Origin of the sequence: Niallia sp. FSL R7-0648 (assembly GCF_038007005.1) — a bacterium.
GTDB lineage: Bacteria > Bacillota > Bacilli > Bacillales > Cytobacillaceae > Niallia > Niallia circulans.
In genome coordinates, this window is sequence record NZ_JBBOWE010000001.1 from 1,902,699 (window position 1) to 1,960,369 (window position 57,671).

The following is a 57,671-nucleotide window of genomic DNA, read 5'->3' on the forward strand; positions in this document are numbered from 1 at the left end:
AGTGGCCGACAAACTATCTCCCGCAAAATATTTAGACTATGTGATGGCAGGCAAATTGCAAGACCCTGTTCTAACGTTTTTACTGCGATGCGGAAGAACGCCAGTAACGATATTGTCTAACTACTTGGACGATGAAGATTCTTTAAATTATGCAGTATTAATGGAATGGAAAAATCCCTTTCAAAACATATAAAAATAGCGAATGTCTTATTTGATCTTTGAGGAGTGAATAGATTACTCCTCTTAAGATCGAGTGAGACATTTTTTATATACGGCTTATGGTGGAGAAATTCCCTGCTAATAAGAAAACACCTACCAATAATCGGATAATAGTCTAGAATTCCATATTAAAAACTCCTCATTCAAAATTTGTCTTAAGTTAATCAATTTCCCCATTCCTATAAAAATCTCATAACAAAATATCCTCTAACTATTGACACTTACGTTGCGTAATTCTTTACAGTAGCAGTTGGAGGAGGTACAAAAAGATGGATAGGAGAGTAAAAGGAGTAGCTGAAAAGCGGGATATAATTTTCCATAAACTTGCAGCCTTTGTGATCTATCTCCCGAATCTAAAAAAGTATAAGTAAAATTAATGAATGGTATGGCATTTTTAATGAAAAACTTGCCAAATACTATCCTGCTCCCTTTATGGATAGGTCCAATCCATATTAAAACGATTTATCAAAACATTAATCAATATGGTAATGGATTAGCAAAATTTACGACTGAAGCGATAAGAGTCTATTCAGATAATAAAAAAGGTGGTAACAATGAAAATAGTAATCGAAAATACAACCGAGCAATATGAAAAGTTGTTCTCTATGGAGGATGAAAAAGAAAACTACTTTCGGTATTCCATGATGAAACCTTTTGAAAAAATGTGGAATACGATTAATGTTCCTTTAAAAGCTAATCAATCTAATGGATATGACGTAATAATGGCTGCAAAAATGCTTGGATATCTTGATGTTACGAAAACCGAAATCGGAAAGATAGCGTTAGAGAATCTAAAGAAGATTCATGCACTTCAAACGGCATATGATACCTTGAATCACTGTACTGATTTTATACAAGAGAAGAACTTAAAAATAAATAATGATGAATTGAAATTTGGAATGCATATTGCTGATCCTAAAAAGCTAGAATTACAAAAAGGTTATTGTGGCTTTGGGGGAATTCCAGGGTTTATTCAAGTGGCAATTTTCCCTAACTCCTATAATATACCTAAAATCCCTGCTGTCATTGCACATGAATTTCATCATAATCTCCGTTTTTCTTATTTTGATTGGGATCATGGTAATGTTACAGTTGGAGATTACCTAATTATAGAAGGTTTAGCAGAGTCATTTGCAAAAGAGTTATACGGAGAAAGCAATTTAGGTCCTTGGGTTACTTCTTTTCATAAAGAAGATTTAGAATACTCAATCGGCATAATAAAAGATGCAGTAAATGTTAAATGCTTTGCTGAGGTTAGCAGTTATATGTTTGGTGACACCATTGCAATAGAACAGGGATATCAACCTGTTGGGCTATCACCGTTTGCGGGATATGCAGTTGGATACCAAGCAGTACAGTCCTTCATGAAAGCTAATAATGTGGGGATAAGAGAAGCAACCTTACTTAGTGCAGAGGAAATACTAAACAATTGTGAACTGTTTTCCTGATATCGTTTTTATCTATGAAGGGTGGGACATAAGTATTTCAATCAAATATTCCACGAACAATTATACGTACACACTAAAAAATATTCGTATAATTGTTCGTGGTTTTATTAATTTTAGAAAGAAGGTTTGTGGTAATCATCCGCAGCGTGAATACACTTCGCTTTCCATGGGGCGTGTGCCAAGCCTCCCAGCCACTTTTCTTGTTTAAGCAATTCATAAATGATTCTATTTGAAAAATAACCAATACGTTAAAGGAAAAGAAATAATGACCAATATGCTCAATCTACTATACTTTAAGATTCTTGATTGGAAGGAGAGTAAACCTGATTATAGATTCTTAGTAGAGACTACTTTTCTATCCTCTCCTCATTGCCAAAAATATCCGTACAGTTGCTAATTACAAAATGCTTTATAAAGTCCCTGAATCATTTTATTTAGACGTTGTTTGAGATTACACTTTTGAAGCCTTTAGAGAAAGAGTGTATTTACTTAGGTTAACGTAAAGTTAAAAAGAAATCAAAAACGTTGTAGCTGCTTTCGGAAAAATATAACGAATCACTTCCAGGAGGGTTAAAAACTGTTTACGAATGGATCTATAAAGAAATCTATGGTGCTGACTTTTCCATCTTGGCTAATGCTATGGAAAAGTGTATATTTTAACCCTCTTTCCACATTATTTTCCGATTACCATATAGATTGTAATTTCTTTTATTTAAAAAGCTTCTTATTTAGAAAGAAGCAGCATAAAGGGGGAAAAAATCTTTTAGCATTAAAACGGGGTAAAAAAACGTAAAACAAAAAATAATATTTGACATGTAATTAATTAAGTTATATATTATTAAATGGTTAATAATTAAGAAGTTAAACATTTATTTGTAAAGTAATTTAAGAAAGGATGGGGGATAGGTGCATAATGGCGAAGAGCTTTTTGAAGTCGCTGCGATGTTTGGCAATTTTATTAAAAATATAACTAGTGACTTTAATAAAAATAGTAGTGATTTAAATATTACTCAATATAAACTGCTTTTTCATTTAGATAAGGTAGGATCCCTTAATGTTTCAGATCTCGCCAAAAGCGTACACATTACTAACGCTGCTGTAACAACTATAACTGATCAGCTATTGGCGGATGACTATATTACAAAAGATCGATCAAAGACAGATCGAAGGGTAGTCAATATTACCATTACCGATAAAGGAAGAACTATCGTTAATAATATGAAAAAAGAGCAGCAGAATAAAATGAAGGAACACTTTCACAAGCTAACAGAGGAAGATATTCAACATTTAAAACGTATCTTTAAATTATTAAACGAGAATTTCTAATATTTTATAAAGAAAAGAGAGAATGCAATGGAACATTTAACACAAAAGAAAAAGCTGTCGATTATGATTGCAATCATGGCAGCGATGTTTTTTGCAGCGATTAACCAAACAATCGTTAGTACTGCAATGCCGAAAATCATTTCGATCCTTGATGGGATGGACTATTATACATGGACCATTAATATTTATATGCTCACATCCACAATTGCCACAGTGCTTGTTGGAAAGCTATCCGATATGTATGGACGTAAGCCGTTCTTATTAATTGGGATATTATTATTTATGGTTGGTGCTTTCTTAACAGGTACTTCCAATGACGTATTTCAATTTATTGCATACCGCGGTATCCAAGGGATAGGTGCTGGTATTATTCAATCTTCCGCTTTTACAGCAGTTGGTGACTTATTCCCGCCTCGTGAACGTGGAAAATGGATGGGATTATTAACGGCTGTATTTGGTTTCTCCAGTGTACTTGGCCCTCTATTAGGAGGATACTTAGTTGATCATTTAGATTGGCACTGGTTATTCTGGATTTTCCTACCAATTGGAATTATTGCATTTGGTATGATTATGGCACTATTCCCTAAAGTAGAAGGAAACGGAAAACAAAGTATTGATTACATTGGATCCTTATTTATGACTGTCGCAATTGTTCCATTATTATTGGCCTTTTCATGGGCAGGAACAGAGTATGCATGGGGATCCGTACAAATTCTCGGATTGATTGCAGCAAGTATTGTTTTTGCTATTGTGTTTGTATTGGTGGAAAAGAAAGCAAAAAATCCAATTTTACCATTACATCTATTCAAAAATAATATTGTTACTGTTTCTAATATAATTGGTTTTATTATGAACTTTGGAATGATGGGTGCCATGATTTATCTATCTTTCTTCGTTCAAGGTGTATTAGGGATATCTCCTACTTATGCTGGTTATGTAACAATGCCAATGTCTATTGTTATGGTTATCTCAAGTACCATTATAGGTCAGTTAATTTCAAAAACAGGGAAATACAAACGTTTTGCCTTAATCGGGGTTCCAACAATGATCGCTGGTATGGCCATTATGATTTTTATGAATAGTGTACCAATGGCGATTTTAAGTATAATTGTATTTGGTTTGGGACTAGGTATTGGTATGCCGGTATTTTCAATTGCTACTCAAAATGCCGTTTCCCATAAAGAATTGGGGGTAGTAACTGCTTCCACTCAATTATTCCGTAATCTAGGTGGTACAATTGGTATTGCGGTCATGGGTACAGTTATGGCAAATAATCTTAAGACAAACTTGCAAGATACGATGCAAAACTCGCCAGTAGTAAAAGATTTAGCAACGTTAGATCCGAAAGTAACAGAGCAAATGGTTGGTTTCGCCAATCCACAAGCATTGATGAATAAACCATTACTCGAACAGACAGAAGCAAATTTACCTGCAGATGTACAACCAATATTTGCGCAAATGATTCAAGGAATCAGAGATGCATTAGGAGATACATTATCAACGGTATTCTTAACTGGAACCATCGTCCTAGTTGTTGCGTTTTTATTAGTTTTCTTCTTAAAAGAAATTCCTTTACGAACATCTAATCAAGCAGCTCCTGAAGAAAAGAAGGAAGAAGATATCGTTTTAAATAGACAAAAATCTTAATACAACTGTGATTTTAGGCTGTCTCCAATAATTATTGGAGACAGCCTTTTATTTGCTTATTTTAGGACAAAAATACAATTCATACCCTATTTTTGGAAAAACCAGAAGTTTTCTCGCACAACCTTTTTTCTGTTATAATAAGTTATAGTATTAGAATGAAAAAAGTAGGGATGTTAAATGAAAATTATCTGTTTTGGAGATAGCTTAACAAGAGGTGTCTCATTTGTAAAAGGTAGGATAAGAATAATTAAAGACAATTATCCCGCTTTACTTGGAAAATTATTTGCCTTAAATAATTCAGAAGATACAATTGTCTTAAATAAGGGTGTATTTAATGATAATTCTGATTTATTACTAAAGCGATTGGAAAAGGATGTGCTTTCTGAGGAGCCGAATTATGTTTTATTAAACGTAGGCGGGAATGATTGCAATTTTCAATGGCAAGAAGTAGCCGAGGATCCTGATAGTAATCATGAGCCGATTGTTCCGATTAATCAATATATCGAAAACATTGCTCAAATGGTCACAAAAATGAAGCAATCTAATATCACGCCAATATTGTTAACTTTGCCACCACTGGATCCAGTCAGATATTATAAATCAATTGCAGATAGATATGGTACAGCAATTAGTCATTGGATTAGCTGCTGTGGCGGGATAGAGCATTGGCATGGTTTATATAATTTTCATTTAAACAAATTAATCGAGCAATTAAATCTTCCAAGTATAGATGTTCGCTCAGCTCTTAAAAAGGCTGGGAATATTGCTGATTTCATTAGTGATGATGGAATTCATTTAAATGCTGAAGGCTACAAGAAAATGAGTTATTTTATTTTTGAGGAGATGAACCGATTAACCGGCAGTCAACAAGAACAATTATCGTAACTTGTCTTTTTTGCAAGAAAATAGTGGAATTAGTTTTCATATACACTGGCTATGGAAAATTTTTGTAATTTGCGATAAGATAATGGGACAAGCAGTCATTAATAGGTAGATTTAAATAGTGGAGGAAATACAGATGAGCACATTGTACGAAAAAATAATTGAAGTTTTGCAACAAAAAGGCCCGACAACCCTTTCCGCTATTTTTAATGAATTAAATAGTTATTTAGGAGAGGAAGATACACCTATTTCTATGTCCTCCATAAAGTCTGTACTTTCTCGAAAAAAAGACTTGTTTGAGGTTTATGATGATATAGTATCGATTCATCCAGCAAAAGAAATTACAAAATTAATTGTTGAATATAAAGTAAATCAAGAACATTCTTTCAGTATTCATATTGATTTCGATCTTCGCAACTACTTAATTCAAGAATGGAGTCAGTTTCCGATTGTGATCCCACCGGTTTTTAATAAAATTGAGCCGGAAGAGTTTGATGCTTTAAGGATGGAATTATATCGCTTAAAAATGTGGGATTGGGAAGAAGAGCTGCTAGGAATTGAAACGGTTAAATGTACTGCTCGATTGGTTACTGTGACCACGACTTATACGGTTGATTTAGTGAATATGCAATCGAAGGAATGGAGACAGCTGCAGAAAATGATTTCTCTTTTTACCGATTTAGAATTATTGCTTAAATAAGTTAAATCGATTTGGAAGGATGATTGATAAATAAACGCAGTTTATTGTCCTTTGAAAAATGCGGTTATCTGAAGAGGATAGCCGCAAACATTCATTTATAATAGGAATAAAAAAGCCAACAATTATATGCATCTCTGTATAATTGTTGGCTTTATTTTGTTTAATATTTAGAAATGGTTTGTTTTCTAGATTGTTTTATACGAGCCATTAGGTGCAAAATATAGGGAGTGTTTAGCGATACATAGTCCATAATCCAATATCTTCAAAGCCAATTTTTTTATAAATTTTACCAGCATCAGGATTATCGTAAAATAAGCAGACAAACTGTTTTTCATCTAATACATCATTAACTAGGGCCGTCATTAGCTTGCTTGCCAATCCTTTATTTCTGTAGTCTTTATGTGTACAGACGCCGACAATCATTGCTGAATGGGAATTTTCTGCTGTAGTGGAGACAGTTGATATAATTTCTCCTTTATCGTTTTCAAGAAAATATGTCCGCCCGGTTTTAGTCTCGATCGCTTTCTTGAGCATATCTCTTGAATCATCTGTTGTAATAAATTCATCAATAGAATTGCGCAATGCGACAATGCGATCAATATCATTAAGACTAGCCTGTTTGATCATTTTCGTTTTTTCAATTTTTCGTTTTTTGCCGCATTGAGCAAAATAAGTTACTCTTTTCCTTCCTAATTTTAAAGAAGGATGGTTTTCAAATTTTTCTACTAAATCCGCTCTTCCTGATAGTGTTACTGGATTTGAATTGGTTTCCATTAGAGCCGCAAAAGCTTGGACGTCAAAATGATCTTTATCGACAGAGTAAAATATATAGCTTTTATAATATTTGAGAAGCACTGCTTTTATCTCTCCGCTATGGAATTCTCCCCAAAGTCTTTGAAATTCTGAATGATACCCAAACGCTTCAATATCGCCAATAATAAAAAGATTCATCGAAGGGTCTTGAAGTAAAAATTTCATCACCTCAGCATGATCTTGTTCTGTAAGTTCTCGAATCATTGTATGACCTTCTTTCTGCTTTCTGAAAATAGTTAATTGTAAGTTTATCATAATATTAAGAATATATATAGATGTGAAAGGGTAAAAATGGATAATTATTATATGTATTTTACAGTGTGAAAGAGATAGACGAAGTAAAAATCCAATCCAGCTTTGCTGACAGCAGGATTGGATTTTTTTGTAGCTAGCAAATACTTCACTAGACAATAATATTATAAGGAATTGCTAGATAAGACGTTAAAGTAACGTGCATCCGGATGGGCAAATACCATTGCTGAAACAGATGCCTCAGGCTCCATCATACATTCTTCGGACAAGGTAATTCCAATATCTTCTGGTGATAATAAGCTGAACAATTTTTTCTGATCTTCCAATTCCGGGCAAGCTGGATATCCAAATGAAAATCTTTGTCCTTGATATTTTGCTGTAAAGCGATCCTTCATTGTAAAAGTTGCCGGGTCAGGAAATCCCCATCTATCTCTAATCTGTCGATGAATTAATTCTGCTAACCCCTCAGCTGTTTCTAGCGCAAGGGATTGAAGGGCATGGGATTCAAGAAATCTTCCATTTCGTTTAAGCTGTTCTGCTGCTTCCCGTATACCAGTACCAGCTGTCACAGCAAAAAATGCAACATAGTCCATCACTCCACTATCGACTGGTTTTAGATAGTCCGCTAGGCATAAAAATGGTTCTCTTTCTTGTCTTGGAAAATCAAAGGTTTCGATTTTTTTCGTATTGTCTTTTGGATCATAGATATAGATCTTGTTGCCATCTGATTGAGCAGGGAAAAAGCGATAAACCGCTTTTGGCAGAATCCAATTATTTTGTTCAGCTTCTATTAACAATTGTTCAATCATATTATTTAATTGGACGGCTTTATCATCTTTATTTTCTAGTAAAACATCAATTTTTCCTTTAACTCCTAAATGGTGACCTAGGAGCATTTGTTTATTAATATATGGTTTAATATGACCGGTCGTATAATTCGTTAATAAATGTCTTTTGGTATCTTGCGGCACAAAGACGGGAGCATCTAGGTTAACAGTTTTTCTTTTAATTCCTGTGATAACAGGTTTTGTGTATTCTTTTACTGGACTAGCTGAAAGTAATTGTTTTTTCTTTTCGTGTTCCTGTTTAAGCAAATCGAATTCGTCTTTATTAGTCAGCTGATTTGCAAGAGATAGGCCATTCATTGCATCTTTTGCATATAATACTAATCCATCATATTCACGCGAAATTTTTGTGTCGGTAAATTTTCTTGATAATGCTGCTCCCCCTACTAAGATAGGAACTTCTATGCCAGCTTGTTTCATATCTGCAGCTGTCAGTACCATCTGTTGTGCCGATTTTACAAGTAAACCAGACAAGCCAACAATATTTGGTTGTTCCTTTTTAATAGCAGCAACTAAATCTGCTGGGGGAACTTTGATGCCGAGATCGATGACTTCATAGCCGTTATTAGAGAGAATGATATCAACGAGATTTTTGCCGATATCATGAACATCTCCTTTAACAGTTGCTAAAATAACTTTGCCTTTAGTAGATGCGGAAACATTTTTGTCCATATATCCTTCTAAAAAAGAAACGGCCGTTTTCATCACTTCTGCACTTTGCAGCACTTCTGCGACAATTAGCTGATTATCATTAAATAAGCGGCCAACTTCCTTCATTCCATCCATAAGAGGACCATTTATAATGTCTAGTGGGGCACTATATGTAGTAAGTGCAATAGCTAAATCAGCTATTAATCCTTCTTTTGTTCCTTCCACAACATAGTAAGCTAACCGTTCATCTAACGTTAAATTTTCAAGTGAATTGATCTTTACTTTTTTCTTATCTCGATAGAAGTCTGTGAAAATAGCCAGCGTTTCATCTGTTGTTTCAAATAAAAGTTTTTCAGCCAATTCAATTTCTTCTTTACTTATGGACGCAAATCTTTCCAATTTTTCTGTATTAACGATTGCGTAGTCAAGGCCAGCTTGTGTACAGTGATAAAGAAAGACACTATTTAATATTTCTCGACCGACAGGAGGGAGACCAAAGGAAACATTGCTTATTCCAAGAATAGTTTGGACGTCTGGGCATGCTTGCTTTATTTGTTTAATTCCTTCTACCGTCGCTAATGCTGAGCCGATGTACTGTTCATCTCCCGTTCCTACAGGAAAGACAAGGGGATCAAATATTATATCTTGACCATTAATGTTATATTTTTTTGTTAACAGATCATAGGATCGCTTGGCTATTTGTAGTTTCTTCTCTACAGTAACTCCCATGCCATCTTCATCAATAGTTCCGACAACAACAGCTGCTCCATACTTATGGATGAGAGGAGCGATAGCTTGAAATCTTTCTTCGCCATCCTCCAGGTTAATACTATTGATGATTGCTTTTCCTTGTGAGTAGGAGAGTGCCTTTTCAATTACTTGTTCATCAGTAGAATCAATTACAAGGGGAACCTTGACTTTTTTTACAACTTCTTCCATAAAAAGCTCCATGTCTTGTAATTCATCTCTATCAGGATCTGCTAAGCAAATATCAATAACATGGGCTCCGCCTTTGACTTGAGCTCTAGCAATTTCTGCTGCTTCTTCATATTTCCCTTCTTTTATCAGCCTTTTAAATTTCCTCGAACCAATAACATTCGTTCGTTCCCCAACCATAATTGGTCTTAATGTAGGATCATCATAAATAAAGGGCTCAATTCCAGAAACCATGTGAAAATTAGTTTCTGCAACATTTCGCGGGGAGATGTCTTTCATTTTTTCGGCGATTGCTCGAATATGCTCAGGTGTAGTACCACAGCAGCCCCCAACAATATTAAGCCAGCCCTCTTCTGCGAATCCACCAAGTTTATTGGCAAGAGAGGAGGCTGTTTCGTGGTAGTTTCCTTCTTCATCAGGCAAGCCAGCATTTGGATAACAGCTAACAGCAAACTTAGACAGACTTGAAAGTGAGCGAATATGATCCTGCATAAACTCAGGACCTGTTGCACAATTTAGGCCAATGGCAATAGGACGCATATGTTCTATAGAAATGTAAAATGCTTCGATCGACTGTCCGGCAAGAGTAGTCCCCATTGGTTCAATCGTTCCAGAAATCATTAGTGGTAGTTCTTTTCCTGTTTTTGCAAATGCTTGTTTAATGCCTAAAAATCCAGCTTTAACATTCAGCATATCCTGACTTGTTTCCAGAAGGAGGAGATCAACACCTCCGTCGATTAATCCTAATGCTTGCTCTTCGTATGAAGAAATGAGTTCTTCAAATGTAGTGCCGCCAGTAACACTTAATGTTTTCGTTGTTGGGCCCATTGCACCTGCAATAAATCTTGGCCAATCAGCTGTAGAATATTTGTTTGCTGCTTCTCTAGCAAGTTTCGCTGCTTTAACATTTAATTGGTAAGCAATATGCCCTAGATGATATTCATCCAGGACAATTTTAGTTGCACCAAATGTATTGGTTTCAATAATATCTGCTCCGGCATGGAGGTAAGATTCATGAATTTTCGTAATAATATCTGGTCTTGTTAGATTAAGATTTTCATTGCATCCTTCTAATTCTTCTCCACCAAAATCGGCTGCCGTTAAGTTCTCTCGCTGAAGCATTGTTCCCATTGCACCATCCATAATGATAATTTTTCGTTTAAGTTGTTCAGCTAATGAAGTTTGTTGCATCAGTTGTCCTCCTAAGTGCCGCAGTTCGTAATTTCGTATAGCGAGCTAATTCCACAGAAAGCTCATAACGTAAAAAGGGTGTTATTAAGTAAATACCGTTAAAATAATTAGCTGCAGTGTCGATTAAAGATTTGGTGATTTTGAGACCTTCCTGTGCTGCTTGTTCTGGATTGTCTTTAAATTGTGCCATGGTGCGCCGTATGGAGTCATCTATTTTTATGCCAGGAACCTCGTTGTGTAAAAACTCCGCATTGTTACTGCTTGTTAAGGGCATTAAACCGATATAGATAGGAATATCAATGTGTTTTGTTGCTTCATAAAGTTCAATTATTTTTTGTTCGGAATAAATCGGCTGGGTTATAATGTAATCAGCACCGCATGCTACTTTTTTCTCTAACCGCTTTACTGCTTTTTCCACTTGACGAACATTTGGATTAAATGCAGCTGAAACCGAAAATGTCGTTTTTTGTCCGAGATTTTTTCCAGAGAAGGAGAGACCTTCATTTAATTGCTTAATCATCGAAATTAAGTCAAAGGAAGTCATATCATAAACAGAAGAAGCACCTGGAAAATCCCCAACACGAGCTGGATCTCCTGTAATGGCTAGGACATCATGAATACCTAATGTATGTAATCCCATTAAATGAGACTGTAAACCAATTATATTGCGATCCCGGCAAGCAATATGAACAAGGGGACGAAGCCCAATGTTTTGCTTTACTAATGTACCAATTGCTGTATTGGAAATACGGGCAGATGCTAAACTGTTATCCGCAAGTGTTAAAGCATCAATTCCTTCTTCTTTTAGTTTTTTAGCACCTTCAAAGAATCGAGTCGTATCTAGTTTTCTTGGAGGATCTAATTCTACAATAACAGAAGCTCTTGTTTTTACAATCTCCTCCAAAGGGGTGTAATCCCTAGGGGGAGAGGAATGATGAAATATAGCATCCACAGCAGTTTTATTAGTTGCAACTGTTTTTTCTGTGATAGGGGAGGCTTCCTTCAACACCTTTGCGAAATTTCTGATATGTTCAGGTGTTGTTCCACAGCAGCCGCCTAAAAGACGAACGCCTTGCTTTCTAAATTCTCCGGCTGATTTTTGGAAATATTCTGCATTATCTTTATATTCGAATTTTCCGTCAACATAACTCGGCAAACTAGCATTGGGATAGGCAGATAAGTAGGCATTTTTAGGTAATGGTATTTGTTCAAGTGAAGCAATCATATGGTGTGGTCCTAATCTGCAATTCAAGCCAATAACATCAGCACCTAAATTTTCTAATCTATCGAAAGCAGAAGCAAGGGATATTTGGTTTTGTAAAATCCCTATTTCGTGTATGGAAAGCTGGGCAATGACTGGAATATCTGTTTCTTTTTTAGTAATTTGCAGTACTGTATCGAGTTCTTCCAAATCATAAAATGTTTCCAAAAGAATCCCGTCGACATCTTCTAATAACAAACAGTAAAGCTGTTCACGAAAACTGCGCTTCAGTTCTTCTAAACTAATAGCTTGGGGCTTCACGCCTCTATTTCCACCAATCGTTCCTAATATATTTACATTTTTATTTGCCACAGCTTTTTTGGCAATTTTCACGGCTGCGCTATTTATTTCCTTTACGTTATCTTCTAAACCATATCTTTGTAATTTTAAATAGTTGGCAGCATATGTATTAGTTTGAATTATATCTGCGCCGGCATGGATATATGCTTGATGTACCTGTTCAATCTGTTCATGGTGAGAAAGATTTAAAGATTCAAAGCAAGTATCTTTTCCATAAGAATAGAGGAGGGTGCCCATAGCACCATCACCAATTAAAATTTCATTTTTTAGTCTATCAAGAAAATTCATTGTAATCCTCCAGTTAAATATAATGTAACTCTGCGGTCTTTTTTAGAGCTGTATCAAAATCATTGATTAAATCTAATGGATTCTCTAATCCAACAGATAAGCGTAGAAGGGAATCTGTAATTCCACGTTCAGATCTAGCTAAAGGATCCATTGCAGCATGAGACATTTTTGCTGGATAAGAAAGAATCGATTCAACCGCACCAAGACTAACGGCGAATACAGGAAGTTTGACATTCTCTACAAAAGTACGCATTGCCTCTTCTGAATATAACTCAAAGGAGAAAACTGCTCCTGGATTTAGCGCTTGTTTTCTTTGGATTGCATATTGTGGATGATCTTCAAAACCTGGATAATGCACTTTTTTTATTAATGGGTGGTTTTGCAAATGCTCAGCGATCATTCTTGCACCTTCACTTGAATGCTTCATCCGAACATGTAATGTCTTTATTCCTCTAAGGAGCAGCCAGCAATCCTGTACGCCGAGAACTGCGCCAAACGAATTTTGTAAATAACCAATTTGCTTTGCCAGCTCTGCATCTTTAACTACTGCTACTCCAGCAATTACATCGCTATGGCCAGATAAGAACTTAGTAGCGCTATGAAGCACAACATCTGCACCTAGTGTTAATGGTTTTTGTAAGGCTGGTGTTAAAAAGGTATTATCCACGAAAGTAAGTGCATTGTATTTTTTGGCAAGTAAGCTAATTGCTTCAATATCGGTTACTTTTAATAAAGGATTGGAAGGAGTTTCTACATAAAACACTTTTGTGTTTGGCAATACAGCTGCTGCAACTTCTTCTAGATTGGTCATATCTACAAAGGTATGATCGATTCCAAATCGATTTAATACGGTCGTCACCATACGATATGTTCCACCATAAACATCTTCCGAAATAACGACATGATCTCCTTGCGATAATAATAGAAATGCTGTTGAAATAGCAGCCATTCCTGAAGAGAAGGCAAAGCCGTGTGTTCCTTCTTCTAATTCTGCCACAACTTCTTCTAATGCTTCTCTTGTTGGATTTAAGCTTCGGCTATAGTCGTATTTTCCGAATTCATCAATATCTTTTTGGTGAAAGGTGGAAGCGTGCTGAATTGGCACGCTGACAGCTCCTGTTACTGGATCGAATTTATGTTTATTATGAAGTAATTTTGTTTCAAATGTATATGATGTACTCATATTGTTACCTCCTGTGCAATTCCCTTTGCAATAGAAAAGGCTTTATCTAGATCTTTGATTAAATCATTTGCGTTTTCAATACCAACTGAAAAACGTAATAGTCGATTATCGACTCCAGTTTCTAATCTGACTTCTAGTGGAATATCTGCATGAGTTTGAGTGGCAGGATATGTAATAAAACTTTCCACCCCTCCGAGACTTTCGGCAAATGAGATTAACGTTAAGTTTTGCAAAAATGGATTAACCCAAGATTCGCTTTGGATTCTAAACGAGATCATTCCGCCACGACCAGGATAGAGGACATCTACAACAGCGTCATGTTCTTGCAGAAAAGTAGAGAGTATTTTCGCGTTCTCTTCGTGTTTTTCCATTCTTAACGCCAGTGTCTTCATTCCTCTCATCAATAGCCACGAATCAAAGGGACTTAAAACAGCTCCAGCTGAATTATGGTGTAAGGCAAGCTCATTACAAAGCTCTTCTCCTTTTGCAACAATAAGACCAGCAAGAACGTCATTATGTCCACCTAGATATTTTGTTGCACTGTGGATAACGATATCAGCACCTAAACGAATCGGCTGTTGGATAATAGGAGTATAAAAAGTATTGTCAACAATAAGCAGAATATTGTGTTCTTTTGCGATGGAAGCAATCACAGAAATATCCGTCTGTTCCATTAAAGGATTCGTAGGAGTTTCAAGGAAGATTGCTTTTGTTTTTGGGGAAATCGCCGCACGCACAGCATCAGTATCTGAGGTATTAACGTACGTACATCGAAGACCCCATTTTTTATACCCTTGTTCTAATAGACGGTATGTACCGCCATATAAATCTTTAGAAATAATCCATTCATCTCCGCTTTGGAAAAGGGAAAGAATTGTTTGAATTGCTGCCATTCCGGAACTACATGCAAAGCCGCGGTCTCCTTCTTCTAATTCAGCAATTGCATTTTCTAAAATTTGACGAGTAGGATTTCCTGTTCGTGTATAATCATAGCCAGTTGATTCTCCAATTCCTGTATGACGATAAGCTGTTGAAAAATAAACAGGCGGATTAACTGACCCAGTAGTTGTTTCACTTCTATTACCAATTTGCGCTAACTTCGTTTCTAAACTATACATTCTTTAACTCTCCTATTCTCATATTGTGGATTTTTTATGTAATTAAAACAAACCAAGAAAAGATAAAGAAAAATGACATGAAAAAAGCCTTCTTCGTTATAAGAAGAAGACTTTGGATACTAATGGTCATTCTTCTTATCTTTCAAGCATTTGCTTGATGGAATTAGCACCTTTTCAGTATATAGGATACTGAAGGTTGCTGAGGTTTCGTCGGGCCATTCCCTCTACCTCTCTTGATAAGAATTACGTATGTAATTGACTATTAATTTACTATATATTTCGCTTATTGGCAAGAATTATTTTGTTATTTCTGAAAAGAAACTATATTCTTTCTATTGTAATATATCATCATATTTCTTCAATAAGCTGGTATACATCTACATCTAACTCGTGTTCTGGATTTGTTTTTGTATAGATAGTTGCTTTCTTTGTTTTTTCATTTACATTCTGGATAATAATCTTTTCTCCTTGATAACTAACATCCACAATATCTGCAGCATTCATAATTTCAATCGCACGCCCAATATTCATCGATCTACCTCCTAAACTTACAAAAACTTCTTACTTAACCATTGTTCATGGAAATGGCTATCTACATGAACGCTTCCTTTCGTATGAATGAATCATATCTGTTATCAGGACTTACAATAATTAGAAAGGTTTCTAATTTTATAATGGCTAATTCCATCAATTATATTCTTTATTTTTTCTTCTCATCAAATTTTAATGTTTCTTTCATGCTTTTTTACAAAAAGAGGTATACCATAAGTTTTATTCACATTAGCACATTAGAAAAGTTTTTAATTTATTAAATTAACTAGAAATGTGCTTTCAATATAGTTATTAATGGTAATAGAGGAATGACCTCGATACTTTTAAGCGAAAGTTTAATTCAAAGGAGAGATGAAACATGCAATTTCTTCGTATTGCAATGATTGTATTTAGTTCTTTAACAGCAGCATCATTATTCGGATTTCAATTTGTAGAAATGGCGCATGCTATTATGGATTCAATGTTTTCGAAGCAAAATTAAAGATTACGGGGTAATTTTTGTATATCAAGCTTCTAACATGATAAAATAATCATATATTTAGGCAAGTTAAAGCAGTTTTGTTGAAATTTCCTTTCATAATAAATCAAATTTCAACATGCCGCTTGTAACATTGCCTATGTTAAATAGAGAGCGTGGTATAATGAAAAAAATTTTGATTATAGAAGACGAAAAAAATTTATCGAGATTTATCGAGTTGGAATTAACATATGAAGGGTATAAAACAGAAGTCTGCTCAGATGGTAGGAGCGGTCTTCATAAAGCATTAGAGGAAGAGTGGGATATTATCTTATTAGATTTAATGCTGCCTGAATTAAATGGCATTGAGGTATGCAGAAGACTCCGTCAAACAAAAAACACCCCAATATTAATGATAACTGCACGGGATAGCGTTTTAGATCGAGTTTCTGGATTAGATAGTGGCGCAGACGATTATTTGGTTAAGCCATTTGCGATTGAAGAACTGCTTGCTAGATTACGTGCATTATTTCGCCGAGTAGAGCCACAAACAAATACTTCCAATCAAATTATGACAAAGTTGACTTATAAAGATATTACTCTGGAGGTGGAATCACATATCGCCAAAAAAGGAGATGAGATTCTGTCCTTAACCAAACGAGAGTATGATTTGCTTTATATGTTCATGACCAATATTAATATTGTCTTATCAAGAGATATATTATTAGAAAAAATCTGGGGTTATGAATCAGAAGTAGAAACAAACGTAATCGATGTATATGTTAGGTATTTAAGGAATAAGCTTGATCCATCTGGACAAGAAGTATATATCGAAACGGTCAGAGGAATAGGATATGTGATGAGATGAAATGGATAAAAAAAATATCTCTTTTACCTTGGAAATGGAAATTAACACTTGGGTTATCCTTTAGTATTTTTTTAACTTATTCTATTTTTTCCTTTTTTGAATTTCATACTGTTTCTTCTTGGTTATTAAATCAGGAAGAAACAGATGTAAAACAAGCGATGAACCAAGTTGTTAAACAATTGAGTTTGCAAGAAAAGAATCCTACAGACGAAGAAATCGCCGCAAATGTCACTTTATTAGAAAAACTTAATAATAATAACCAACTAATTCGTATTTTAGATGAAAATGGACAAGCCATCCTTGCAGATATGAATGGAGATTTCCCGATTATTGAGCCCAATCAAATATATAATGATGAACAGTTTCATTATATTTCAATTGGAGATCAGAATTCACTAGTTTATAGTAAGGAAATTAAGACAAAAGCATTTAATGGCAGAGTAGAAATTATTCGTTCTCTGGAATCCTTAGATAAAGTACGAGAACACTTATGGTTTGCAATGACAATGTTTGCAATTGCTGCACTCATTATCAGCGCCCTTATTGGTTATTTTATTTCCTATTTATTATTGCGACCAGTTAATTCGATGACAAAAACAATGAAAAAAATAAAAAACAGTGGATTCAAGGAAAGGATGCCAGTCTATCCTCAAAAGGACGAAATCGCTGATTTATCTCTTATTTTCAATGAGATGATGGATGTGATTGAACAATCCTTTCAGCAGCAAAAACAATTTATTGAAGACGCTTCCCATGAATTGAGGACCCCGGTTTCTGTCTTAGAGGGTCATCTTTCCATGCTAAATAGATGGGGGAAGAATAATGAAGATATATTAGAAGAGTCACTGCAAACATCAACTGAAGAAGTTGCTCGCCTAAAAAAACTAATTATCAGTTTATTAGACTTATCCAAATTAGAGCAAAATAGAATGGATGCAGAATTAACTCCTGAGAGGGTAAAGTGGATTTTTGAGCATACTATTCGTGATTTTGTGATGCTCCATGATGATTTTACATTCGAGATAAAACTTGACTCTCTCCATCTTTATGAGGTATCTGAGCAACATTTGCAGCAAATAACGACTATATTACTTGATAATGCGGTCAAATATTCTGTACATGAAAAAAATATTTTTCTGCATACGTATGAAAAAGACAACCATTTTATCCTTGAAATTATCGATCATGGAATTGGAATACCTAAAGAAGATCTTGAAAAAGTATTTGACCGGTTTTATCGAGTGGATAAAGCTAGGAGTCGAGAACAGGGTGGAACAGGACTTGGATTAGCCATTGCAAAGCAAATTGTTAGTTTATATAATGGGACAATTGAAATTAAAAGTAAGGTTGGTCAAGGAACAAAAGTAATTGTTCGCTTTAAAATATAGTTATCATCAAAGAAAAAGAGGAAGAAGGGCAGGGAGCAGAATATTAGCATCCTGTAATTTCTTTCGAATTATTCCTATTATGAGCAACTAATAAAGCCAGACAAACAGAGGAAACCATGTTTGTCTGGCTTTTTTTTCGGGTTAACTATGTTTCACTCTTTTTTGCTTTGTCATGTAAAACTTTATGCTGCATATGATTAATACTAAGATTGCTTTTTTTTCTGAAGATAGGGCCGATAAAAAATATTTTTAATTTTTTTACCATAAAAATGTGTAAAACTTTTGAAGCTGTTATTAAACCATGATAGAATAGAAATGTAAACGTTTTAAAAAATGTTTTTTCACTAGAAAGTGTAAAGCGCAATAACAAAGGGAAGATAAAAAATGATAATAAAAGTGGTGGAGGGAAATTTTCATGGAGAAGCCATCTGATGGTACAGTCTCATACCAACCAAGATTTTATGGGCCGAACTTAGGGCTCGTAATGGAGCTTTATGAGAAATACGTTCAAGATCCAAATTCAGTTGATGAAGAAATGAAAAGGCATTTTGATCAATGGGGTCCCCCAATTGATAATCAAACAAAAACTAGCACGAATCATTTATCTCTACAGTCCGAAGTTCAAGTTGAAAAAATTATTGCAGCAGTAACATTAGTGAATAAGATAAGAGCATATGGACATTTAGCGGCTGATATTTATCCTTTAAAGGATCATAAGAGAGAGTATGAGTTATTTGATTTAGCTCGTTTTGATTTAACGAAAGAAGATTTAGAAAAAATTCCAGCTCGTTTAATTTGTCCAGATGCTCCTAATCATATAATAAATGGCTATGAAGCGGTTCAATATTTAAAAGAGATTTATACAAAGACCATTGCATTTGAATACTATCATGTTAATGATATTAAAGAAAAAAACTGGCTACAGTCTAAAGTAGAGTCAGGAAGCTTAAAACCCGCCTGTCATAAAGAGTTAAAAAGAAAGCTTTTAAAAAGAGTAATAGAAGTTGAAGAATTCGAAAATTTTTTACATAGAACATATGTCGGTCAAAAGAGATTTTCGATTGAAGGTCTCGATACAATGGTACCAATGATAGATAAGATTATATCTGAATCAGTATTAAATGGTGCTCAAAATATTAATATAGGAATGGCGCATAGAGGTCGATTAAATGTGTTAGCCCATGTATTAGAGAAGCCTTATGAAATGATATTTGCAGAATTTCAGCATGCTCCTAATAAACAGTTAGTACCATCAGAAGGATCAATCGGTATTAGCTTTGGCTGGACTGGGGATGTAAAATACCATTTAGGCTTGGATCGACAAATTAAATCAAATAATGTTTCAAATGTCCGGCTCACTCTTGCAAACAATCCAAGTCATCTGGAGTTTGTAGGTGCAGTAGTAGAAGGATTTACAAGAGCTTCACAGGATGATAGAACAAAACCTGGCTTTCCAGCGGAAGATTCTAATAAATCACTAGCTATTTTAATCCACGGAGATGCAGCTTTTCCTGGGCAAGGAATTGTTTCTGAGACTTTAAATTTAACAGGGTTAAAGGGTTATCGAACAGGTGGAACAATTCATATTATCGCTAATAACACAATTGGATTTACAACAGAATCTAGTGATTCGAGATCTACTAGATATGCTAGTGATCTTGCAAAGGGATTTGAGATTCCTATTATTCACGTGAATGCAGATGACCCAGAAGCTTGTATAAAAGCTGCAAAACTAGCTATCGAATATAGAGAGAAGTTTAAGAAGGACTTTTTAATCGATTTAATTGGTTATAGAAGATATGGTCACAATGAAATGGATGAACCAATGACGACAAATCCATTAATGTACAAGTTAATTCACGAACATCCAACCATTACAAAGCTGTACGGTGAAAAGCTAGTTGCCGAAAATGTGATAAATGAAGAAGATATTCAAGCGTTGAAAGAAGAGGTTACAAGAAAACTTAAAGAAGCACATGATAGAGTACCAAAGAAAAATGAAGATCCGGATATTACCAACCCACCTAATTCGGTGGAGCGTCAATTGCCGAAAGTTAAAACATCTGTTCCAATTGAGCAATTAAAACAAATAAATAGTGAGTTACTTTCCTATCCTTCTCAATTTCAAGTTTTTGATAAATTAGGAAAAGTTTTAAAGCGGAGAAATGATGCTCTAGAAGGGGAAGGGAAAATTGATTGGTCTTTAGCGGAAACATTGGCTTTTGCAACGATTTTAGAAGACGGTACACCAATCAGACTTTCAGGGCAGGATTCTGAACGTGGTACATTTGCTCATCGTAATATTATTTTACATGACTATGTAACAGGGAAGCAGTATTCACCTTTGCATACCTTATCTAAAGCGAAAGCGTCATTTGCTGTTCATAACAGTCCGTTATCGGAAGGTTCTGTACTAGGATTTGAGTACGGTTACAATGTTCATGCTCCTGAAACACTTGTATTATGGGAAGCGCAATTTGGTGATTTTGCTAATGCAGCACAAGTAATGTTTGATCAATTCATTGCAGCTGGCAGAGCTAAATGGGGACAGAAATCTGGTTTAGTAATGCTTTTACCACATGGATATGAAGGTCAGGGACCAGAACATTCCAGTGCAAGATTGGAGCGATTCTTAATCTTAGCAGCTGAAAATAACTGGACGGTTGCAAATTTATCATCATCTGCACAATACTTTCATATTTTAAGAAGACAGGCAGCAATTCTAAATAAAGAAGAAGTACGACCTTTAGTTATTATGACACCAAAGAGCTTGCTGCGTAATGCTGATGTTGCTTCTAACGGACTAGAATTTAGTGAAGGTGCGTTTCATTCTGTTTTAGAAGTAGATAACACAGGACAAAATGACAATGCTGTTACGCGATTAGTTCTTTCTACCGGTAAAATTTCCATTGACTTATATCAAGCACATAAAAAGCTTGAAAATGCAGAAGCAATCCACCTTGCAAGAGTTGAAGAAATTTACCCTTTCCCAGAAGAGAGGCTAACTGAAATTATTCAACGCTACCCAAATTTAAAAGAGGTAGTATGGGTTCAAGAGGAGCCAAAGAATATGGGAGCATGGAGCTTTATGGAGCCAAGAATTAGAAAACTAATTTCCGATTCTATTTCCTTACAATATGTCGGTAGAAGAAGAAGATCTAGTCCTGCTGAAGGGGATCCAATTGTTCATCGAAAAGATCAAGCAAGAATCGTAAATGAAGCATTGACTATGGAATGAATTGAGGGGGAAAATTAAAATGGCAGAGATTAAGGTACCAGAATTAGCTGAATCAATTACCGAAGGAACTGTAGCCCAATGGTTAAAGAAAACAGGGGAATATGTGGAAAAGGGCGACTATATTGTTGAATTGGAAACAGATAAAGTAAATGTGGAAATTATTTCTGAGGAAAGTGGAATCATTAAAGAATTAAAAGCAAATGAAGGAGATACGGTTCAAGTCGGAGAAACAATTGCTATAGTCAGCGCAGAAGGAGCTCCTGAAGAACAACAGGCAGTAGAAGAAAAAAAAGCTGAAAAGATTGAAACAGAAGCTCAAACTACAGAGGAGCCAAAGGAACAAAAAGAAGAACAAGTTAATAAACAACATCCTATTGCTTCACCAGCTGCTCGCAAGCTGGCAAGAGAGAGAGGAATCGATTTAACAGCAGTCCAAACGAATGATCCATTAGGAAGAGTAAGAGCGCAAGATGTTGCAGCACATGATCAAAAGGCGGCTGCATCAGTTTCAGCACAATCAGTACAAACACCGAAAGTTGAAAAGGCAGCACCTGCTGTAGAATCAGATAATCGAGTGGAAAGAGTGAGAATGACAAGAAGAAGACAAACAATCGCTAATCGATTATTAGAGGTTAAACAAAATACGGCAATGCTAACTACTTTTAATGAAGTTGATATGACTAATATTATGGCCTTAAGAAATCGTAGAAAAGATGCATTTCAAAAAGAGAATGATGTGAAGCTTGGCTTTATGTCTTTCTTTACTAAAGCTGTCGTAGCAGCTCTAAAGAAAGCGCCATTATTAAATGCAGAAATCCAAGGTGACCAAATTGTCTTAAAAAAATACTATGATATCGGTATTGCTGTATCAACAGATGAAGGGCTTGTTGTACCAGTCTTAAGAGACGCTGACCGGAAAAACTTCGCTGAAATAGAAAGTGAAATTTTAGACTTTGCAAGTAAAGCAAGAAGTAATAAACTATCATTAAGCGATTTACAGGGTGGGACATTTACTATTACAAACGGCGGTGTTTTTGGATCTTTGTTATCTACTCCAATTCTTAACGGACCACAGGTCGGTATACTTGGAATGCATAAAATCCAGCTGCGTCCTGTGGCAATCGATGCTGAGAGAATGGAAAATAGACCAATGATGTATTTGGCTCTGTCTTATGATCACCGCATCATTGATGGAAAAGAAGCAGTTACATTCCTAGCAAGAATAAAAGATCTATTAGAAGATCCTGAGTCGCTATTGTTTGAGGCTTAATTACTTCGCTAAATATAGATACAGGGAGTTTCTATTATCGGGAACTCCCTGTATCTTTTTATAATAGAATAGTATTTGAAATCGTACAATAAGTGTTGATTTGAACCAATTTCAAAGGAATTTTTCTGGATGCAAAGCACAGTACAAATCCTTTATCTACGGGTCTTTGCTAAAAGAATAATATATCATTACATGGTAGGAATCTATCAATATCTGACAGATGATGCTCGGGTACATAAAAAATTATTTGATGGAAACATCAATTATCGATTTTCAATATTGATGATCAAAAACAAGTGTATTGAGAATTATACGTGTACCACGTATAGATTTACTGATTTTAGAAGAATTTGAAGACTATTACCCAAGTGGTAATAATAATTTATGTAAACGAAAGATCGTTACTGTTCATCAAGAAGAAAAAACTCGGAAGTATTTACCTGTATTTTCCATAAATCGATAAGGCTCAAAAAGGAAATCACAGGAGGAAGAAGGAAAGTATATCAAGATAGAAATTAAATAAAATGTTACATTAATATAATAATTATTTTGGTTTAAGAGGTAGTTTTCCTGTGGTATAGAATACTAACTACATCATAGAAGGAAGGTCATAATATGTATATTCAAGAACATAAAAACATTTATGTCATCAAATATAATCATACATTCTATTATGCAATGGATTTCAAACGCATGGATTGGATTAATGGCATATGCTACATGACTTTTTTACAAGTAGACACAGGAAAATGGTTTACATTTGAAAGAAATAGGATTAAGTGGATGGAAAAGGAACAACAGAATTTAGTTTCATAACAGAACCTGTTGCACTATGTATCGGTTTCCCTTTATACTAGGATAGTACTAGATGAAAGGAGCAATAAAATGATACATGAAAACTGGGAAAAGAAACCATCTGTTAAAAAAGTAAAATGTATACATACAGATGCAAACAAATACATTGTTAATAGAGTGTTAACAGTAGGAAAAGAGTATGAAGTAAAGAATGAGACAGAGGAATTTTACTTTGTTGTAGATAACTCTGGTAAAGTTGGCGGTTTTTACAAAGATTATTTTCAAACAATATAAGAAAGATAAGATGTCTTTTATGATAGAAAAGCTATGAGGTTTATAGGAATGAAATGATAGAAAGAATTCCTTTGAAAATCATACCTATTCTTTTCATTAGACATCTTTTTTGTATCATAATCCTGAATTGATTTTATTAAATAAAGGAATGAATAATTATGAGTTATATATTTGTTGGTATTGGCGGGGTGATAGGGAGCATTTTGCGATTTATTGTAGGTCAAATTCCTTTTGACTATGATTTTCCCCTGCAAACATTGGGAATTAATATTGCTGGTTCCTTTATATTAGGCTGGTTTACCAGCGCCATTATAAAAAAACAAAAGTTAAAATCAGAATATACTGCAGCCATTGGAACAGGCATGATTGGTTCTTTTACTACTTTATCAACACTCAGTCTGGATACTGTTCAATTGCTAATTGCAGGTAGTCCTGTGCCCGCTATTAGTTATGTTGTTGGTAGTGCCGTATTTGGAATTAGTTTTGCGTATTTAGGAATGAAAATTGGAGAAAGAAAATGGAGTAAATCAAATGGTTAGTAATCTTTTGTTAATTGGAGTTGGCGGTTTTATTGGCGCTATTTCTCGTTATTTTTTTATAAATGAACTAAAAAAAATAATGGCATCGTCTATCCCTATTCCGACCATGATTGTCAATATAATCGGATCGTTTCTACTAGGATTAATTGTAGGAATGGGTGTGAATGTCAATGCCTATTTTATTTTAGCAATTGGTTTTTTAGGAGCATTTACAACATTCTCTACTTTTGCTGTTGAGGCAGTAACATTATGTCGAGAAAAGAAAAAAGGAGGTTTTTTCTTTTATATTTTGGGGACCTTTTTAGGCGGGATTTTATTTTGCTTTGCAGGATGGAAATTTGGTCTCTATTTCTAAACAAAATGTCTATTTAAAAAAGGACAAATTTTACATGTAGCCAAGTGCTCTTTACGTAAAATTTGTCCTTTATTCTTATTTATCTGCCGCTATCTTTTTATTATTAGGTTGGGGCGGATATAGCTTTCTGCCGATTAAAGATTGGAAGATAAGGAAAGTTCCACCGACTGTCCAATATAGTGGTAGAGCTGCTGGAGCATTTAAAGACACTATTACAATCATAATAGGAGAAATCAATCCCATTATACGCATTTGTTTTTGTTGTTCTTGTGTCATGGTACTTTGCGATACTCTAAATTGTAAATAATAAACAATACCTGCTAACGCGGTTAGAATTAAATCTGACTGTCCTAAATTAAACCATAAAAAGGAGTGGCTAGCTATTTCTTGAGAACCACGTATTGCATAATAGAATCCCATTAAAATCGGCATTTGAATCAGCATTGGTAAACATCCAATATTAAGTGGGTTAATATTATTTTTTTTGTAAAGATCCATCATTTCCATTTGCAGTTTTTGCTGTTCTTTTTGATCTTTAGTGGCCTTAATCTTTTTCTGAATTGCTTCCATTTCAGGTTTAATTGTATCCATTTTTGATTTCATTAATTGTTGTTTTTTATATTGCTTCAGCATTAAAGGCATTAAGACAAGTCGAATTACTAAAGTGATCAGAATAATCGCAAGGCCGTAGCTTCCAGCAAATACATCTGCTGTTCCGTGAATAATTGCCGTAAAAGGCTCAACAAATATTTTATGGAAAAACCCATCATTATTTCCACTTGCTGATGAGGAACAAGCACTCAGTAGAATAGTTGATAAACCTAATAGCATGATTAGTAATGTATTTTTTGATAATATTTTCATTGTAATTCCTCCAAATTGTTAATTAGATACTAGTAACAAAGGAGGTAATTGGTTTCTCAGGATCATCATGGGAACTCTCTATTCTTTTACGGATATTTTTAACAATCCAGTGCAAAATAGGAGTATTATATTTTTGAACATTCATATTTATTGTTGTGATAGAAACATCTAATGACAACTTTTCATCCGTTGCAAAGAATTCTTGCTGAACCGTTGTCTTAATGTTCCAATCCCATAAATATTTCAGTACTAGACCTACTAAAAATGTATAGTAAACCGTTTGATAACTGGGAAAAAACGTTAAGTCTAATAATAAATCAATCATTTATACACCTCATTATTAGTGAACAAATAAAATTATATCTAAACTAGTGTGGAAAAGCAATTAACAACTAGGGATAAAGGTCAATATTACAGATAATAAGGATATTTTATGACATTTTTAAATGTTGAATGATAAAACATAGTTCCCTTCTAGAGAAACAATTTGAATAAAATCAGGAAGAATTAAGTATTTACAATAGGAAAAAATAAAATGAATGGTATAATAAAGGATAGTTTAAATATAAATCAAGGTGTTTTCTTATAGGATGTTTTTAATAAGTTCTGTAGAAATTAAGGGGGGATTTAATGAAAGCTCTAATTAATATTGATTACACTTTTGACTTCGTGGAGGGCAATTTACCATGTGGTGAACCAGGCATTGCCATTGAGAATGAAATAGTCAACATTACGAAGAATTTTATCGATAATGATGATTTAACCGTGTTTGCAATTGATTTGCATACATTAAATGATCCATATCATCCAGAGTCAAAGCTTTTTCCACCTCATAATATTGCTGGCACAAGAGGAAGAGATTTATATGGAACACTTCAAAAAACTTATGAAGATCACAAAGATTTAACCAATGTGTATTGGATGGATAAAACTAGATACAGTGCTTTTGCAGGCACTGATTTACATATAAAATTGCAAGAGAGATCCATTAAAGATATTTATCTAGTTGGCGTTTGTACAGATATATGTGTGCTGCATACTGCTGTAGATGCTTATAATCTTGGTTATAATATTCATATATATGAAAATGCCGTTGCTTCATTTAATGAAATCGGCCATCAGTGGGCATTGGAACATTTTAAAAATGTACTAGGGGCTACTATCCTTTAGTCGTTTAGGGGTTGCAGGAGGACTATAATGAGTTTTAATTTTAAAGATGACAGTTTAATGTTACATACGGACTTATATCAAATTAATATGGCTGAAACATACTGGGAGGATGGCATTGCTGAAAAGAATGCTGTTTTTGAAGTATATTTTAGAAAATTGCCTTTTAATAATGGCTACGCTGTTTTCGCTGGTTTAGAACGAGTGATTCAATACCTAGAGAATCTGCAATTTTCTGAAGGGGATATTGAATACTTAAGACAAGAAGGGTTTAAGGAAGATTTCCTAGCTTATTTGAAAGATCTCCGTTTTACTGGAAGTCTAAGGTCAGCAGCAGAAGGAGAAGTGGTTTTTGCAAATGAACCTTTAATGAGAATTGAAGCACCACTTGCCCAAGCACAAATTGTTGAAACAGCTATCTTAAATATTGTGAATTACCAAACATTAATTGCAACAAAAGCTTCTAGAATTAAAAATGTAATTGGTGATGGAATCGTAATGGAGTTTGGAAGCAGACGTGCACATGAACTTGATGCAGCATTATGGGGGACAAGAGCTGCTTTTATCGGTGGCTTTAATTCCACCTCAAATGTCAGAGCAGGTAAATTATTCGGTATTCCGATTTCTGGAACGCATGCCCATTCCATGATTCAAGCCTATCATGATGAGTATATAGCTTTTCATAAATACGCACGAAGACATAAGGATTGCGTATTTTTAGTAGACACATATGATACTTTGCGTTCTGGAGTTCCTAATGCTATTCGCGTTGCAAAGGAATTAGGCGATAGCATAAATTTCCGAGGGATTCGACTGGATAGCGGTGATTTAGCTTATTTATCAAAAGAAGCAAGAAAAATGCTAGATGAAGCCGGCTTCTATGATACTAAAATTGTTGCAAGCAATGATCTAGATGAATACACGATTATTAACTTAAAAGCACAAGGCGCAAAAATAGATATTTGGGGAATTGGAACCAAATTAATTACAGCATATGATCAGCCAGCACTTGGCGGCGTATATAAGCTCGTTTCTATTGAAGATAAAGAAGGCAATATGCAAGATACGATTAAAATTAGCGGAAATCCAGAAAAAGTGACTACTCCTGGATTAAAAAGGGTATATCGAATTATAAATGATATAAATGGCAAATCTGAAGGGGATTATATCTGTTTAGAATCCGAACATCCTGAAAACGAAGAACGCTTAAAAATGTTTCATCCAACCCACACGTATATCAGCAAATTCGTGACTAATTTTAATGCAGTAGATATCCATCAAGATATTTTTAAGGATGGTAAGTTAATATATGCAACCCCAGATATCGTCAGCATTCAAAAGTATTCAGAGCAAAGTTTAGAAATACTTTGGGATGAATATAAGCGTTCCTTAAATCCTGAGGAATATCCTGTAGATTTAAGCCCTTTATGCTGGGAAAATAAAATGAGTCATATAGAAAAGGTAAAAGTAACAATTCAAAAACGCAAATGAGGAGGAAAAAGCATGCGTCAGCTACAAGAAAAAATTATGAAGGATTTAAACGTACAACCTGAAATTAATCCAAAACAAGAAATTGAAAAAAGAGTCCAATTTTTAAAGGATTACGCTAAGAAAGCGAAAGCAAAAGGATTTGTTTTAGGGATTAGTGGTGGACAAGATTCATCATTAGCAGGAAGACTGGCACAATTAGCAGTAGAAGAATTACGAGCGGAAGGCTATAACGCAACTTTTGTAGCGGTAAGATTGCCATATGGAGTTCAAGCAGATGAAGTAGATGCAAAACGTGCAATGGAATTTATAAAAGCGGATAAGGAATATGTATTTAATATTAAAACTCCTGTAGATGACGTGAAGACTGTTTATGATAACATGAGTGAAACTCCATTAGCTGATTACCATAAAGGGAATGTAAAAGCTAGAATGCGGATGATTGCGCAATATGCAATTGGCGGACAAGAAAATTTACTAGTGATAGGTACTGATCATGCTGCAGAAGCTGTTACAGGATTCTTTACAAAGTATGGAGATGGCGGTGCAGATGTTCTACCGTTAACAGGATTATCAAAAAGACAAGGAAAGCAATTATTAAAAGAGCTGAATGCAGAAGAGGCTCTATATCTGAAGGTGCCAACTGCCGATTTATTAGATAATAAACCAGGACAAGCTGATGAAACCGAACTTGGTATCACTTATGATGAATTAGATGATTATTTAGAAGGAAAAGAAGTTACACAAGCTGTTGCAGAAAAGATTGAAGCTCGTTATTTATTGACAGAGCATAAGAGACAAGTACCTGCATCAATGTTTGATGAATGGTGGAAAGAATAGTAGAAAAGAAGAAGAGACCGATAATCGTTTATTCGGTCTCTTTTTATTGGCAATATTCTCTCTTAAATTAATGACACAGCACAAACATGTACCAGGAATGAACATACTCTATAATGTAAGTACAAAATATGTAAATGTTGTTTAACAAAATTTTGTACGAAAAAAATATAGGAGGGAGATAAAATGCTTAAAATTCTAGGTTTAGACGTAGAAGTTACACTATTAAATATCCCTATATCCTTTGAATCAGAATTATCTGTAGGCTGCAAGAAGAAGTCATGTTGTCCACACAAACCACCTAAACCACCATATCCGCCATATGCTAATCGTGATGCTTAAATAGGATAATAGCTAGTAAGAGGCATAGATATCACATAGTAAATTTATGCCTCTTATCTTTGTTTTTAAAACTTTTACATTGTTCTATTTAAAATAGCAGCCGCAAAATCAACTGATTCTTGTGTAGGTGGTTCGATGCCTTTTAAAGGATATTCTAATCCAAGATTCTCCCATTTATATACACCTAATTTATGATAAGGGAGTATATCAATTTTTTCTACATTTTCAAGTGTAGCAATGAAATCACTTAATCTCGTTAAATCTTCTTCTGTATCATTAATTGTGGGTACTAATACATGTCTAACCCATATAGGGACTTTCTTATTAGATAAATAGGCAGCAAAATCTAAAATATGATCATTTCCCATGCCAGTCAATTTAATATGCTTTTTACGGTCAATATGTTTTAAATCAAGCAAAACTAAATCAGTATATTGCATCAACTCATCTAATTGTGTTTGGAAAGAAGGGGCTTTTGAATAACAACCACCAGAAGAGTCAATTGTGGTATGAATACCAAGTTTCTTACACTCTTTAAATAGTTCTATTAAAAATGGTATTTGTAATAATGGTTCCCCGCCACTTACAGTAATACCTCCACCGGATGGTTCGATAAAAGGAAGGTATGTTTTTAAATCATTGATAATGTCCATAACAGACATTTGCTTTCCAGTACCAATTTCCCAAGTGTCAGCATTATGACAAAATTGGCAGCGGAGTAAGCAGCCTTGTGTAAATACTACATAGCGAATACCTGGGCCATCTACTGTTCCAAATGTTTCTATTGAATGTATATTGCCGTTCATGATTATTTCCTCCTTATAATAAACCCGCAATCCAGTATAGTAGCACTGTAAGAAGAAGGGGAGAGGGAACAAGAAAATCCCTCAGCCCAGTCTTTAAGAATTACATTGACTCATGGAAGGTACGACTAATAACGTCTTGTTGTTGTTCACGAGTTAATTTGATAAAGTTAACTGCATATCCAGATACACGAATGGTTAATTGTGGATATAATTCTGGATGTTCCATTGCATCTAACAATGTTTCTCTATTAAATACGTTAACATTTAAGTGGTGCCCAGCTTTTGTTGCATACCCATCTAAAATAGATACTAAGTTATTTGCCCGAATATCATCTTCCTTGCCTAAAGCTTTTGGAACAATAGAGAATGTATTGGAAATACCATCTAATGAATAATCGTAAGGTAACTTAGCAACAGAAGATAGGGATGCTAAAGTTCCTTTTGTGTCACGACCATGCATAGGGTTGGCTCCTGGAGCAAAAGGTTCTCCTGCACGACGTCCGTCTGGAGTATTACCTGTTTTCTTACCATATACAACATTAGAAGTGATGGTTAAGATAGACATAGTATGCATAGAATTACGATATGTTTGATGCTTACGTAATTTTTTCATAAAGCTTTCAACTATCTCAACTGCAATACTATCAACCGCATCGTCGTTGTTACCATATTTCGGGAAATCTCCTTCCGTTTCAAAATCTACAGCAAGACCGTTTTCGTCTCTAATAACTTTAACTTTTCCATGTTTAATTGCACTTAATGAGTCAGTAACTACGCTTAATCCGGCAATACCTGTAGCCATTGTACGAAGAATCTCTGTATCATGAAGAGCCATTTCAATTCTTTCGTAGCTATATTTGTCATGCATATAATGGATAACGTTTAATGTGTTGATATAAAGGCCCGCTAACCATTCCATCATATTATCAAATTTTTCGGTAACTTCTTTATAGTCTAGGTATTCAGAAGTGATTGGTTCAAATTTAGGTCCAACCTGAATTTTTAACTTCTCATCTTTACCACCATTAATTGCGTATAATAAACATTTTGCAAGGTTAGCACGAGCTCCAAAGAACTGCATCTGCTTACCAATTTCCATTGCTGAAACACAACATGCAATTCCGTAATCATCGCCCCATTGAGGTTTCATAATATCATCATTTTCATATTGGATTGCACTTGTTTGAATCGACATTTGCGCACAGAATTTCTTAAAATTATCTGGTAACTGTGTAGACCATAGCACAGTTAAATTTGGCTCTGGTGCAGGTCCTAAGTTATCTAAAGTATGAAGGAAACGGAATGAGTTCTTTGTTACTAAAGGTCTTCCGTCATTAGCCATACCACCAATTGATTCTGTTACCCAAGTAGGGTCACCGCTGAATAATTCATTATAGTCAGGTGTACGAGCAAATTTTACAAGGCGTAGCTTCATGATAAAGTGATCCACAATTTCTTGTACTTCTTTTTCTGTTAATGTACCATTTTCTAAGTCTCTTTCTACATAAATATCTAAGAAGGTAGATACACGGCCTAAGCTCATTGCAGCTCCATTTTGTTCTTTTATTGCTGCAAGGTAGGCAAGATAAACCCATTGGAATGCTTCTTGGGCATTTGCTGCTGGTCTTGATAAATCAAATCCATAGCTTGCACCTAATTCTTTTAATTCATGTAGAGCACGAATTTGTTCAGAAAGCTCTTCTCTTAAACGAATTGTTTCTTCTGTCATAACAGAACTAGTTGCTTTTTTATCTTTTTGTTTTTCATTAATTAAGAAATCAACACCATAAAGTGCAACGCGACGATAGTCACCAATAATTCTTCCGCGACCATAAGCATCAGGAAGACCTGTAATGATGGCAGCTTTTCTAGCTAATCTCATTTCGTCTGTATATGCATCAAAAACTCCTGCGTTATGGGTTTTACGATGTTCAGTAAAGAATTTTACTAATTCTTCATCCGCTTTATAGCCGTATGATTCACAAGCTTGAACAGCCATTCTAATACCACCGTTAGGTTGGAAAGAACGTTTGAAAGGCTCATCTGTTTGTACTCCGACAATTTTTTCTTTTGATTTATCTAAGTACCCAGGACCGTGAGAAGTAATGGTAGACACGATGTCAGTATCTAAATCGTAAACGCCGCCTCGTTCTCTTTCTAATTTACTTAATTCCATTACTTGTTCCCATAATTGTGTTGTTTCTAATGTAGGACCTGCTAAGAAAGCAGAATCTCCATAATATGGTTTAAAGTTTTTCAGGATGAAATCACGAACATTTACTTCTTTCTGCCATGATCCATTTTTAAAGCCTTCCCAATAAGTAGTTGTTTCAACTTTTTCCATTATAATCACCTCATGATTTAATAAAAATATATAACAGAAAGCTTTTTTCTTTCTGTTTTAACTATAACAGATAATATGTGAGAACAATCACAATAAATGTGTACATCTCGCGAATATTCTGTGTCTTATATGTGAACTTCAATAATATCAATGGTTCCTAGAAGTTACTTTAAAGAGATAGAAGAAAAAGGCTAAGAAAAAACTTTACATCTGTTATATATATTTATGTTGTTTTTATTATACTGTTATACAATAGGGGGAGTTTTCATCATGGAGCATAGAGAAAGGAAGTGGAGAAGTTTTCCATGCAATAGAATATTGATATTCATTTTGACCATACTATTGGATAGTAAAAAAGCTATTTAAATAAAAATTTTTTGAAGAAAGTTCCGTTTCTTTTCTTCCATATATAAGGTAAGATTAATTTTAGGTCTCTATTACTAGAATTAACATAAGCAAAAGAAATGTATGAGGTGGTAAATATGTCAATCAGAAAAAAAGAAATCTTAATTAATATAGTGAAGATATTACTGCCGATTGTTATATTTATCATCGTTTTAAGAGAAATTAAAAACATGATTGTATCAGCAGATATAAACCAATTATATGAATATTTACAGACTATACCCTTTCATAGTTTGTTTTACATTGCAATAGGGGGATTCGTTGCGATTCTTCCCATGTTTTTTTATGATTTTTTTCTTGTAAGACATTTAAAGAAGCCTGTTCCTATTGTAAAAGTAAGTAAATACTCGTTTATTAGTAATTCTTTTTCAAATTTAATTGGTTTTGGTGGTTTAATAGGTATTGCCTTACGAAATTTCTTTTATAAACGATATGAAACAGACCGAAAAAAACTGTTTAAAGGGATTGCTATTGTAACAATATTTTATTTATCTGGGATTAGCTTATTGTCTTGGATTGCTATTCTTTATAGTAAAAGACTGAATTTAATGGAAGATCATATTTGGATATTTGCAGCTATTATAGTAGTGGGATTAATCTTTCCAGTGCTGCTAGTAAGTTATCAGAAAGCAAAACAGCATAACTTTGTTTTTAACAAAAATCAGATAGTTGGTTTAATCATTGTTTCTCTATTAGAATGGATATTTTTATTTGCATATTTATATTTTATTGCCAAAATAATAGCATTGCCAGTATCTATTGGGGATTTTTTCTTGCTTTTCTTAGTTGCTGCGTGTACTGGAATAATCAGTATGATACCTGGAGGGATGGGTTCTTTTGAATTAGTATTCTTATGGGGAATAGAATCTTTAGGGATTGAATCAGAACAAATGTTAATAGTCCTTTTTTTATATAGGGTTGGATATTATCTTTTACCATTTTTATTGGCAGCTTTTCTATTCTTATTAGAAATTGTAAAAAATATAAAGAAAAATGCGGCAGCCTATCTAAAGGGCTTATCAAGTGAATAATCTATATGTTTAGCAATAAAGGTATACTTGTATAATGATAAAAAAAATACAAAAGCGTTTCATTTTTGTGACAAAATCCCGATTGACCTTTATTATTCTCAATTATTTGGTACAATAGTCATGGTATTTAAAACATAGAAAATAATAGGTGAGGGAAAATGAAAGAAACGAGCATTGTATTTTGTTTCGTATTACTATTATTTTGCTTTCCTGCTATAAGTAATGCTGAAGATAATAGGGAACCTGAATTAATAAGTGAGGCAGCTTTCTTATTAGATAGTGATACTGGAGCAGTATTATATGAAAAGAATGGGTATAAAAAAATGTATCCGGCCAGTTTAACAAAAATAGCGACTGCTATTTATGCGATTGAAAATGGAAAATTAGATGATATTGTGACGGTAAGTGAGAATGCGTATTCAACGGAAGGGACAAAAGTTTATTTAGAAAAAGGTGAGCAAGTAACACTGAGACATTTACTTGATGGAATGTTAATTAACTCTGGAAATGATGCCGCAATAGCTATCGCTGAATATCTAGATGGTACGGTTAGTGATTTTGAAACAAGTATAAATAAGTATTTAAAGGAAAAAGTAAATGTTCATTCCACCCATTTCAAAAATCCAAATGGTTTATTTGATAAAGATCATTACACAACTGCAAACGATTTAGCATTAATCACCCAGTACGCCATGAAAAATGAAACATTTAGAGAAATATTTGGTACAGATGAATTAAAGTGGGATGGTTTGTCTTGGGATACTACATTAGTAAGCCATCATCAAATGGTAAACGGGAGTCGGCCATATGACAAAGTGACTGGCGGAAAAACTGGCTATGTAGACGAATCGAAACAAACTTTGGCTACTACCGCAGAGAATGGGGAGTTAGGTTTAATTGCTATCGTTTTAAAAGGAACATATAAGCAGGATGTATATAATGATACGGAAGCACTAATGGATTATGGCTTTAACCAATATACGCATAAGATACTTCCAGCAGGAAAATCATTTTTTGCTAATGGGAACACTTATGAAACATCAGAGGAAGTTAACATAACAGTTCCACGCACAAAAGGGAAGGAAGAGGTTAGCTCAACCGGTATTTTCATGATAGAAAATGATAACGGCGATATTGTTCAATCAGTACAATTAGCAAAAACTAAGCCCGCAGAGGAAACATTTAAAAAAAATATTCCGAATGAAGCTGGAAGAGATGAGAAAAAATCTTCTTTTCCAGGAATAGTCTTCATTATTCCGTTCGCCATTTATTTGATCTATGTGATGAGAAAAAAGGCAATTAAACGTTAAAAAAACCGGGGAATCCCGGTTTTTTTATTTGTACATATTTGCAATATTTTTTTGTAATGCTTCATCTTCTAAATATTCATCGTAATTCATTTGCTTATCAACAAGTCCTTGCGGTGTAATCTCAAGAATACGATTAGCAATTGTTGATACAAACTGATGGTCATGAGAAGTGAAAATTAATGAACCTTTAAAGTTGATTAATCCATTATTTAAAGCTGTGATGGATTCTAAATCTAAATGGTTAGTAGGTTCATCTAAAAGTAGAACATTTGCGCCACTCAGCATCATTTTAGATAACATACAACGAACTTTTTCTCCACCTGATAAAACGCTAGGTTTTTTCAATACTTCTTCTCCAGAAAATAACATGCGACCTAAAAATCCTCTTAAGAAGCTTTCTGTTTGATCATTTGGAGAATATTGACGAAGCCAGTCTACTAGAGTTTCGTCATCGTTTTTAAAATACTCCGAGTTTTCGGCTGGGAAATAACTTTGAGAAGTAGTAACTCCCCATTTGTAAGTGCCGCTATCTGGCTCCATTTCGCCCGCTAAAATACGAAATAGGGTAGTCTTAGCAATTTCATTTGGACCAACAAGGGCAATTTTATCATCTTTATTCATAATAAAGCTTACATTATCAAGAATTTTAACTCCATCAATGGTTTTTGTTAGGTTTTCGACTCTTAATAAGTCATTACCAATTTCACGTTCAGGAGTAAATGCAACATATGGATATTTTCGTGATGAAGGTTTAATGTCATCTAACGAAATTTTATCAAGTAATTTCTTTCGGGAAGTAGCCTGTTTCGACTTAGAAGCATTTGCGCTAAAGCGAGCAATAAAGTTTTGAAGCTCCTTTATTTTTTCTTCTTTCTTTTTGTTTGCATCATTTGCCATTCTAGAAGCTAATTGACTGGATTCATACCAAAAATCATAGTTACCCACATAGATTTGGATTCTGCTATAGTCTAAGTCTGCGATATGTGTACAAACCTTGTTTAAGAAATGTCTGTCATGGGACACAACGATGACAGTATTGTCAAAGTTAATTAAAAATTCCTCCAGCCACTTAATTGCGTTAATATCCAGATGGTTAGTAGGCTCATCTAGTAAAAGAACATCAGGTTCACCGAAAAGTGCTTGCGCTAATAACACTTTCACTTTATCGGAACCGTTTAATTCCGCCATTGTTTTATAATGAAGCTCCTCACCAATGCCTAATCCTTTTAAAAGAATCGCTGCTTCAGATTCTGCTTCCCATCCGTTTAATTCGGCGAATTCTCCTTCAAGCTCTGCGGCTTTCATGCCATCTTCATCTGTGAAATTTTCTTTCATGTAAATAGCATCTTTCTCTTGCATTACTTCATATAATCTTGCATGACCCATTATTACCACTTTTAATACTTCATGTTCCTCATATTCAAAGTGATTCTGCTTTAAAACAGCAAGTCTTTCTCCAGGTCCTAAAGAAACATTGCCTGATTGAGCTTCTATTTCTCCGGATAGTATTTTTAGGAAAGTAGATTTTCCTGCACCGTTTGCTCCGATTAGACCGTAGCAATTACCTGGTGTAAATTTAATATTAACATCTTCAAATAATTTGCGATCACCATATCGAAGACCTACATTCGTTACTGTTATCATTTAAAAATCCTCCAAACTCCAATATCCTTAAAATTATATCATTTTTACTATCAGAGCGCGAATTATTTTAAATAAATCTTTCTTTGGAAGACTTTTTTTGATGAAAGTTTCCCTATTCCAAAATAAATAATTATCTATAGAAAGATAAGCTAGTTTTAATGAATACATTTATGCTTAAAAGAATCAAAAATATGAAAAATGCCCGATAGAAAAATGAAAAAATGTTTACGATAATAGAAACAAAGGGTAAAAAAATATCATAAATTAAAGGGTTTTCTACTAATAAAGAGAATTTATTAAGAAGTAGAGATGAAAGTGTTTTAATATGTTTCTAAATTAATAATCGATCGTCTAAAATTATTTATGATTTGTTCATATTTTTTTCATAAATTTCTAGTACACTAAAATTATTAAGAAATAAAGGAGTCGTATAGGATGGCTAAAAAACAGCTAGTTGATTTAGTTAATAAAATGAAAAAATCTGGTATAAAAATTAGCTTTACAAAGCCAAGATCGCAGTTTTCAGTAGCAATTCAACAGAATAGTAAATTATCGACTACGACACAGTGAGTTTATAAGCTTATTTCTATTTGAATAGTACATATTATAAATTTATTTTTGTAAATGAGGAGACGATATTTTCTCATTTACCTAATTGTTAAAAATTGTTCATTTTTTCACAAAGTAATTAACTTTTCCTTTTGTATAATAATGTTATACAGAAAGGAAGGTATTGCAATGGAAATTCACCCAGTTGATAAGGCAATTAATTATGCATTGAAGAAGAAAGAAACACTCGACGATTCTTTCTTTCGCTATTTTGTAAAAGCCATTTTAGCAGGAATATATATTGGTTTTGCTTTAATGCTGTGTTATCGTTTAGCACAACCATTTTTCGATATTCATTCTCCTGCTACGTACATGATGACTAGTTTATTTTTCGGGTTGGCGCTAGTCCTTATTTCGTATGGCGGCGGGGAATTATTTACAGGAAATACAATGGCTTTTGCAATGAGTACTTTGTCAGGAGCAACTAGTTGGAAAGATACTATTTATAATTGGGTTAGTACGTATTTTGGCAACTTAGTTGGAGCATTATTTTTTGCTTTGCTAATCTATTACTCAGGCTTGTTTAGCTTAGTTCCTAAAACAACTTGGCTTATGGATGTTGCTAATTCAAAAATGAGTGCAACAACAGTTGAATTGTTTGTTCGAGGCATCCTTTGTAACTGGTTGGTTTGTTTGGCAATTTGGATACCTATGAATGTGAAGGGGGATGTCGGAAAAATAATTGCAACATTATTAATTGTCTTCGCCTTTATGATTTCTGGTTATGAGCATAGTGTTGCTAATATGGCGCTTTTCTCCATTGCACTCATCGTACCACATCCAGAGACAATCACATTGGCTAATGCTTTACATAACTTAATACCTGTTACAATCGGTAATATCGTTGGCGGAGCATTCTTTGTTGGCGCATTAAACCTCTATATTTTTCCTAAGAAAAAAAGAAAAACGAATGAATCCTCTTTACGTGTTACTACACCTAAGTCATTAGCAAAGTAACAACCATTTTTAGTGACCAGAAAACTGTCGAAATCTTATTTCGACAGTTTCAGTTTCTATCCTAGATGACTCATGCTTAGAGAGAAGATTAATCCCATACATGTAACAAAACCAACTGTTGGTCCTCCTTGCTCAAAAGCTTCGGGAAGCATAGTGGAGCAAACCATTGCAATTAATCCACCAGCACCAAATGACTGAATCCCAGAAAGCATTACTGCTGATGCATTTTCTAAAAATAAATATCCCACTGAGCTGCTTATCGCGGAAATAAGGATGACACTGCTCCATAAAAATAAAATTTTCTTGTTTGAATAGTTGTCTTTTTTTAGACCCACCGTTGAAGATAGGGACTCAGGAAAATTACTGATGAAAATGGCAATTAAGAAGAGCATGTCCACCTTCTGTGTTATTAATAGACTTAATCCTATAATCATTGATTCTGGTATTGCATCCATCAGAGTGCCAATATAAATAGCTAGTCCCGAATGTCCTTCTGGATTTTTATGTGATCGTTTTCGATTGGACCCGCCCTTTTTATAGAGAAATATTTCAATTAAGGTAAATAAACCCGCTCCAGTTAAAAAAGTAATAGCAGTTGCTGCGATTCCACTTGTATGTACGGATTTGATTAAAAGCTCGAAAGAAGAGGCCCCTATTAATATACCAGTACCCAAAGCCATAAAATAAGCAATAATCCTTTTAGGTATCGATAAAAATAAAGCGGCGATAGATCCCGCGAGTAAGGAAAGACTTGCTACTGCCCCCCACATTGCTGCAACTAACATATGAAATCTCCTTTTTTCTTATTCCTACCCAATTATTTTAAAATCTACACATTTAGAAGTTATTTTAAATTATTGGTATTTCTATTTTGGAATATGCAATTTCTCGATTTGTTCCAGCTCAGGTAAATCGTAAAGGAAGGATTTTTTTCTGATTTAATCTTAATGAAATAATCAGTCAAAAATATCCGCTCTTCTCTTATGATAGTTGTCCATTCTTTTTTTAGACTTGTACATAGGATAATAGGGATGAATGGTTGGAGGTGTGATAAATGTCTGCTAAGAATTTTTATAATCAGTGTTCAAAAGGTGTTGGAAGATGTGTAAGAATCCGTACCCATAGTGGTGAGGTTCATACTGGAATCATTGAAAGAGTCACTCCTAATAAAGTGTATATTCGACCAATAGGGGGAAATCGGAGAAACCATGGTGGATTCGGATATGGTTATAGACGTGGTAATAGACCCGGCTGGGGCTGGGGTTGGGGCTGGGGATTTGGTGCAGCCGCAATAGGAGTATCTTTAGGGTTAATCGCAGCATTGGCCTTTATTCCTTTCTTTTAAACAATTATTAAAGGCAGATTTCTTTCTGAAAGGAATCTGTCTACATACTTTAATAAATTTTCAGCTTTTTCTTCAAACGCCCAAACAGGACAAACTCTAGACTCATATGATGCTTATGTGTATGAGGGAGGTGGAATAAATGAGTGGTGGCCATACAGCTGGTTTTGGTGGAGGTTTTGCTCTACTAGTAGTGCTATTCATTTTATTAATAATTGTAGGTTCTTGTTACGTCGGCTTCTGATAGGAATAAAGATAGAAAAAAAGGAGTGTTTTATAAAATGGGTTACGGAGGATTTGGATACGATAATTGTGGATGCGGTTATGCGGCCCCGGTTGCTGCACCAGTAGCTCCTTGCGGAGGATTTGGATTTGGCAGTGGGTTTGTCTTAATCGTAGTACTTTTCATTTTATTAATCATCGTAGGAGCAGCTTGGCTATAAATTTAATTAAAGGCTGATCCTCTGCTTTCGGTTCATGTTGTTAGCAGAGTGTAGCTTAGCATAATTGATAACTTGCTAATACCTCTATATGAGAATTAGCAAGTTACTTATTGCTGTACTAATAAAGTGTTATTACGCATCTAATTGGACAGGCACTTGTAATGACAATGCTACGTTCAAAATTCATCCGATTAGTGTTACAATATTTTAAGAATATGTTCGGATAAAAGTGGGGAGATTTAGGTAATGATGGATAAAGCACGTAGTATTTTAAAAGAGTACTTTGGATATGACCATTTTAGAAAAGGACAAGAAGATATTATTCGTCTATTATTAAATGGGGAAAATGTTGCAGGAATTATGCCGACTGGCGGCGGAAAATCAATTTGCTATCAGGTGCCCGCGATGATTTTTCCAGGACTGACGATAGTTATATCCCCATTAATTTCTTTAATGAAAGATCAAGTAGATGCACTAACAGAAGTTGGAATTCCAGCGACTTACATTAATAGTACGTTACATAATGAGGAAGTACAGGAAAGGATCTGTGAAATAAAAAACGGTCATTATAAATTACTTTATATTGCACCAGAACGTCTTGAAGCAGATTATTTTACGGAATTATTAAAAGAAGTTTCTATTTCTTTTATTGCAGTAGATGAAGCTCATTGTATTTCACAATGGGGTCACGATTTTCGTCCAAGCTATGCAAAGATTGGCTTTCTCATTAATAAATTAGCGGAAAGACCTCTTGTCGCTGCGTTAACAGCAACGGCTACACCTAAAGTGCATGAAGATATTTGTCTTTTATTAAATATTCCAAGGGAAAATACAATTAAGACAGGATTTGCTCGTGATAATTTATCTTTTTCCATTATTAAAGGGCAAGATAAAGGGAAGTTTCTTGAATCCTTTTTAAAGAAAAATAAAGAGGAATCTGGGATTATTTATGCAGCGACTAGACAAGAGGTGGAAAAACTGCATGAAAGATTAGCAAAAAAAGGCTATTCAGTTGCGAAATATCATGGCGGTATGAACGATGGGCAAAGAGAGACTGAACAGCAAGCATTTATAAAAGATGATGTTTCCATTATGATTGCCACAAATGCATTTGGTATGGGGATTGATAAAAGTAATATTAGGTATGTCATTCATTATCAGCTTCCGAAAAACATGGAGGGTTATTACCAAGAAGCGGGAAGAGCAGGACGTGATGGTCTACAGAGTAAGTGCATATTGTTATATTCAGCACAAGATATTCGGATTCAGCGTTTTCTCATTGATCAGACAATAAACGATCCAGATAAACAGAAGCAAGATCTCGATAAATTACAATCCATGATAAATTTTTGTCATACTGAAGATTGTCTTCAAGAATATATTTTGCATTATTTTGGTGAAGAACATACGGAGAAATGTGGACAATGTTCGAACTGTACAGATGAAAGGACGGTAATCGATGTTACCGTGGAAGCACAAAAAGTACTGTCGTGCATGATAAGAATGGGGGAAAGATTCGGGAAAACAATGGTTGCCCAAGTATTAACAGGTTCAAAAAACAAAAAATTAATGGAGTTTCAATTAAATAAAATCAAAACATATGGCCTTATGAAAGAGCAATCAGCTAAAGAAATCAGTGATTTTATTGAGTTTCTTATTTCTGAACAATATATAGATGTTAGTACAGGAACGATGCCAATATTAAAGGTTTCCAACAAAGGAAAAGAAGTTCTTTTAGGAAAAATTAGAGTGGTCCGGAAAGAACAAATAGAGACAATAAAAGTTAGTGAAAATAACGCACTATTTGATTATTTGAGGGGGATTCGCAAACAATTGGCAGAGGAAGAAAATGTTCCTCCATTTGTGGTATTTTCCGACCAAACACTGCGAAATATCTCGATGGTTATGCCTACATCGCATGAAGATTTCCGAGAGATAAAAGGAATAGGAGACCATAAGCTGCAAAAATATGGAGATGTAATCATTGAACATATTTTAGCATTTCAAAAAGAAGAGGCATATTCAGCTGGCAGGAAAGAAATTCATTCTTCCGAAATAAATACGGAAATAGACAAAAAAGCGAAAAAATATGTAGAGAACTCTCATCTCCATACATTGGAGTTATGGGAAAGCGGATTATCCATTAAGGAAATCGCAAAAGAAAGACAATTAAATGTTCAAACGGTAGAAAACCATCTGCTTCGCTGTGGAGAAGAAGAAATAGAGATTGATTGGACAAAATTTCTAATGCCAGAAGACAAAATGAAAATAGTGGAAGCAATTCAAAAAGTGGGCAAGGATAAATTAAAGCCCATTAAAGAAGAACTTCCAGACGAGATTAGTTATTTTATGATTAAAGTGGTGATCATGCTAGAAAAAAGAAACCAACAAATACGGAATTAACAAAAACCGTCCTCGATTTATTGGCAGAGCCATTATCTTAGGGACGGTTTTTGTTTTTTACATACTCTCTACTAATCTTTCTCTTATTTCCTTTATGCAGGCATTTAATTGTGGAACGGTAGGGAACGTCCCTTGTGCCTGAAGTTCATTTCCCCCGCCTTTCCCTTCATATCTTTGGATTGTTTCCTTAAGAAACTTGCCGCAATGAAAAGGATAATCACCATTATGCTGTAATAGTATTTTTTTATCTATTTCCGAACTAAGGAGAATAATGCAGCTAGATCTTTGCAAGAGGTATTTGGCAAGAATAGATAAATCTTTGATTGTTTTGTCTGCAAATGAAAGGAAGATTACTTTTTCCATTTGTGTCGAAAGCATTTGTTCTGCTAAAAACGCTATATTTTCTCTCTTTAGTGTTTCTAATTCTTTAGTTAATCCCTTTTTCTCTAATTCCAGTTTATTTACACGATCTTCAAGCTGCAGTTTGTTTGTTTTAAAAAACGTTCCTAAGTTATCTAATATAGATTGTGCTGTTTGATAGTCACGAATGGCTCTCCACCCACTTAAAAAGAAAACCCTAGTTTGACCACGATGTTTTTCAGTTTTAAATATTTTAAAGACGCCTAGTTCTCCGGTTCTGCCTACATGTGTTCCAGCACATGCAGAAAAATCCCAATCATCGATTTCTACGATTCTTATATCGCCAGTTACTTTCGGCAGCTTTCTTAAAGGAAATTTGCTCACTTGTTCATGAGTGATAATATGTGTTTTGATTTCTAAGTTTTTCGTGATATAGGAATTACAGGAGTTTTCTAGTTGAGTTATTTGTTCTTTTGTTAGATCAGCTGTATCTATATCAATTGTTGTGTACTCTTTTCCTAAATGAAAGCTAACTGTAGTAATTTGAAATAATTCTTCCAAAACAGCTGATAACATGTGCTGAGCAGTGTGCTGCTGCATATGATCATACCGTCTATCCCAATCTAATTCACATGATACCAGTTTATTTTCTGGTTTTCTTTCCATAAGATGATAAATTTGATTATCTTTCATCTGTACATCTAGGACACGAATCCCATCAATGAATCCAGTATCTGCTGGCTGCCCTCCGCCTTCTGGATAAAAAGCTGTTTCTTTTAAAAGTACATAAATTTGATCATTCGTTTCGATAACTTTCTTTATTGCGGTTGTCCATTTTGTTTCATATGGAGTTGAATAAAACAATTTTGTAGACATTTTTTGCTCCTTCGCGTTCATTTTTCATCATAATACCATAACAATTACACTTAGTTACAGATTTGAAAAAAATATTTGCTCAGTTTCTTTAGCATTATAGATTATTAATGGTCAATGCGCTAATTCCCATTATGGCTTGGAAAAAGTAATAGGTGTTTAATTTCTTTAAATGTTTTGGTTTACACACATAATTACTGGCGGTGCTGGCCATAATAATTTAAAAAGGGGGCTTGTTCATATGTTTTTTAATCGAAAAGGCGCGGAAGAAAAACCAGAAGAAGTGTTAATGAGTATGGAAGTATATGCATGTAATTCGTGTAACGGGTGGATGAGAAAGGATTATGCTACAGATGATCTACTTTGTCCTCTATGTGGAGATCAGACAACTGCAGAAATGAGAGAGCTTCCTCAAATCAGTAATTAACTCGTAAATCACGACAGCTTTATAAATTTACTTAATATTGTTGGGCTTAGTCGTGGAGATTTCCTATCCCATCTCCTTATTTGGAAAACTCTTCGACTTTCTTCAGAGAATATTCATGTCCCTCCATATCCCGCTATTCAATCTCTCCAAAGAACGAATGATTATGTGGCCGTTTAGTGTATGATTTATACAAAAATGCTTTCTTATCTGTTTTATTTGATTTACAATCAAATAGAATGCAAAAAATAGATTAGGAGGATTTTTTGTTTGTATAACTCCATATTAATTTTTATTAGTATCCTAATCGTATATATGGCATGCTATTCTTCGTTTGATTTATTTCAATTAGTGAAAAATGGAGAGAAAAATAGTAGATTTTTGTTCTTAGCAAGCACATTTACGATAGGCTTTGGTTTTTGGATTTTAAGTTTTATTGATATGATGATTAAAAATGTGTATGCAACTGCTAATTATAATATCCCTATCACTATCTTATCAATGGTAGTTGGCATATGTTTTAGTGGTATGGCATTTTATGCGCTATTAGATAAGGAAAAAAAGAAAAGAAGAATCTATGTATCTGCTTTCTTTTTTAGTCTTTCTTTATTATCAATATCCATCATTGGTTTTTATTCAATCGGCAGTACAGTATATTATCAAATTCCGCAATTATTTATCAGTTTTTTATTGTTATTTATAGTATTTTTTATTTCAATATGGTTATCATTTTATCCTGTTACAATTTCTGCCACTTTAAAAAAATGGGTACGGCCTGTATGTAGTTTATTAATGACGGGAGTATGTATGATTAGTCATTTTATTCTCTTAAGTGATGTAAGCGCACCAGAAGTGTCCGTTGTGAGAGATTCCTATCAAAGCAGCTTCATTATTTACATTGCGTTATTTGTCTCTGTATTAGTGTTAGGCGGATTAATTGGAACTAGTACCTTAATTCGAGAACGAATGGATGTAGGAGCAATCAATGTAAGAGATATGCAGCTTGCACTTGATGAGTCTGCAATCGTGGCTTTTACTGATGATAATGGAATGATTACATATGTAAACGATAAATTCGTGGAAGTCTCGAAGTATAGTCGTGAAGAACTGTTAGGACAAAATCATCGTATTTTGAATTCGGGTCATCATTCGCCTGAGTTTTTTCGAAAATTATGGAACACGATTAAAAGAGGGGAGATATGGAAAGGGGAGATACTCAATAAAGCAAAGGATGGTACGCTATATTGGGTTGATACCGTAATAGTCCCTTTTTTAAATAAGGAGGGGGCACCTTATCAGTATGTTGCAATCAGACGGGACATTACAGAGCAAAAAATGGTTCAGCATCAACTGGAAGAGTCTGTACGTGAAGTAAGTGACATTACCTATGCATTAGAACAATCAAGTATTATTGCTTTTACAGATAAAAGAGGGATTATTACAAATGTTAATTCTAAATTTTGTGAGATATCCGGATATAGTAGGCAGGAATTAATCGGGAAAACGCATCGTATTGTAAATTCTGGCTATCACTCAAAAGATTTTTTCCGAAATGTTTGGCAAACAATTGAAAAAGGGGAAATCTGGAAGGGGGAAATCCGAAATAAAAGGAAAGATGGCTCTTATTATTGGGTCGATACAACTATTGTCCCTTTTTTAGATAAAAATAATAAGCCTTATCAGTATTTAGCTATAAGAAATGATATTACGGAAAAGAAACGCACAGAAGAAGTTCTTCATCGACAAGATAAATTAGCAGCGATTGGTCAATTAGCAGCTGGTGTTGCTCATGAGATCCGTAACCCATTAACTTCTATAAAAGGATATGCGGAATTTTTGAGTATGGATGAAACCGAGAAAGATCGACAGGAATACTTTGAGATTATTTTAGATGAGATTGAAAGAGTAAACTCTATTGTAGAGGAATTCATGCTTCTTTCTAAGCCGACTGTTTCTGTGTTAGAGAAAAAACCGCTACTACCTATTATCGATAATGTTCTTTCTATTTTAGATTATCAGCTGCGAAAAAATAAAATTCAATTGAATCGATTTTACGAAGAGCCGAATCCTTTTGTAGAATGTGACGAGAATAAATTAAAACAGGTTTTCTTGAATTTTATAAAAAACGCGGTCGAAGCTATGCCTGACGGGGGCTCTATTGATATAAGCGTAAAAAAAGGAAAGGAAGATATTTCGATTATAATCAAAGACAGCGGAATCGGTATGTCAAAAGAGCAATTAAAAAAAATAGGTGAACCATTTTTTACAACAAAAAAAGAAGGCAATGGACTTGGATTAATGGTCAGTTTCAAAATAATTGAGAATTTAAATGGGAAAGTATATGTAGACAGTGAAATAAATAAAGGTACAAGCTTCCACATAACCTTGCCTTCCGTTCATTAAAAACTATGTTTGAAAAGAAAACAGGTATTAGTTTATAGATTATTCTGACGATTCGTATTGTGTTTGTTATTGGATTGTCATATACGTAATCGAATTAACAACTGCCTGTTCTTTTTTTTGGCGTTTTTCATGTTAAGATTATACCTGTTAGCTCAACTGGAGCTATTCTAGGAGGTATAAAAATGAAAAAAATCTTTTCTATTCTAACTTGTGCATCAATACTAACTACAGCTGCTCCGTTTGTAGGTGCAGAAGAAATGAAAGTAGAAAAAGGAGATACTCTTTGGTCTATTTCACAAGAAAAAAAGGTAAGTGTTGATGATATAAAAAGATGGAATGATTTAGATAGTGATATCATTAAGGCGGGTGATACACTTACTATTGAAGATGTAAAGAAATACACAGTAAAAGCGGGAGATAATCTATGGAAGATATCTCAAAAATATAATACAACTGTAGATCAGCTAAAGGAATGGAATAAGCTGAATAGTGATACAATACATAAGGATGACGTATTGATTGTTTCCAAAGATGGTTCTGAACAAAACGCACCAGAATCAAAGCCACTTAACAAAGCAGTTAAAGCAGATAATACAGTAAAGGCTGAAAGTACAAATTCAGCAGCAAAAGAAATCACAGTAACCGCGACAGCATATACAGCAAATTGTGAAGGATGCTCTGGTGTTACTGCAACCGGAATTAATTTAAAGGATAATCCAGATAAAAAGGTTATTTCAGTTGATCCTAACGTAATTCCTCTAGGCTCTAAGGTCTATGTGGAAGGATATGGTACTGCAATTGCCGGAGACACAGGCGGAGCGATTAAAGGGAAGAAAATTGATGTATTTGTTCCATCTCAAGCGAAAGCATTAGAGTGGGGAAGAAAACAAGTTTCTGTAAAAATCCTTGATTAAGTTAAACGCTTGAAAGTATTCCAGAAAAAAAATAAACCTAGACGATTATACGAATGTTTTTACCAGCAACTTCGTATAATTGTTTAGGTTTTTTATTTGTGTATAAAAAAATTACCATTTTATTTTTTTATCGTCTCATCTTTTTTAGAAGAAACGAAGAATCGCTGAATTGGCTGCGAGATGCTTTTTATATTGTTTTCTATTTTTTCCGCTAAATAATGTGCTCTTTCAAAGATAACTTCTTTAAGATGGTCGAGCTGCCGACTGATTTTATTGACGCTCCCAGTTGTTTCTTTCATGCTTTCTAAAAAGGTTTGCTGAAATATTTCGTGTAAATCCAACTTTTCTGCAATATGTTGATAGTTGGTTTCAGTTTCCGTGATTTTTGTTTTCACGTCTGCAGCAAGCTGATTAAATTCTTCCATTTTATTAGAAATCATCGAAATATCTTTCTCTTGAAAGGTTAACTGGTCAAATAGAGCTGTTTGCCGCAGAGATTCTTCCCTTGTTAATTCTTTTTGCTCTTCTGCTAGCAAGATAAGAGTGTCAAGTTGTGCTTCTATTGTGGATGTTTCATTATCTAAATCAGTAAATTTAGTTAAAAGCTCCTTTGTAGCTGAATCATTAAGTTCTAATTTTGAATCGATTTCGTTAAAATGCTGAAGATGCTTCTTCTGTTTCTCAATCAAATCTTCCTGAAATTTATACCATAATGTCATTAATTGCTCATTTTGTTTGTGCTGTTTATATAGATATTCCTGTAAATAATTGTGTTGGAAATGGGATTGATTATTTAAACTTTCAGCAGAAAGATTGGGAAGATAAACTTTTGAAGAGTTGCTGTGGTGTTCATTTGTAGGCATTTTCCCCCTCCTTTCTCCTTCTTTATTCTATTGGGAAAGAGAAAAAAGGGTGCAGAGGATAATTTTAAATAGAAGAAAATAGAAAGTATCTACATAAAGCATAACACAAGGGATCTGTATGTTCTTGCTATTTTCTTCTAGAAACTACATAAACGGAGGAATTCCTTTACTTATTTCTGATATTATGGATGTAATGGAGGCGATATCTTGATCGTCAATGTTAAACGTTTGTCTAATCTTATTTTCTAAATCTTTACTAACTCTTCGCTTTCCGACTTCCACTAAAGCAATTAATGCAAAGCTGCAATTTAAAACACGGGCAAAATCTCTCTGTGTCATTTCATAATTTTTCCTAATAAATTTAATAATTTCTTTATTCATAGTCCACCTCATTTAATTAAATAAAAGAATAAATAAGAAAGACGAAAAGAAGAATTTTTTAATCCAAGATATGAGAATTATAGTTGATAATCAAGAAAATGTAAATATATTATGCTAGTAAAAAACGAATACAAATATTTTGAATTATAATAATCATTTTTTTAATTTTTAGATAATTTGTTCAATCTATCTAATTACCACTTAGATTATTATTTAATTAGTCCAATGACATATAAAAAGGAAGGAATTAATATGATGTAATAACATCTAATGTTATAAAAAGTAACAATGATTTTCGATTCGACTAAAAATTTGATTGGAATGGGGGAGTTAGCGTGTCTTCCGATCATTATGCTGTTATTGATGCGGTTATTGCAACAGAAAAAAACAGTTATTTAGCGACAATTGTGAAGGTGGAAGGAACAGCCTACCGGAAAGAAGGAACTATGATGTTCATCACGGATGCCGGAAAAGAAAAGGGATTATTAACAGGCGGATGTGTAGAGCAGGATTTACTCGCAAGAATCGAAATGCAGCAAAAAGCTAAAGCTTTTTTAATGGAATACGATCTGCGTTCAGAAGATGATTTGACATGGGGGCAAGGCATTGGATGTGATGGGAAAATTTATATTATGGTTGAGCCGGTCACGCCGGCAACAAGCAAAGTTTTTCAGCAATTAAAATCACATATGCAAAAAGGAGAAAGTGTCAAACTTATTAAGAGTTTTCATAAATTAGATAATTTCCTTGTTAATACGGTCAGCCCACAAACAAAAACAGAAACAAATGTTGCATCTACTTCTTTTTTGGATACTGACAATAAGTATATATTTACCCAAGCTCTCTCTCCTCAACCAAGATTAATTATCTATGGAGCAGGACCAGATGTCAAACCAGTTGTCTCTTTTGCTAGCAAAGCCGGGTTTTATGTCATCTTATCTGATTGGCGAGAAGCTATTTGTTCAGCAGATAATTTCCCAGACGCAAAAGAATATCAAATAGGTTCTCCGACTCAGGTGCTGGCTGCAATAAAACCCTCAGAAGATGATTATGTACTATTGATGACACACAGCTTTAGTAAAGATCAAGAATTTGTACATTTACTTTTGGAACGAAGGGTAAAATTCTTTGGGTTATTAGGCTCCAAAAAGAGGTCGGAAAAATTATTGGCAGAAAAAATAAAGCCAGATTGGATCCACTATCCAGTCGGAATATCTATTCATTCAGAAAGCCCAGAAGAAATCGCCATTAGTATAACAGCACAATTAATTAAAATTAAAAATGAAAAGAATTCTCTTGTAGGTAAAATAGGATGATTACAGCCTTATATTTAGCTGCGGGGAATAGCAAGAGGATGGGAGAACATAAACTGTCCCTTCCTCTTCGGAATGAAACAGTTGGTAATCATGGATTATCTGTGTTGCTTACCTCGCCATTTGTTGATTATGTTTTTGTTATCGTTCAACCAGGCGATCACTTAAACTGGATAACACCTGCTAATAAACTCTTTTTGAATGGAAAAAAAGGGAAAGTAATTACTTGTGACGAAGCGTCTCTAGGGCAATCATATTCTTTAAAAAAAGGTTTTAAAGCAGCTATCGAGCAACAGGCAGAAAAGATTCTTGTATGTTTAGCAGATCAGCCTTTTATTACCCATGAAATGATTGATAAAATCGTGACTACTCCATTACTTCCTCCATATAAATATGTAGCAAGCATGCATAAAGGGGTTTACAAACCGCCGATTTTATTCCATCCGAGCGCGATATCAGATATAAACTACTTAGAAGGAGATATAGGAGCTAGAAAATTATTGCAAGATGGCATTATGCATGGGGAAAAGATTGAATTTTCTGAAGAAGAATGTTTTATTGATATTGATACAAAAAATGATTATGAAAAAGTGCTGAAAAGGAGGGAATAACATGCATGTTTCAACTCTCAATTATCCGACTACTGTGGAAATACCTACCACCTTATCTGCTATTAATAAATGGAATGAATCAAATTATGCCTTTATCTCTGGTGGAACAATCCTTCAAGTAAATTGGGAAGCAGGTCAGGACAAACCAAACCACCTTATTAGTACAGAAAAATTAATGGAGTTAAAAGGAATCTCAGAAGTAGAACTAGATGGCCAATTCTTTTTGCAGATTGGTGCAGGCATGTCTATTTCTGAATGTTTAACCAGCGTATTAATGCAAGAAAAGGCTCCGCTTATAGTAGAGGCCTGTGAGAAAATAGCGGCTCCTGCAATTCGTAACAGAGGAACAATTGGCGGAAATATATGCAGCAAAATTGGTGATAGCATTCCTGCTTTATTAGTTTTGGATGCACTATTAACTTTTTTTAATGGCAAGGAGACCTACTTAATCACATTAAAGGATTGGCTGGCATCAAAAAAGCGGCCATCATCCGAATTGTTAACAAAAGTACTCATACCAATAGCAGCACGGAAGCTAGAAACATATTCTTTTTTTAGAAAGATTAGTAGACGGGCCAGTTTTACAGCTGCAATTATATCGATTGCAGGGTATCTAGAGTTTGAAGAAAAAAATATAAAGACCATAAAAATTGCGATTGGCGGAGGCAGTCACATTCCGACTCGTCTTACAAGCACTGAAAGGGAGATTACCCGCTCGCAGAGTCCTATTGATTGGTCCCGAATCTCTAAAGTCATTCAGGAAGACTTCCTATCTTATACAGATCCTTTTATAACAGAAGCGTATCGCAAAAAAGTCGCAGCAAACGTAATAATTGCTAATATGAAAGAATTACTTTAATAGAAAAAGAAGGGAGTTGTTTAGATGATCCTTGATAACGAAAGCGCTGGTAGTCGTTGGAAAATAAGAAGAGACGGTGTGCCTAAGGTGACTGGAAAACTTAAGTATTTAACTGACTTAACGTTTCCTAATATGCTTTATGGAACCGTTCTTAGAAGTGAATATCCTCATGCAGAAATTGAATCAATCGATACTAAAGAAGCAGAAGAGCTTGCTGGGGTTTTTGCTGTTATCACTTATAAGGATGTACCAGGCTTAAATGGCTTTGGGATTGTTATACAGGATCAGCCGGTCTTTTGTGAAGAGAAAGTCAGATATGTAGGCGACGCAATTGCCGCTGTTGCGGCTAGAACAAAGGAAATTGCACAACAAGCCATTTCTTTAATTAAAGTAAAATATCAGCCATTGCAGATAATCACAGATCCAGATGAAGCCTTAAAAGACACTGCAATCAGGCTGCATAAAGAAGGAAATCTCCTTCATCAGGCTGCTTTTAAGAAGGGAGAAAGTAATATAGAAGAAGCCTTTAATAAGTGCGAATGGATCATAGAAGGAACGTATCAGACACCAAGACAAATGCATGCTTATATGGAAACGGAAGGGGGTGTAGCTGTACCAGATGAAGCAGGAGGCATTACCATTTATGCACCAACCCAGCATGGTTTTAAAGATCAGCTGCAGCTTTCTCGAATTTTAGCACTCCCACTGGAAAAAATCCGGATTATTTCTAGCCCGATTGGAGGCTCCTTTGGAGGGAAGGACGAATTAAATGTTCAACCATATATCAGCTTGCTGGCATTAAAAACACAGCGGCCAGTGAAAATACATCAATCAAGAAGAATATCGATTAAGGCCGGTTTAAAAAGACATCCAATGAAAATCTATATGAAGACAGGTGCTGACGTATCTGGAAAAATAATCGCCCACCAAGTAAAAATTACTGCAGATACTGGTGCATATGCTACTTTAGGACCTGCAGTACTTGACTTTGCTGTAGAGCATAGTGCTGGACCATATATAATCGAAAATATAGATGTTAAAGGCTACTCTGTTTATACAAATAACGGTGTTGCCGGTGAATTCAGAGGATTTGGCGGCAATCAAATCACCTTTGCATTAGAAACGCAAATTGAAAGATTAGCAGAAAAAGCCAGAATAGATTCAACCAAATTACGCTTCACTAATTTACGTAAGACAGAAGATTTTGGCCCGGTGGACCAGCCTATTGTTCCAACAAATGGCGCTTATGCTGTCCTTACTGAAATTACCAAGTCAGCAATTCTTCAAAAGGACTTGGTCACAAATCCTATGAATGGAGATAAGAAAATAAAAGGAAGGGGATATAGTATTACCATGCATGGAGGGGGATTGGGATATGGAAGAGCAGATGCTTCTGGTGCCCGACTGGCTTTAAACAGTGCTGGGAAAATAGAGGTATCTTTTGGATTTGAAGAATGTGGGCAAGGATTAATTCCAACCATTGATATGATTATGGCAGATACCTTTCTTTGCGAACCTAGTGATATCGAAATTACTATTGGCGATACGGCTAAAGTTCCCCACTCTGGCTCTTCTACTGCCTCACGAGCAACAAATATGGTGTGGCTTGGTATCAATAAATTAAAAGGTCCATTTAGCGAAAAACTACTTACATTGGCAGAAAAACAAACTAAATGTCCGAAAGAAAGCTTATTTCTTGGTAAAAATGGCATTTGGAAAAACGCAGAAGAGAACGAGGAACCAGCGCTTATTCTTCCATATAAACAGTTAGCAGAATCATGTGAAGAGCTGCCAACTGTTTCAGTAAGCTACCACTTTCCTACTACCCCAAACTCTATTGATGGTGGTCATTTTTTATATACTTTTGCTGGTGTAGCAGCCGAGGTCGAAATAGATTTGTTATCTGGAAGCGTAGCAGTAACTAGGATGGATCATGTTATTTCAGCTGGACCTGTAGTGAACCCAATGGGATATTTAGGGCAAATTGAAGGGGGAGCTAATATGGGGTTAGGATTTACGATTATGGAGGATGCAGTTATGGAAAATGGCCGCTATATGAATGAAAATTTTGATACGTATCTTATCCCAACGATATTAGACATCCCGATAGAGACAACTGTTACTGCAATAGAAGAATTAGTCCCTGGAGATGACTATGGGCCAAGAGGGGTTGGCGAAATTGGCACAGTTGCTGTTGCTCCAGCTATCATTTCCGCCATTCATGACGCTGCAGGAATATGGCTTAATCAACTCCCAGTGAAAGCGGATATACTATTACAAGCACTGGAACGACAAGGTTTACGAGAATAGGAGGGGGCATATGGATACAAAAAAAATTATGGAAAAAACCACTTTTAAGGTAAATGGAGAATCTTTAACGCTAAGTCTTCCTCCAACATTTCGCCTTGTTGATATCCTTCGGGATGTTTTATCTCTTACTGGGACGAAAATAGCTTGTGAGGCTGGCAGGTGTGGTGCCTGCTCAGTCATTATGAACGGAAAGCTGGTGAATTCCTGTTTAGTAATGGCATATCAATTGGAAAATGCTGAAATCTTAACGATCGAAAGCTTAGCAGAGAAAAACCTTCATCCTATTCAAGAAGCATTTTTAGAGGCAGGCGCACTACAGTGTGGTTACTGTACTCCTGGAATGGTAATGGCATTAAAAAGTTTACTAGATGAAAACGAACAGCCCTCTAGAGAGGAAGTACTGGCTGCATTATCTGGAAACCTTTGTCGCTGTACAGGATATGAAGGAATTTTAAGAGCTGTTGCGTTGTTAACTAATAAAAGGGAAGGGATCAATAAATGTATACGATAGCAGAAATTAATCAAATGAATCGACAGGAATTTATTGAAAAGATCGGCTGGGTATTTGAGCATAGTCCGTGGATTGCCAATAAAACATGGAAATATCACCCTTTTCCAAGCTTAAATACCCTCTATCAACTAATGGTACAGGCAGTAACAGAAGCACCAATTGAAGACCAGCTTGATTTAATCCGAGCACATCCAGATTTAGGCGCGAAGTTACAAATGACTTCCTCTTCGAGTAAGGAACAAAAGGGTGCTGGCTTGAATCAATTATCGCAGCAAGAATTCATGCAATTTGCAGCCTTAAATAAAGCCTATTCTGAAAAATTCGGCTTTCCGTTTATCTTAGCTGTTAAAGGGCATACAAAGGATTCCATTTATCAGTCCATGAAAGAACGCATCAACCACACAAAGGAAGAGGAATTTCAAACTGCATTAATCGAGATATTTGCCATATCGAAATACCGATTAGAGGAAATAGTCGAATTAGAAACAGAAGGACAAGGTGCATAGACTATGAAAACGGGCATAACAACTCATGTATTAGATTTATCCAATGGGAAACCAGGGAAAGGGATCAAAGTTGAGCTTTGGAGATTGCAAGATTCAGAAAGAATTTTTTTAGCAAGCGGAATAACCAATCAAGACGGCAGAGTCGACACTATCCTATTAGAAAAAATAGAGACAGGAGAATTTGAATTAGTATTTTATATACAAGAGTATTATGGTCATTCAAAAGAACAACACCGATTTTTTACGACGATTCCTATTCGTTTTTATACAGATGAAACCCAACTGCATTATCATATCCCTTTATTATTATCTGGCTGGGGATATCAAACCTATCGGGGGAGCTGATGACTTGGAGGATTTAGATTTAATCATTCAAAATGGATTCCTTGTAAATGAGGAAACAGTCTATAAAGCAGATGTTGGAGTGAAGAATGGAAAAATAGCGATAGTTGGTTCAGGCATTAATGGAAATAATGCTACAAAAACTTACAATGCGGATGGTCTATATCTATTTCCAGGGGTTATCGATTCACATGTCCATTTTAACGAGCCGGGAAGAAGTGACTGGGAAGGGCTTGAATCAGGCAGCAAAAGCTTAGCTGCTGGTGGAGGAACGTTATTTTTTGATATGCCTCTTAATAGTCATCCACCTACAATAACAGAATATGGTTTCCAGCAAAAAGAAAGGCTAGCTAAGAAAAAATCAGTTATTGATTACCGTTTATGGGGAGGAATTGTTCCTGGTAATTATAATGAGATTGAAAAATTAGTAAAATGTGGTGTCATTGGTTTTAAAGCATTTATGTCGAATAGCGGGATAGAAGATTTTCAAAGCGCTGATGACCGCACTTTATATCAAGCGATGAAAAAAATCGCAGCTTTACATAGTATCTTAGCCGTTCATGCAGAAAGTGATACGATTACAGAGTTTTTAAGCAAGGAAATCATCCATCAACAGACTAATATAAGCCTTGCTTTTTCCAATGCAAGACCTATCTTTTCGGAAGTGGAGGCTGTTCAGCGGATCATTGCATATGCCGAAGCCACTAGATGTAAGGTGCACATCGTTCACATCACAAGTTCTAAAGTATTGGAACCAATAATTGCCGCAAAGCGGCGGGGGCTGGACATAAGCGTTGAAACATGTCCTCATTATTTATCATTAACAATCGATGACTTAGAAGAATTAGGAGCCGTCGCAAAATGCGCTCCACCGCTACGCTCTGATAACGAAGTAGATGACTTGTGGGAAGCAATCAAACGAGAGGAAATTGATATGATTGGATCAGATCATTCACCATCGCTTCCATCCATGAAAAATGGCAATTTATTAGAAGCATGGGGTGGGATTGCCGGCTGTCAAACGACACTGTCTGTTTTATTAGAAGAAGGCTATTGGAAACGAGGAATTTCTCTTCCGATTATCGCAAAAATAACAAGTACAAACCCAGCTAAACGTTTCGGTCTCTATCCACAAAAAGGAAGTATCACAAATGGAAGTGATGCAGATATAGCTATTGTTGATTTAAATGAAACCTATACACTCCAAAAGGAAGATCTGTATTATAAGCATAAAATAAGCCCTTATATAGGCAAAACGTTTAGGGGGAAAGTGAAAGCAACTATTTGCAAAGGAGAAATAGTTTATTCAACTCTTAATAGATAGCAAGACTTTCACAATTTATTTATGAGAATACAGGAGAATTCAGTGTCTGTAATTAACCATGATTGAGGAGGAAAAACCTCTAATCATGGATTGTTTTGTTTCCTTTTGTATAGAAAGTATTTATTTGGCCGATGAAAACCACTTATGCCATCTTCTCCATAAAAAGTGGCGTTCATTTGTGAATGAAAACCACTTATGCCATCTTTTTCGCAAAAAGTGGCGTTCATTTGTTGAATGAAAACCACTTATGCCATCTTTTCCATAAAAAGTGGTGTTCATTTGTTGAATGAAAACCACTTATGCCATCTTTTCCATAAAAAGTGACGTTCATCTGGAGAATGAAAACCACTTATATCATCTCTTTCACAAAAAGCAGCGTTCATCTTCCTTAAATGCACCTTCCCTTATCGACAATTAATTTTTCCGTAACCACAACAAAATACGAATTATTAATAATCTAACTTAATAAACGTTCGGAAATAGAGAAAAAAAGACTTGAATAGAAGAGCTTTTTACGATATTATGCAGAATAAAGGAATAATTAATTGTTTAGGGGGATTGGCAATCGTGTTAGGAGCACCAAATACTTCACAAGCAAGAAAGATTATGTTATTAGGTTCAGGAGAATTGGGTAAAGAGGTGATTATCGAAGCGCAGCGGCTGGGACTAGAAACAATCGCAGTCGATCGTTATGATCATGCACCAGCTAGTCATGCTGCCCACCGCTCATATACAATAGATATGATTGACGGTAATCAATTAAAAGCAATAATTGAAAAAGAAAAACCGGATCTTATTGTTCCTGAAATTGAGGCGATTGCTACTAGTGCGCTAGTGGAGCTGGAAGAAGAGGGGTATTCGGTAGTTCC

The 57,671-nt window shown here is 34.8% G+C and carries 55 protein-coding genes and 1 riboswitch (2 of these 56 cut by a window edge); of the genes, 40 read left to right on the plus strand and 15 right to left on the minus strand.

All coding sequences use genetic code 11. The annotated features are described in order from the left end of the window. From NSQ89_RS09120 to NSQ89_RS09150, 7 genes are all read left to right on the plus strand, one after another. Positions 1 to 193, plus strand: partial view of a GNAT family N-acetyltransferase gene (locus NSQ89_RS09120; protein WP_341132515.1) — the end only. The gene continues 476 nt to the left of window position 1, outside the view; the window shows 193 of its 669 coding nt (coding positions 477-669); the start codon falls outside the window, past its left edge; the stop codon is at positions 191 to 193. 402 nt (positions 194 to 595) lie between these two features. Continuing rightward, positions 596 to 811 (plus strand): hypothetical protein, encoded by a 216-nt coding sequence (locus NSQ89_RS09125; RefSeq protein ID WP_095321496.1) that lies wholly within the window; start codon positions 596 to 598, stop codon positions 809 to 811. Next, positions 774 to 1,667 carry a DUF2268 domain-containing protein gene (locus tag NSQ89_RS09130; protein ID WP_341132516.1) on the plus strand — a complete coding sequence of 298 codons (894 nt, stop codon included), beginning with the start codon at positions 774 to 776 and terminating at the stop codon, positions 1,665 to 1,667. Before NSQ89_RS09125 ends, NSQ89_RS09130 begins: the two co-directional genes overlap by 38 nt. Before the next feature lie 906 nt (positions 1,668 to 2,573). Next, positions 2,574 to 2,993 carry a MarR family winged helix-turn-helix transcriptional regulator gene (locus NSQ89_RS09135; protein WP_053215745.1) on the plus strand — a complete coding sequence of 140 codons (420 nt, stop codon included), beginning with the start codon at positions 2,574 to 2,576 and terminating at the stop codon, positions 2,991 to 2,993. Positions 2,994 to 3,020: 27 nt separating this feature from the next. Beyond that, on the plus strand, positions 3,021 to 4,640 hold the full coding sequence (locus NSQ89_RS09140) for an MDR family MFS transporter (protein ID WP_341132517.1): 1,620 nt from the start codon (positions 3,021 to 3,023) through the stop codon (positions 4,638 to 4,640). A gap of 177 nt (positions 4,641 to 4,817) precedes the next feature. Then, positions 4,818 to 5,525 (plus strand): SGNH/GDSL hydrolase family protein, encoded by a 708-nt coding sequence (locus NSQ89_RS09145; RefSeq protein WP_047943527.1) that lies wholly within the window; start codon positions 4,818 to 4,820, stop codon positions 5,523 to 5,525. Positions 5,526 to 5,658: 133 nt separating this feature from the next. Then, entirely contained in the window at positions 5,659 to 6,222 is a 564-nt protein-coding gene (locus NSQ89_RS09150) for a hypothetical protein (protein ID WP_047943528.1), read from the plus strand. A 231-nt stretch (positions 6,223 to 6,453) separates the two neighbouring features. Here NSQ89_RS09150 and NSQ89_RS09155 read toward each other — a convergent pair whose 3' ends face one another. The 6 genes from NSQ89_RS09155 to NSQ89_RS09180 all read right to left on the minus strand — a co-directional run bounded on the left by NSQ89_RS09155 (position 6,454) and on the right by NSQ89_RS09180 (position 15,591). Further along, the gene (locus NSQ89_RS09155) at positions 6,454 to 7,239 is read right to left on the minus strand and encodes a GNAT family N-acetyltransferase (RefSeq protein ID WP_047943529.1); all 786 of its coding nucleotides are present in this window, start codon (positions 7,237 to 7,239) and stop codon (positions 6,454 to 6,456) included. Between the two features lie 212 nt (positions 7,240 to 7,451). Continuing rightward, positions 7,452 to 10,910: a methionine synthase gene (metH, locus tag NSQ89_RS09160; RefSeq protein ID WP_341132518.1), complete on the minus strand. Its 3,459-nt coding sequence runs from the start codon at positions 10,908 to 10,910 to the stop codon at positions 7,452 to 7,454. Further along, complete coding sequence (locus tag NSQ89_RS09165; RefSeq protein ID WP_341132519.1) at positions 10,888 to 12,759, minus strand: bifunctional homocysteine S-methyltransferase/methylenetetrahydrofolate reductase; 1,872 nt, start codon at positions 12,757 to 12,759, stop codon at positions 10,888 to 10,890. Before NSQ89_RS09165 ends, metH begins: the two co-directional genes overlap by 23 nt. 13 nt (positions 12,760 to 12,772) lie before the next feature. Next, positions 12,773 to 13,942, minus strand: coding sequence for a cystathionine beta-lyase (gene metC, locus NSQ89_RS09170; RefSeq protein ID WP_341132520.1), 1,170 nt, complete (start codon positions 13,940 to 13,942; stop codon positions 12,773 to 12,775). Beyond that, the gene (locus NSQ89_RS09175) at positions 13,939 to 15,060 is read right to left on the minus strand and encodes a methionine biosynthesis PLP-dependent protein (protein ID WP_061798886.1); all 1,122 of its coding nucleotides are present in this window, start codon (positions 15,058 to 15,060) and stop codon (positions 13,939 to 13,941) included. The genes metC and NSQ89_RS09175 overlap by 4 nt, the downstream gene beginning before the upstream one ends. Before the next feature lie 132 nt (positions 15,061 to 15,192). After that, positions 15,193 to 15,303: riboswitch (SAM riboswitch) on the minus strand. A 105-nt stretch (positions 15,304 to 15,408) separates the two neighbouring features. Continuing rightward, positions 15,409 to 15,591, minus strand: coding sequence for an H-type small acid-soluble spore protein (locus NSQ89_RS09180; protein ID WP_061798884.1), 183 nt, complete (start codon positions 15,589 to 15,591; stop codon positions 15,409 to 15,411). Between the two features lie 379 nt (positions 15,592 to 15,970). Between NSQ89_RS09180 and NSQ89_RS09185 the strand changes: the two genes are divergently transcribed. The 9 genes from NSQ89_RS09185 to NSQ89_RS09225 all read left to right on the plus strand — a co-directional run bounded on the left by NSQ89_RS09185 (position 15,971) and on the right by NSQ89_RS09225 (position 24,816). Continuing rightward, positions 15,971 to 16,093: a hypothetical protein gene (locus tag NSQ89_RS09185; RefSeq protein WP_268874830.1), complete on the plus strand. Its 123-nt coding sequence runs from the start codon at positions 15,971 to 15,973 to the stop codon at positions 16,091 to 16,093. A 160-nt stretch (positions 16,094 to 16,253) separates the two neighbouring features. Further along, positions 16,254 to 16,937, plus strand: coding sequence for a response regulator transcription factor (locus tag NSQ89_RS09190; protein ID WP_061798882.1), 684 nt, complete (start codon positions 16,254 to 16,256; stop codon positions 16,935 to 16,937). Then, entirely contained in the window at positions 16,934 to 18,325 is a 1,392-nt protein-coding gene (locus tag NSQ89_RS09195) for a HAMP domain-containing sensor histidine kinase (protein ID WP_095257327.1), read from the plus strand. Before NSQ89_RS09190 ends, NSQ89_RS09195 begins: the two co-directional genes overlap by 4 nt. Positions 18,326 to 18,740: 415 nt before the next feature. Then, on the plus strand, positions 18,741 to 21,563 hold the full coding sequence (locus NSQ89_RS09200; RefSeq protein WP_251687248.1) for a 2-oxoglutarate dehydrogenase E1 component: 2,823 nt from the start codon (positions 18,741 to 18,743) through the stop codon (positions 21,561 to 21,563). A 19-nt stretch (positions 21,564 to 21,582) separates the two neighbouring features. Continuing rightward, positions 21,583 to 22,833, plus strand: coding sequence for a 2-oxoglutarate dehydrogenase complex dihydrolipoyllysine-residue succinyltransferase (odhB, locus tag NSQ89_RS09205; RefSeq protein ID WP_341132521.1), 1,251 nt, complete (start codon positions 21,583 to 21,585; stop codon positions 22,831 to 22,833). A gap of 615 nt (positions 22,834 to 23,448) precedes the next feature. Beyond that, on the plus strand, positions 23,449 to 23,649 hold the full coding sequence (locus tag NSQ89_RS09210; protein WP_047943397.1) for a hypothetical protein: 201 nt from the start codon (positions 23,449 to 23,451) through the stop codon (positions 23,647 to 23,649). Between the two features lie 69 nt (positions 23,650 to 23,718). After that, the gene (locus NSQ89_RS09215; protein ID WP_047943398.1) at positions 23,719 to 23,922 is read left to right on the plus strand and encodes a DUF6501 family protein; all 204 of its coding nucleotides are present in this window, start codon (positions 23,719 to 23,721) and stop codon (positions 23,920 to 23,922) included. 158 nt (positions 23,923 to 24,080) lie between these two features. Further along, positions 24,081 to 24,461: a fluoride efflux transporter FluC gene (locus tag NSQ89_RS09220; protein ID WP_061798874.1), complete on the plus strand. Its 381-nt coding sequence runs from the start codon at positions 24,081 to 24,083 to the stop codon at positions 24,459 to 24,461. Beyond that, entirely contained in the window at positions 24,454 to 24,816 is a 363-nt protein-coding gene (locus NSQ89_RS09225) for a fluoride efflux transporter FluC (protein ID WP_095257323.1), read from the plus strand. The genes NSQ89_RS09220 and NSQ89_RS09225 overlap by 8 nt, the downstream gene beginning before the upstream one ends. Before the next feature lie 75 nt (positions 24,817 to 24,891). Here the strand turns inward: NSQ89_RS09225 and yidC are convergent, their stop codons facing one another. After that, positions 24,892 to 25,680 (minus strand): membrane protein insertase YidC, encoded by a 789-nt coding sequence (gene yidC, locus NSQ89_RS09230; protein WP_341132522.1) that lies wholly within the window; start codon positions 25,678 to 25,680, stop codon positions 24,892 to 24,894. Between the two features lie 22 nt (positions 25,681 to 25,702). After that, positions 25,703 to 26,005 (minus strand): hypothetical protein, encoded by a 303-nt coding sequence (locus NSQ89_RS09235; RefSeq protein WP_341132523.1) that lies wholly within the window; start codon positions 26,003 to 26,005, stop codon positions 25,703 to 25,705. Between the two features lie 305 nt (positions 26,006 to 26,310). Here NSQ89_RS09235 and NSQ89_RS09240 point away from each other — a divergent pair, with 305 nt between their 5' ends. The 4 genes from NSQ89_RS09240 (at position 26,311) to NSQ89_RS09255 (ending at position 29,514) form a co-directional block, all read left to right on the plus strand. Further along, positions 26,311 to 26,850, plus strand: coding sequence for a cysteine hydrolase family protein (locus NSQ89_RS09240; RefSeq protein ID WP_047943402.1), 540 nt, complete (start codon positions 26,311 to 26,313; stop codon positions 26,848 to 26,850). A 27-nt stretch (positions 26,851 to 26,877) separates the two neighbouring features. Beyond that, positions 26,878 to 28,338, plus strand: a complete 1,461-nt coding sequence (locus tag NSQ89_RS09245) for a nicotinate phosphoribosyltransferase (protein WP_144547203.1) — start codon at positions 26,878 to 26,880, stop codon at positions 28,336 to 28,338. A gap of 12 nt (positions 28,339 to 28,350) precedes the next feature. Next, entirely contained in the window at positions 28,351 to 29,175 is an 825-nt protein-coding gene (gene nadE / locus NSQ89_RS09250) for an ammonia-dependent NAD(+) synthetase (protein WP_047943404.1), read from the plus strand. A gap of 183 nt (positions 29,176 to 29,358) precedes the next feature. Beyond that, on the plus strand, positions 29,359 to 29,514 hold the full coding sequence (locus NSQ89_RS09255; protein ID WP_341132524.1) for a hypothetical protein: 156 nt from the start codon (positions 29,359 to 29,361) through the stop codon (positions 29,512 to 29,514). A 74-nt stretch (positions 29,515 to 29,588) separates the two neighbouring features. On the opposite strand, the gene pflA is transcribed toward NSQ89_RS09255, so the two are convergent. Together pflA and pflB are read right to left on the minus strand one after the other, a co-directional pair. Continuing rightward, on the minus strand, positions 29,589 to 30,320 hold the full coding sequence (gene pflA / locus NSQ89_RS09260) for a pyruvate formate-lyase-activating protein (protein ID WP_047943406.1): 732 nt from the start codon (positions 30,318 to 30,320) through the stop codon (positions 29,589 to 29,591). Between the two features lie 100 nt (positions 30,321 to 30,420). Further along, on the minus strand, positions 30,421 to 32,664 hold the full coding sequence (gene pflB / locus NSQ89_RS09265) for a formate C-acetyltransferase (protein WP_047943407.1): 2,244 nt from the start codon (positions 32,662 to 32,664) through the stop codon (positions 30,421 to 30,423). A gap of 482 nt (positions 32,665 to 33,146) precedes the next feature. On the opposite strand from pflB, the gene NSQ89_RS09270 reads away from it, so the two are divergent. Together NSQ89_RS09270 and NSQ89_RS09275 are read left to right on the plus strand one after the other, a co-directional pair. Further along, positions 33,147 to 34,100, plus strand: coding sequence for a lysylphosphatidylglycerol synthase domain-containing protein (locus NSQ89_RS09270; protein WP_053215737.1), 954 nt, complete (start codon positions 33,147 to 33,149; stop codon positions 34,098 to 34,100). 158 nt (positions 34,101 to 34,258) lie between these two features. Then, on the plus strand, positions 34,259 to 35,410 hold the full coding sequence (locus NSQ89_RS09275) for a D-alanyl-D-alanine carboxypeptidase family protein (RefSeq protein ID WP_047943408.1): 1,152 nt from the start codon (positions 34,259 to 34,261) through the stop codon (positions 35,408 to 35,410). Positions 35,411 to 35,434: 24 nt separating this feature from the next. Here NSQ89_RS09275 and NSQ89_RS09280 read toward each other — a convergent pair whose 3' ends face one another. After that, positions 35,435 to 37,054: an ABC-F family ATP-binding cassette domain-containing protein gene (locus NSQ89_RS09280; protein WP_047943409.1), complete on the minus strand. Its 1,620-nt coding sequence runs from the start codon at positions 37,052 to 37,054 to the stop codon at positions 35,435 to 35,437. 435 nt (positions 37,055 to 37,489) lie between these two features. Here NSQ89_RS09280 and NSQ89_RS09285 point away from each other — a divergent pair, with 435 nt between their 5' ends. Continuing rightward, positions 37,490 to 37,624, plus strand: coding sequence for a hypothetical protein (locus tag NSQ89_RS09285; RefSeq protein WP_268874828.1), 135 nt, complete (start codon positions 37,490 to 37,492; stop codon positions 37,622 to 37,624). A gap of 168 nt (positions 37,625 to 37,792) precedes the next feature. Then, on the plus strand, positions 37,793 to 38,620 hold the full coding sequence (locus NSQ89_RS09290; RefSeq protein WP_047943410.1) for a formate/nitrite transporter family protein: 828 nt from the start codon (positions 37,793 to 37,795) through the stop codon (positions 38,618 to 38,620). 56 nt (positions 38,621 to 38,676) lie between these two features. Here NSQ89_RS09290 and NSQ89_RS09295 read toward each other — a convergent pair whose 3' ends face one another. After that, positions 38,677 to 39,405, minus strand: coding sequence for a ZIP family metal transporter (locus NSQ89_RS09295; protein ID WP_061798858.1), 729 nt, complete (start codon positions 39,403 to 39,405; stop codon positions 38,677 to 38,679). Positions 39,406 to 39,674: 269 nt separating this feature from the next. Between NSQ89_RS09295 and NSQ89_RS09300 the strand changes: the two genes are divergently transcribed. The 4 genes from NSQ89_RS09300 to recQ all read left to right on the plus strand — a co-directional run bounded on the left by NSQ89_RS09300 (position 39,675) and on the right by recQ (position 42,808). Beyond that, entirely contained in the window at positions 39,675 to 39,965 is a 291-nt protein-coding gene (locus tag NSQ89_RS09300; protein WP_047943412.1) for a hypothetical protein, read from the plus strand. A gap of 139 nt (positions 39,966 to 40,104) precedes the next feature. Beyond that, positions 40,105 to 40,206 carry a YjcZ family sporulation protein gene (locus NSQ89_RS09305; RefSeq protein ID WP_082138378.1) on the plus strand — a complete coding sequence of 34 codons (102 nt, stop codon included), beginning with the start codon at positions 40,105 to 40,107 and terminating at the stop codon, positions 40,204 to 40,206. A gap of 37 nt (positions 40,207 to 40,243) precedes the next feature. Further along, on the plus strand, positions 40,244 to 40,405 hold the full coding sequence (locus tag NSQ89_RS25370; RefSeq protein ID WP_082138379.1) for a YjcZ family sporulation protein: 162 nt from the start codon (positions 40,244 to 40,246) through the stop codon (positions 40,403 to 40,405). A gap of 246 nt (positions 40,406 to 40,651) precedes the next feature. Further along, positions 40,652 to 42,808 carry a DNA helicase RecQ gene (gene recQ, locus NSQ89_RS09315; protein WP_341132525.1) on the plus strand — a complete coding sequence of 719 codons (2,157 nt, stop codon included), beginning with the start codon at positions 40,652 to 40,654 and terminating at the stop codon, positions 42,806 to 42,808. A gap of 57 nt (positions 42,809 to 42,865) precedes the next feature. Here recQ and NSQ89_RS09320 read toward each other — a convergent pair whose 3' ends face one another. After that, entirely contained in the window at positions 42,866 to 44,044 is a 1,179-nt protein-coding gene (locus tag NSQ89_RS09320) for an alanyl-tRNA editing protein (protein WP_341132526.1), read from the minus strand. A gap of 238 nt (positions 44,045 to 44,282) precedes the next feature. On the opposite strand from NSQ89_RS09320, the gene NSQ89_RS09325 reads away from it, so the two are divergent. The 3 genes from NSQ89_RS09325 (at position 44,283) to NSQ89_RS09335 (ending at position 47,782) form a co-directional block, all read left to right on the plus strand. Beyond that, positions 44,283 to 44,468, plus strand: a complete 186-nt coding sequence (locus NSQ89_RS09325) for a cold-inducible protein YdjO-related protein (RefSeq protein WP_047943415.1) — start codon at positions 44,283 to 44,285, stop codon at positions 44,466 to 44,468. A gap of 267 nt (positions 44,469 to 44,735) precedes the next feature. Then, positions 44,736 to 46,868, plus strand: a complete 2,133-nt coding sequence (locus NSQ89_RS09330; protein ID WP_235844490.1) for a PAS domain S-box protein — start codon at positions 44,736 to 44,738, stop codon at positions 46,866 to 46,868. A 182-nt stretch (positions 46,869 to 47,050) separates the two neighbouring features. Next, complete coding sequence (locus NSQ89_RS09335) at positions 47,051 to 47,782, plus strand: 3D domain-containing protein (RefSeq protein WP_095320079.1); 732 nt, start codon at positions 47,051 to 47,053, stop codon at positions 47,780 to 47,782. 119 nt (positions 47,783 to 47,901) lie between these two features. On the opposite strand, the gene NSQ89_RS09340 is transcribed toward NSQ89_RS09335, so the two are convergent. Continuing rightward, positions 47,902 to 48,645, minus strand: a complete 744-nt coding sequence (locus NSQ89_RS09340; RefSeq protein WP_341132527.1) for a hypothetical protein — start codon at positions 48,643 to 48,645, stop codon at positions 47,902 to 47,904. A 144-nt stretch (positions 48,646 to 48,789) separates the two neighbouring features. Beyond that, on the minus strand, positions 48,790 to 48,984 hold the full coding sequence (locus NSQ89_RS09345) for a helix-turn-helix domain-containing protein (RefSeq protein WP_235973392.1): 195 nt from the start codon (positions 48,982 to 48,984) through the stop codon (positions 48,790 to 48,792). A 377-nt stretch (positions 48,985 to 49,361) separates the two neighbouring features. Here NSQ89_RS09345 and NSQ89_RS09350 point away from each other — a divergent pair, with 377 nt between their 5' ends. The 9 genes from NSQ89_RS09350 to purT all read left to right on the plus strand — a co-directional run. Beyond that, complete coding sequence (locus NSQ89_RS09350) at positions 49,362 to 50,342, plus strand: XdhC family protein (protein WP_047943420.1); 981 nt, start codon at positions 49,362 to 49,364, stop codon at positions 50,340 to 50,342. Beyond that, positions 50,339 to 50,950, plus strand: coding sequence for a nucleotidyltransferase family protein (locus tag NSQ89_RS09355; RefSeq protein WP_095257310.1), 612 nt, complete (start codon positions 50,339 to 50,341; stop codon positions 50,948 to 50,950). Before NSQ89_RS09350 ends, NSQ89_RS09355 begins: the two co-directional genes overlap by 4 nt. 1 nt (position 50,951) lies before the next feature. Next, positions 50,952 to 51,809 carry an FAD binding domain-containing protein gene (locus NSQ89_RS09360; RefSeq protein WP_341132528.1) on the plus strand — a complete coding sequence of 286 codons (858 nt, stop codon included), beginning with the start codon at positions 50,952 to 50,954 and terminating at the stop codon, positions 51,807 to 51,809. A 24-nt stretch (positions 51,810 to 51,833) separates the two neighbouring features. Next, on the plus strand, positions 51,834 to 54,119 hold the full coding sequence (gene pucD, locus NSQ89_RS09365) for a xanthine dehydrogenase subunit D (protein ID WP_047943423.1): 2,286 nt from the start codon (positions 51,834 to 51,836) through the stop codon (positions 54,117 to 54,119). 10 nt (positions 54,120 to 54,129) lie between these two features. Then, positions 54,130 to 54,630: a (2Fe-2S)-binding protein gene (locus NSQ89_RS09370; protein WP_341132529.1), complete on the plus strand. Its 501-nt coding sequence runs from the start codon at positions 54,130 to 54,132 to the stop codon at positions 54,628 to 54,630. Next, a complete protein-coding gene (uraD, locus tag NSQ89_RS09375) occupies positions 54,618 to 55,136 on the plus strand; it encodes a 2-oxo-4-hydroxy-4-carboxy-5-ureidoimidazoline decarboxylase (RefSeq protein ID WP_047943425.1) in 519 nt (172 codons plus the stop codon). Before NSQ89_RS09370 ends, uraD begins: the two co-directional genes overlap by 13 nt. A 3-nt stretch (positions 55,137 to 55,139) precedes the next feature. Further along, the gene (uraH, locus tag NSQ89_RS09380; protein WP_144580100.1) at positions 55,140 to 55,481 is read left to right on the plus strand and encodes a hydroxyisourate hydrolase; all 342 of its coding nucleotides are present in this window, start codon (positions 55,140 to 55,142) and stop codon (positions 55,479 to 55,481) included. Between the two features lie 4 nt (positions 55,482 to 55,485). Beyond that, positions 55,486 to 56,802: an allantoinase gene (locus NSQ89_RS09385; protein ID WP_341132530.1), complete on the plus strand. Its 1,317-nt coding sequence runs from the start codon at positions 55,486 to 55,488 to the stop codon at positions 56,800 to 56,802. A 567-nt stretch (positions 56,803 to 57,369) separates the two neighbouring features. Further along, positions 57,370 to 57,671: the start of a formate-dependent phosphoribosylglycinamide formyltransferase gene (purT, locus tag NSQ89_RS09390; RefSeq protein ID WP_341133153.1), read on the plus strand. Its footprint extends 880 nt past the window's final position; the window shows 302 of its 1,182 coding nt (coding positions 1-302); its start codon is at positions 57,370 to 57,372; its stop codon lies off the right edge, out of view.

Excerpts from the sequence above, each read along its gene's own strand:
- NSQ89_RS09185 (WP_268874830.1), top strand. The coding sequence starts at position 15,971 with ATGCAATTTCTTCGTATTGCAATGATTGTATTTAGTTCTTTAACAGCA.
- NSQ89_RS09225 (WP_095257323.1), top strand. The coding sequence starts at position 24,454 with ATGGTTAGTAATCTTTTGTTAATTGGAGTTGGCGGTTTTATTGGCGCT.
- NSQ89_RS09340 (WP_341132527.1), bottom strand. The coding sequence starts at position 48,645 with ATGCCTACAAATGAACACCACAGCAACTCTTCAAAAGTTTATCTTCCC.
- NSQ89_RS09180 (WP_061798884.1), bottom strand. The coding sequence starts at position 15,591 with ATGAATATTGGGCGTGCGATTGAAATTATGAATGCTGCAGATATTGTG.
- NSQ89_RS09320 (WP_341132526.1), bottom strand. The coding sequence starts at position 44,044 with ATGTCTACAAAATTGTTTTATTCAACTCCATATGAAACAAAATGGACA.
- NSQ89_RS09125 (WP_095321496.1), top strand. The coding sequence starts at position 596 with ATGAATGGTATGGCATTTTTAATGAAAAACTTGCCAAATACTATCCTG.
- NSQ89_RS09150 (WP_047943528.1), top strand. The coding sequence starts at position 5,659 with ATGAGCACATTGTACGAAAAAATAATTGAAGTTTTGCAACAAAAAGGC.
- NSQ89_RS09155 (WP_047943529.1), bottom strand. The coding sequence starts at position 7,239 with ATGATTCGAGAACTTACAGAACAAGATCATGCTGAGGTGATGAAATTT.
- NSQ89_RS09295 (WP_061798858.1), bottom strand. The coding sequence starts at position 39,405 with ATGTTAGTTGCAGCAATGTGGGGGGCAGTAGCAAGTCTTTCCTTACTC.
- NSQ89_RS09275 (WP_047943408.1), top strand. The coding sequence starts at position 34,259 with ATGAAAGAAACGAGCATTGTATTTTGTTTCGTATTACTATTATTTTGC.
- nadE (WP_047943404.1), top strand. The coding sequence starts at position 28,351 with ATGCGTCAGCTACAAGAAAAAATTATGAAGGATTTAAACGTACAACCT.
- NSQ89_RS09335 (WP_095320079.1), top strand. The coding sequence starts at position 47,051 with ATGAAAAAAATCTTTTCTATTCTAACTTGTGCATCAATACTAACTACA.
- NSQ89_RS09235 (WP_341132523.1), bottom strand. The coding sequence starts at position 26,005 with ATGATTGATTTATTATTAGACTTAACGTTTTTTCCCAGTTATCAAACG.
- pucD (WP_047943423.1), top strand. The coding sequence starts at position 51,834 with ATGATCCTTGATAACGAAAGCGCTGGTAGTCGTTGGAAAATAAGAAGA.
- NSQ89_RS09255 (WP_341132524.1), top strand. The coding sequence starts at position 29,359 with ATGCTTAAAATTCTAGGTTTAGACGTAGAAGTTACACTATTAAATATC.
- odhB (WP_341132521.1), top strand. The coding sequence starts at position 21,583 with ATGGCAGAGATTAAGGTACCAGAATTAGCTGAATCAATTACCGAAGGA.
- uraH (WP_144580100.1), top strand. The coding sequence starts at position 55,140 with ATGAAAACGGGCATAACAACTCATGTATTAGATTTATCCAATGGGAAA.
- NSQ89_RS09200 (WP_251687248.1), top strand. The coding sequence starts at position 18,741 with ATGGAGAAGCCATCTGATGGTACAGTCTCATACCAACCAAGATTTTAT.
- NSQ89_RS09360 (WP_341132528.1), top strand. The coding sequence starts at position 50,952 with ATGCATGTTTCAACTCTCAATTATCCGACTACTGTGGAAATACCTACC.
- NSQ89_RS09215 (WP_047943398.1), top strand. The coding sequence starts at position 23,719 with ATGATACATGAAAACTGGGAAAAGAAACCATCTGTTAAAAAAGTAAAA.
- NSQ89_RS09355 (WP_095257310.1), top strand. The coding sequence starts at position 50,339 with ATGATTACAGCCTTATATTTAGCTGCGGGGAATAGCAAGAGGATGGGA.
- NSQ89_RS09300 (WP_047943412.1), top strand. The coding sequence starts at position 39,675 with ATGTCTGCTAAGAATTTTTATAATCAGTGTTCAAAAGGTGTTGGAAGA.
- NSQ89_RS09145 (WP_047943527.1), top strand. The coding sequence starts at position 4,818 with ATGAAAATTATCTGTTTTGGAGATAGCTTAACAAGAGGTGTCTCATTT.
- uraD (WP_047943425.1), top strand. The coding sequence starts at position 54,618 with ATGTATACGATAGCAGAAATTAATCAAATGAATCGACAGGAATTTATT.
- pflA (WP_047943406.1), bottom strand. The coding sequence starts at position 30,320 with ATGAACGGCAATATACATTCAATAGAAACATTTGGAACAGTAGATGGC.
- NSQ89_RS09195 (WP_095257327.1), top strand. The coding sequence starts at position 16,934 with ATGAAATGGATAAAAAAAATATCTCTTTTACCTTGGAAATGGAAATTA.
- NSQ89_RS09190 (WP_061798882.1), top strand. The coding sequence starts at position 16,254 with ATGAAAAAAATTTTGATTATAGAAGACGAAAAAAATTTATCGAGATTT.
- NSQ89_RS09130 (WP_341132516.1), top strand. The coding sequence starts at position 774 with ATGAAAATAGTAATCGAAAATACAACCGAGCAATATGAAAAGTTGTTC.
- NSQ89_RS09240 (WP_047943402.1), top strand. The coding sequence starts at position 26,311 with ATGAAAGCTCTAATTAATATTGATTACACTTTTGACTTCGTGGAGGGC.
- NSQ89_RS09220 (WP_061798874.1), top strand. The coding sequence starts at position 24,081 with ATGAGTTATATATTTGTTGGTATTGGCGGGGTGATAGGGAGCATTTTG.
- NSQ89_RS09325 (WP_047943415.1), top strand. The coding sequence starts at position 44,283 with ATGTTTTTTAATCGAAAAGGCGCGGAAGAAAAACCAGAAGAAGTGTTA.
- metC (WP_341132520.1), bottom strand. The coding sequence starts at position 13,942 with ATGAGTACATCATATACATTTGAAACAAAATTACTTCATAATAAACAT.
- NSQ89_RS09270 (WP_053215737.1), top strand. The coding sequence starts at position 33,147 with ATGTCAATCAGAAAAAAAGAAATCTTAATTAATATAGTGAAGATATTA.
- NSQ89_RS09285 (WP_268874828.1), top strand. The coding sequence starts at position 37,490 with ATGGCTAAAAAACAGCTAGTTGATTTAGTTAATAAAATGAAAAAATCT.
- NSQ89_RS09245 (WP_144547203.1), top strand. The coding sequence starts at position 26,878 with ATGAGTTTTAATTTTAAAGATGACAGTTTAATGTTACATACGGACTTA.
- pflB (WP_047943407.1), bottom strand. The coding sequence starts at position 32,664 with ATGGAAAAAGTTGAAACAACTACTTATTGGGAAGGCTTTAAAAATGGA.
- yidC (WP_341132522.1), bottom strand. The coding sequence starts at position 25,680 with ATGAAAATATTATCAAAAAATACATTACTAATCATGCTATTAGGTTTA.
- recQ (WP_341132525.1), top strand. The coding sequence starts at position 40,652 with ATGATGGATAAAGCACGTAGTATTTTAAAAGAGTACTTTGGATATGAC.
- NSQ89_RS09305 (WP_082138378.1), top strand. The coding sequence starts at position 40,105 with ATGAGTGGTGGCCATACAGCTGGTTTTGGTGGAGGTTTTGCTCTACTA.
- NSQ89_RS09165 (WP_341132519.1), bottom strand. The coding sequence starts at position 12,759 with ATGAATTTTCTTGATAGACTAAAAAATGAAATTTTAATTGGTGATGGT.
- metH (WP_341132518.1), bottom strand. The coding sequence starts at position 10,910 with ATGCAACAAACTTCATTAGCTGAACAACTTAAACGAAAAATTATCATT.
- NSQ89_RS09210 (WP_047943397.1), top strand. The coding sequence starts at position 23,449 with ATGTATATTCAAGAACATAAAAACATTTATGTCATCAAATATAATCAT.
- NSQ89_RS09290 (WP_047943410.1), top strand. The coding sequence starts at position 37,793 with ATGGAAATTCACCCAGTTGATAAGGCAATTAATTATGCATTGAAGAAG.
- NSQ89_RS09175 (WP_061798886.1), bottom strand. The coding sequence starts at position 15,060 with ATGTATAGTTTAGAAACGAAGTTAGCGCAAATTGGTAATAGAAGTGAA.
- NSQ89_RS09345 (WP_235973392.1), bottom strand. The coding sequence starts at position 48,984 with ATGACACAGAGAGATTTTGCCCGTGTTTTAAATTGCAGCTTTGCATTA.
- NSQ89_RS09280 (WP_047943409.1), bottom strand. The coding sequence starts at position 37,054 with ATGATAACAGTAACGAATGTAGGTCTTCGATATGGTGATCGCAAATTA.
- NSQ89_RS09140 (WP_341132517.1), top strand. The coding sequence starts at position 3,021 with ATGGAACATTTAACACAAAAGAAAAAGCTGTCGATTATGATTGCAATC.
- NSQ89_RS25370 (WP_082138379.1), top strand. The coding sequence starts at position 40,244 with ATGGGTTACGGAGGATTTGGATACGATAATTGTGGATGCGGTTATGCG.
- NSQ89_RS09370 (WP_341132529.1), top strand. The coding sequence starts at position 54,130 with ATGGATACAAAAAAAATTATGGAAAAAACCACTTTTAAGGTAAATGGA.